The organism is Pseudomonas japonica, from assembly GCF_900188455.1.
GTDB lineage: Bacteria > Pseudomonadota > Gammaproteobacteria > Pseudomonadales > Pseudomonadaceae > Aquipseudomonas > Aquipseudomonas japonica.
Genome location: NZ_FZOL01000018.1, coordinates 115,344 through 156,973 on the forward strand (window position 1 = coordinate 115,344; position 41,630 = coordinate 156,973).

Annotated in this window: 33 protein-coding genes (1 of these 33 only partly in view); 15 read left to right on the forward strand and 18 right to left on the reverse strand. The window is 66.3% G+C overall.

Features of this window, described 5'->3' with window-relative positions; genetic code table 11:
* Positions 1-1,024, reverse strand: the start of a protein-coding gene (locus CHB99_RS20670) for an NAD-glutamate dehydrogenase (protein ID WP_042124207.1). Its footprint begins 3,842 nt before the window's first position; only the first 1,024 of its 4,866 coding nucleotides appear in the window; it begins with the start codon at positions 1,022-1,024; its stop codon lies beyond the left edge, outside the window.
* 339 nt (positions 1,025-1,363) lie between these two features.
* On the opposite strand from CHB99_RS20670, the gene CHB99_RS20675 reads away from it, so the two are divergent.
* The 10 genes from CHB99_RS20675 to CHB99_RS20720 all read left to right on the forward strand — a co-directional run bounded on the left by CHB99_RS20675 (position 1,364) and on the right by CHB99_RS20720 (position 14,496).
* Positions 1,364-1,717, forward strand: coding sequence for a hypothetical protein (locus CHB99_RS20675; RefSeq protein WP_042124205.1), 354 nt, complete (start codon positions 1,364-1,366; stop codon positions 1,715-1,717).
* Between the two features lie 270 nt (positions 1,718-1,987).
* The gene (locus CHB99_RS20680; RefSeq protein WP_042124203.1) at positions 1,988-2,947 is read left to right on the forward strand and encodes an AAA family ATPase; all 960 of its coding nucleotides are present in this window, start codon (positions 1,988-1,990) and stop codon (positions 2,945-2,947) included.
* A 4-nt stretch (positions 2,948-2,951) separates the two neighbouring features.
* The gene (locus CHB99_RS20685; RefSeq protein WP_042124201.1) at positions 2,952-3,896 is read left to right on the forward strand and encodes a DUF58 domain-containing protein; all 945 of its coding nucleotides are present in this window, start codon (positions 2,952-2,954) and stop codon (positions 3,894-3,896) included.
* The gene (locus CHB99_RS20690; protein ID WP_042124199.1) at positions 3,893-4,387 is read left to right on the forward strand and encodes a DUF4381 domain-containing protein; all 495 of its coding nucleotides are present in this window, start codon (positions 3,893-3,895) and stop codon (positions 4,385-4,387) included. The genes CHB99_RS20685 and CHB99_RS20690 overlap by 4 nt, the downstream gene beginning before the upstream one ends.
* Positions 4,380-5,468 (forward strand): vWA domain-containing protein, encoded by a 1,089-nt coding sequence (locus tag CHB99_RS20695; RefSeq protein WP_042124197.1) that lies wholly within the window; start codon positions 4,380-4,382, stop codon positions 5,466-5,468. The genes CHB99_RS20690 and CHB99_RS20695 overlap by 8 nt, the downstream gene beginning before the upstream one ends.
* A complete protein-coding gene (locus CHB99_RS20700) occupies positions 5,465-7,189 on the forward strand; it encodes a vWA domain-containing protein (RefSeq protein ID WP_042124195.1) in 1,725 nt (574 codons plus the stop codon). Before CHB99_RS20695 ends, CHB99_RS20700 begins: the two co-directional genes overlap by 4 nt.
* A complete protein-coding gene (locus tag CHB99_RS20705; protein ID WP_042124193.1) occupies positions 7,186-8,805 on the forward strand; it encodes a BatD family protein in 1,620 nt (539 codons plus the stop codon). The genes CHB99_RS20700 and CHB99_RS20705 overlap by 4 nt, the downstream gene beginning before the upstream one ends.
* Positions 8,806-9,029: 224 nt before the next feature.
* The gene (locus CHB99_RS20710; RefSeq protein ID WP_042124191.1) at positions 9,030-10,271 is read left to right on the forward strand and encodes an exonuclease SbcCD subunit D C-terminal domain-containing protein; all 1,242 of its coding nucleotides are present in this window, start codon (positions 9,030-9,032) and stop codon (positions 10,269-10,271) included.
* The gene (locus tag CHB99_RS20715; RefSeq protein WP_042124190.1) at positions 10,268-13,915 is read left to right on the forward strand and encodes an AAA family ATPase; all 3,648 of its coding nucleotides are present in this window, start codon (positions 10,268-10,270) and stop codon (positions 13,913-13,915) included. Before CHB99_RS20710 ends, CHB99_RS20715 begins: the two co-directional genes overlap by 4 nt.
* Positions 13,912-14,496 (forward strand): glutathione S-transferase, encoded by a 585-nt coding sequence (locus tag CHB99_RS20720; protein ID WP_042124188.1) that lies wholly within the window; start codon positions 13,912-13,914, stop codon positions 14,494-14,496. Before CHB99_RS20715 ends, CHB99_RS20720 begins: the two co-directional genes overlap by 4 nt.
* 214 nt (positions 14,497-14,710) lie before the next feature.
* Here the strand turns inward: CHB99_RS20720 and CHB99_RS20725 are convergent, their stop codons facing one another.
* The 11 genes from CHB99_RS20725 to CHB99_RS20775 form a co-directional block, all read right to left on the reverse strand.
* The gene (locus CHB99_RS20725) at positions 14,711-14,890 is read right to left on the reverse strand and encodes a hypothetical protein (protein WP_042124186.1); all 180 of its coding nucleotides are present in this window, start codon (positions 14,888-14,890) and stop codon (positions 14,711-14,713) included.
* 118 nt (positions 14,891-15,008) lie between these two features.
* Complete coding sequence (locus CHB99_RS20730) at positions 15,009-16,103, reverse strand: lactonase family protein (protein WP_212555918.1); 1,095 nt, start codon at positions 16,101-16,103, stop codon at positions 15,009-15,011.
* A complete protein-coding gene (locus CHB99_RS20735; protein ID WP_042124182.1) occupies positions 16,072-16,365 on the reverse strand; it encodes a DUF5629 family protein in 294 nt (97 codons plus the stop codon). The genes CHB99_RS20730 and CHB99_RS20735 overlap by 32 nt, the downstream gene beginning before the upstream one ends.
* A 100-nt stretch (positions 16,366-16,465) precedes the next feature.
* Positions 16,466-18,841 carry an efflux RND transporter permease subunit gene (locus CHB99_RS20740; RefSeq protein ID WP_042124391.1) on the reverse strand — a complete coding sequence of 792 codons (2,376 nt, stop codon included), beginning with the start codon at positions 18,839-18,841 and terminating at the stop codon, positions 16,466-16,468.
* 20 nt (positions 18,842-18,861) lie between these two features.
* Entirely contained in the window at positions 18,862-19,833 is a 972-nt protein-coding gene (locus CHB99_RS20745; protein ID WP_245655600.1) for a WD40/YVTN/BNR-like repeat-containing protein, read from the reverse strand.
* A 415-nt stretch (positions 19,834-20,248) separates the two neighbouring features.
* The gene (gene pepN, locus CHB99_RS20750; RefSeq protein ID WP_042124176.1) at positions 20,249-22,906 is read right to left on the reverse strand and encodes an aminopeptidase N; all 2,658 of its coding nucleotides are present in this window, start codon (positions 22,904-22,906) and stop codon (positions 20,249-20,251) included.
* Between the two features lie 12 nt (positions 22,907-22,918).
* The gene (locus CHB99_RS20755; RefSeq protein ID WP_042124174.1) at positions 22,919-23,749 is read right to left on the reverse strand and encodes a DUF2797 domain-containing protein; all 831 of its coding nucleotides are present in this window, start codon (positions 23,747-23,749) and stop codon (positions 22,919-22,921) included.
* Positions 23,746-24,006 (reverse strand): YeaC family protein, encoded by a 261-nt coding sequence (locus CHB99_RS20760; RefSeq protein ID WP_042124172.1) that lies wholly within the window; start codon positions 24,004-24,006, stop codon positions 23,746-23,748. The genes CHB99_RS20755 and CHB99_RS20760 overlap by 4 nt, the downstream gene beginning before the upstream one ends.
* Before the next feature lie 13 nt (positions 24,007-24,019).
* The gene (locus tag CHB99_RS20765) at positions 24,020-24,889 is read right to left on the reverse strand and encodes a rhomboid family intramembrane serine protease (protein ID WP_042124171.1); all 870 of its coding nucleotides are present in this window, start codon (positions 24,887-24,889) and stop codon (positions 24,020-24,022) included.
* Complete coding sequence (locus CHB99_RS20770) at positions 24,886-25,857, reverse strand: metallophosphoesterase (protein ID WP_042124169.1); 972 nt, start codon at positions 25,855-25,857, stop codon at positions 24,886-24,888. The genes CHB99_RS20765 and CHB99_RS20770 overlap by 4 nt, the downstream gene beginning before the upstream one ends.
* Positions 25,857-26,747, reverse strand: coding sequence for an NAD(+) kinase (locus CHB99_RS20775; RefSeq protein ID WP_042124167.1), 891 nt, complete (start codon positions 26,745-26,747; stop codon positions 25,857-25,859). The genes CHB99_RS20770 and CHB99_RS20775 overlap by 1 nt, the downstream gene beginning before the upstream one ends.
* Positions 26,748-26,847: 100 nt before the next feature.
* On the opposite strand from CHB99_RS20775, the gene CHB99_RS20780 reads away from it, so the two are divergent.
* On the forward strand, positions 26,848-27,822 hold the full coding sequence (locus CHB99_RS20780; protein ID WP_042124165.1) for a DUF1853 family protein: 975 nt from the start codon (positions 26,848-26,850) through the stop codon (positions 27,820-27,822).
* A gap of 251 nt (positions 27,823-28,073) precedes the next feature.
* Positions 28,074-28,622, forward strand: a complete 549-nt coding sequence (locus CHB99_RS20785) for a cytochrome b (protein ID WP_042124162.1) — start codon at positions 28,074-28,076, stop codon at positions 28,620-28,622.
* Here CHB99_RS20785 and CHB99_RS20790 read toward each other — a convergent pair.
* Both CHB99_RS20790 and CHB99_RS20795 read right to left on the reverse strand, forming a co-directional pair.
* Entirely contained in the window at positions 28,619-29,491 is an 873-nt protein-coding gene (locus tag CHB99_RS20790; protein WP_042124160.1) for a 1-aminocyclopropane-1-carboxylate deaminase/D-cysteine desulfhydrase, read from the reverse strand. The two genes, CHB99_RS20785 and CHB99_RS20790, sit on opposite strands and share 4 nt — an antisense overlap.
* Positions 29,492-29,585: 94 nt before the next feature.
* Positions 29,586-31,622: an NADPH-dependent 2,4-dienoyl-CoA reductase gene (locus tag CHB99_RS20795; protein ID WP_042124158.1), complete on the reverse strand. Its 2,037-nt coding sequence runs from the start codon at positions 31,620-31,622 to the stop codon at positions 29,586-29,588.
* A gap of 252 nt (positions 31,623-31,874) precedes the next feature.
* Here CHB99_RS20795 and CHB99_RS20800 point away from each other — a divergent pair, with 252 nt between their 5' ends.
* Positions 31,875-32,435, forward strand: a complete 561-nt coding sequence (locus CHB99_RS20800) for a TetR/AcrR family transcriptional regulator (RefSeq protein ID WP_042124156.1) — start codon at positions 31,875-31,877, stop codon at positions 32,433-32,435.
* Positions 32,436-32,512: 77 nt separating this feature from the next.
* Here the strand turns inward: CHB99_RS20800 and CHB99_RS20805 are convergent, their stop codons facing one another.
* Genes CHB99_RS20805 through CHB99_RS20815 form a run of 3 tightly spaced genes read right to left on the reverse strand, consistent with a single transcriptional unit; the run spans position 32,513 to position 38,193 of the window.
* On the reverse strand, positions 32,513-33,916 hold the full coding sequence (locus CHB99_RS20805) for an efflux transporter outer membrane subunit (RefSeq protein ID WP_042124154.1): 1,404 nt from the start codon (positions 33,914-33,916) through the stop codon (positions 32,513-32,515).
* Positions 33,916-37,044 (reverse strand): efflux RND transporter permease subunit, encoded by a 3,129-nt coding sequence (locus CHB99_RS20810; RefSeq protein WP_042124152.1) that lies wholly within the window; start codon positions 37,042-37,044, stop codon positions 33,916-33,918. The genes CHB99_RS20805 and CHB99_RS20810 overlap by 1 nt, the downstream gene beginning before the upstream one ends.
* Before the next feature lie 15 nt (positions 37,045-37,059).
* A complete protein-coding gene (locus CHB99_RS20815) occupies positions 37,060-38,193 on the reverse strand; it encodes a MexC family multidrug efflux RND transporter periplasmic adaptor subunit (protein WP_042124150.1) in 1,134 nt (377 codons plus the stop codon).
* Positions 38,194-38,288: 95 nt separating this feature from the next.
* Between CHB99_RS20815 and CHB99_RS20820 the strand changes: the two genes are divergently transcribed.
* Positions 38,289-38,867 carry a TetR/AcrR family transcriptional regulator gene (locus CHB99_RS20820; RefSeq protein WP_042124148.1) on the forward strand — a complete coding sequence of 193 codons (579 nt, stop codon included), beginning with the start codon at positions 38,289-38,291 and terminating at the stop codon, positions 38,865-38,867.
* A gap of 22 nt (positions 38,868-38,889) precedes the next feature.
* Here the strand turns inward: CHB99_RS20820 and CHB99_RS20825 are convergent, their stop codons facing one another.
* The gene (locus tag CHB99_RS20825; RefSeq protein ID WP_042124146.1) at positions 38,890-40,143 is read right to left on the reverse strand and encodes a PucR family transcriptional regulator; all 1,254 of its coding nucleotides are present in this window, start codon (positions 40,141-40,143) and stop codon (positions 38,890-38,892) included.
* 253 nt (positions 40,144-40,396) lie between these two features.
* On the opposite strand from CHB99_RS20825, the gene CHB99_RS20830 reads away from it, so the two are divergent.
* The gene (locus tag CHB99_RS20830) at positions 40,397-41,269 is read left to right on the forward strand and encodes a phytanoyl-CoA dioxygenase family protein (RefSeq protein WP_042124142.1); all 873 of its coding nucleotides are present in this window, start codon (positions 40,397-40,399) and stop codon (positions 41,267-41,269) included.
* The last annotated feature ends 361 nt before the right edge of the window (positions 41,270-41,630 follow it).

Sequence of the window (41,630 nt, forward strand, 5' to 3'; positions counted from 1 at the left end):
GGACGCTTTCGCCGTACACCGCGGAGGTGTACAGGCCCATGAAGCGGCATTCCTTGATGACCTTGCCGTCGGCATCGAGCTGGCGGATCGACACGTAGTCCGGGTACGCCGGGCGGTGCACGCGGCTCGGATGGGCAGCCTTGGCGAAGGACAGCAGCAGCGGCTCGTTGAGGTAGCTGACTGCGTAGTCCTCGATGCGCAGGTCGTCGGCGGTGAGGCCGGCGCGCAGCAGGCGGGTCAGCCCCAGGAAGGACTGTTCGTCATAGACCAGATGGCCGCCCTGGGCATCGCCCTTGACCACGAACTCTTCGTAACCGAGGAAGGTGAAATGGTTGCCCACCAGCCATTCGAGGAAGCTCTGGACCTCGGCCTTCTCGCCTTCGACCGCCGCGTACGGGGTCTGCTCGACCAGCGCCAGCAAGTCTCGGACCTTGGCCTTCATCGGCTCGAAGTCGGCCACGGCGACACGTACTTCGGCCAGTACCTGGGTCAGTTCGTGGGTCAGCACGGCGAGTTCGGCGTTGTTGGCGCAACGGTCGATCTCCAGGTACATCAGCGATTCCTGGAGCACGCCCTCGCCCTGGGTACCTTTGGGCAGGATCTCCAGCAGCTCGCCGGCCGCCCCGCGACGCACGCTGAGCACGGTGGTCTGCAGGGTGTGGATGCTGTAGCCGCGACGGTTCAGCTCGGTGCGCACCGAGTCCACCAGGAACGGCAGGTCATGGTGCAGGACTTCCACGGCGGTGTGGGTCGACTGCCAGCCATGACGCTCGTAATCGGGGTTGTAGACGTTGACCTGGGGCTGGCCGTGATCGAAGCGCTCGATGATGCGCCAGGCAGAGAGGGTGCAGCCGACCAGGTCGGACAGGCGCCGCTGGGTAAGTTCGTCAAGAGAGATGATGCCGAAGAACTGCTCTGCGAACAGCGCCACTTGTGGCAGTGCCTGTTCGCTGATGTGCTGCCCCAGGGCCGCTTTCAGTTGATGCTGGAAGTCGGCTTTGCTGGCTGCGGTGAAAAACGCCATCTGTGGTACTCCGCTTGGGCTTTGTTATTGGGTGAAGCGTCGCGCGTGTCCGCTTTATCCCGCATCAACCATAGTCAATGGCGGGCAAAACGGTGAGGAATGCTAAAGAGCGGCTGCCGGGCTGACCGAACGGTCACACCGGGATGGACGTCTGCAAAAACCACTGGCGCGGCGGCGACTGCGTCTTTACGGATGTCCATCGACATCGCAGCTTAACGACAGGCCACCCGCCCCTGCTTGCGACGCTGCGACATATTCGGACAACGAGGAGCAACCCGTGATTTATCCAGCCGGCAAAGACTGGCAAACTCGCGTTTCAATTCTCCTATCGAGCCCGCCATGCAACTGACCTCCGCGCTGATCTTCGCCAACCCGGCCGACGACGAAGAAGACAATCTCGCCACCCTGGGCAGCAACAGCACCAAGGGCGAGTTGTTCATCATGAGCCGCTACCCGGACGAGAACGAGATCGACCTGCTGCTGGACGAGGAAGGCGATACCCTGCGCGACATCAAGGTGACCCTCGGCGCCACCCGCCTGCTGATCGAGACCGCGCCGGGCGCAACCGACCTGTTCGGCGGCGATGACGTGCTGGAGATCAGCCTGGAGAATGCGCTGGGCGACCTGGATGAGGTGGAGCAGGCGCTGAAAGTGATTCTCAAGGACATCGGCACCTTCGTCAGCGAGCGCTGAACACTCCGCCCCCCGTAGGAGCTGGCTTGCCTGCGAAAGGACCGCACAGCGGTCCCCGATAGCGGTAAGGCCTGGGCCCGCTGCGCGGTCCTTTCGCAGGCAAGCCAGCTCCTACGAGGGTCGTGCAGGGCCGGATTGCTTGCGACACCCCTGCCCCTGAAGATTTTCCCCCGCCACCGTTAGTCGGCAGGCCCCTGGATGGATTAAAGTATCCGCCTCTGCCCGGACGCTGCACGCCAGCCCGGAGCCTCATTCCAGGAACCGTCGACGATGGAACACCGTGAAGCGCTGATCGCGCTGCGCACCTTTCTTTCAACCCAGATCCTTGGCCAGGAGAAACTGGTCGAGCGCCTGCTGATCGTGCTTCTGGCCGACGGCCACATGCTCGTCGAAGGCGCCCCCGGCCTGGCCAAGACCAAGGCCATCAAGGAACTTTCCGACGGTATCGAGGCGCAGTTCCATCGCATCCAGTTCACCCCCGACCTGCTCCCGGCGGACATCACCGGCACCGAGATCTATCGCCCGGAAACCGGCAGCTTCGTGTTCCAGCAGGGGCCGATCTTCCACAACCTGGTCCTGGCCGACGAGATCAACCGCGCCCCGGCCAAGGTCCAGTCGGCGCTGCTCGAAGCCATGGCCGAGCGCCAGGTCAGCGTCGGCCGCAGCACCTACGAGCTGTCGCCGCTGTTCCTGGTGATGGCAACGCAGAACCCGATCGAGCAGGAAGGCACCTACCCGCTGCCGGAAGCCCAGCTCGACCGCTTCCTCATGCACGTCAAGATCGGCTTCCCCGACGCCGCGGTGGAGCGCCGCATTCTGTCCCAGGCCCGTGGTGAAGCGCTGCACGGCGAGACCAAGCCGGAACGGCGGGTCAGCCAGCAGGCGATCTTCGCCGCGCGCAAGGAAATCCTCGGCCTGTACATGGCCGACGCGGTGGAGGAGTACCTGGTGCAACTGGTCATGGCCACGCGCAACGGCGCCAAGTACGACGCCGAGCTGGGCGACTGGATCGCCTACGGCGCCAGCCCGCGCGGCTCGATCGCCCTGGATCGCTGCGCGCGGGCACATGCCTGGCTGGCCGGGCGCGATTTCGTCAGCCCCGAGGACATCCAGGCGGTGCTGTTCGACGTGCTGCGCCACCGCATCATTCTGTCGTTCGAGGCCGAAGCGGCCGGGATCGACCAGGACCGGGTGATCCAGCGCATCCTCGACGTCGTCGCCGTCGCCTGAACCCATGCCCAGTCAACTGTTGGCCGCGCCCGGCATCCGCATCAGCCTCGCCGAGCTGATCGAGATGCGCCATCGGGTGCGCGAGGTCCGCATCTTTTCCGCCCCCGGCCAGCGCAGCCCGCTGGTCGGCCTGCACCATTCGCGGCTGCGCGGGCGCGGCGTGGATTTCGACCAGGTGCGCGTGTACCAGGCCGGAGACGACGTGCGCAACATCGACTGGCGGGTCACCGCGCGCACCCAGGAGCCGCACACCAAGCTGTTCCATGAGGAACGCGAACGGCCGATCTTCATCATGGTCGAGCAGAGCCGGCGGCTGTTCTTCGGCTCCGGGCTGATGTTCAAGTCGGTCCTCGCCGCCCAGGCCGCGGCGCTGTTCGGCTGGGCCGCGCTGGGCCACAACGACCGCATCGGCGGCCTGGTCTTCGGCGACAACGAGCACCACGAGATCAAGCCGCGGCGCAGCAAGCAGAGCCTGCTGCAACTGCTCAACCGCCTGGCCAGGGTCAACCAGGCGCTGCATACCGAGGCCGTGCCGCAAGGCGACAACCTCGGCATCGCCCTGCGCCGCGCCCGCGAGGTGCTGCGCCCGGGCAGCCTGGCGATCATCCTGTGCGACGAACGCGCGCTGAACCCCAGCGTCGAGCAGCAACTGAGCCTGCTGTCGCGGCATTGCGACCTGCTCCTGCTGCCGCTCTCCGACCCCCTCGACCACGCCCTGCCCGCCGCGGGCCTGCTGCGCTTCGCCCAGCGCGGCGCGCAACTGGAGCTGGACACCCTGGACAGCAACCTGCGCCAGAGCTACCGGCAGCAGAGCGAGGCGCGCATCGAGCGCTGGGAAATGCTCGCGCAGAAACTGCGGGTGGTGCTGATGCCGCTGAGCACCCAGAGCGAGATGATCGAGCAGTTGCGCGAATACCTCGATCCGCAACGGGCGGGCAAGCCGCGATGAATCCACTGGCGCAACTGCAACCGCTGATCGCCCCACCGCCGATCAGCGCCTGGCCACCGGCCCCGGGCTGGTGGGCACTGCTGCTGATCCTGCCGCTGCTCGGCTGGGGCGCCTGGCGCCTGCGCCACTGGCGGCCGCGCCAGGCCCCGGTGCCGCGCGCCGAGCAGCCACTGGACCCGATCCGCGTCGCCGCCCTGGCGGAGCTGGCGCAACTGCCCAAACCCTACGACGGCGCACCGGCCGGCGCCTGGCTGCAGCAGATCAACGCCCTGCTCAAGCGCCTGTGCCGCAACCATTACCCGGACAGCCACAGCCACACCCTCAATGGCCGCAAATGGCTGGCCTTTCTCGACAACCGTTGCCCGGCCGCCGGGCTGACCCGCTGGATGATCCTCGTCGAGGGCACCTACAAGCCCGAATGCCGCCTCGACGACAAGGCCATCGCCGGACTCAACCAGGCGGTCGAAACCTGGATTCGCAAGCATGTTTGAACTGGCCTGGCCGTGGGTCTTCGCCCTGCTGCCGCTGCCCTGGCTGGCGCGCCTGCTGCTGCCGGCGGCGGACAGCGGCGAGCCGGTGCTCAAGGTCAGCTTCCTCGACGAACTGGAAGGCCTGGCCGGACGCCGCGCGCGCCTCAACCTGCCGACCTGGCGCCAGCAGGCGCCGTTCGTGCTGGTCTGGCTCCTGCTGCTGTGCGCCGCGGCACGCCCGCAATGGCTCGGCGAGCCATTGCCGGTAGCCGCCAGCGGCCGTGACCTGCTGGTGGCGGTGGACGTTTCCGGCTCGATGGATTTCCCCGACATGAGCTGGCAGGGCGAGGAAGTCAGCCGACTGGCCCTGGTCAAGGAACTGCTCGGCGACTTCCTGCAGCAGCGCGAAGGCGACCGGGTCGGCCTGATCCTGTTCGGCAGCCAGGCCTATCTGCAGGCGCCGCTGACCTTCGACCGGCGCACCGTGCGCAACTTCCTCGACGATGCGCAGATCGGCATCGCCGGCAAGAACACCGCGATCGGCGACGCCATCGGCCTGGCGGTGAAACGCCTGCGCCTGCGTCCCACCGACAGCCGCGTGCTGATCCTGGTCACCGACGGCGCCAACAACGGCGGGCAGATCCATCCACTCACCGCCGCGCGCCTGGCCGCCCAGGAGAGCATCCGCATCTACACCATCGGTATCGGCGCCAGCGCCGAGGAAAGCGGCACCCTCGGCCAGCTTGGCCTGAATCCGAGCCTCGACCTCGACGAAGCCTCGTTGCGCGAGATCGCCCAGATCACCCATGGCGAGTACTTCCGGGCCCGCGATGGCGCCGAACTGAAGACCATCGGCGACACCCTCGACCTGCTCGAACCGGTGGAGCAGCAACCGACCCAGGCCCGCACCGCCGAGGCGCTCTACGCCTGGCCACTGGCCGCGGCGCTGCTGCTGAGCATCGCCCTGGTGATCCGCGAGCGCTGGCCCGACCATCTGTTGCAACGCCTGCTGCAGCGTCTGCTGCGGCGTCCGGACTTCCTCCAGCCGCACCCGGAATGGCGCCAGCGCCTCAAGCGCCTGCGCCTGCGGAGGCGCCGATGATCGAGGTCCTGCCGCATTTCATGCGTCCGCTGTGGCTGCTGACGCTGCCGCTGTTCGGCTGGCTGCTGTGGAAGCTCTGGCATCGGCAGAAACGCGCCGGCCGCTGGCAGATGATCCTGCCGCCAGCCTTCCATGGCGTGCTGCTCGGCGGCGGCAGCGGTCATGCCAGCAAACTGCCCTGGGTTGCCCTCGGCCTGGCCTGGCTGCTCGGCGTCCTGGCCCTGCTCGGGCCGAGCTGGCAACGCCTGGAGGAAACCCGCCAGCGCCCCGCCGATCCGCTGGTGATCCTCCTCGAACTGACCCCGGCGATGCTCGCTGAAGACAGCCCGCCGACCCGCCTGGAGCAGGCACGGCGGAAGATCCTCGACCTCCTCGAACACCGCCGCGACAGCCAGACCGCCATCGTCGTCTATGCCGGCAGCGCGCACACGCTGGTGCCGCTGTCCGACGACCTCGGCACCAGCCGCAACCTTCTCGAAGCGCTGGAGCCGGGGATCATGCCGGAACCCGGGCAGCGCGCCGACCTCGCCGTGCGCAAGGCCCTGACCCTGCTCGCCCAGGGCGCGCTGGGCCAGGGCCGGCTGCTGCTGATCGCCTCGGCGCTGAGCGATGAAGAACGCCAGGGTATCGCCCAGGCCCTGAACCGAGACGGGCCCGACCTGTTGATGCTGGGTGTCGGCAGCGCCGAGGGCGCGCCGGTGAAACAGGCCAATGGCGAACTGCTCAAGGACGCCGACGGCGCGATCCTAATGCCCCGGCTGGACAGCTCCAGCCTCAAGCGCTTCGTCGCCGAGTTCGGCGGCCGCTACCGTCACGCCCGCATCGATGACCTCGACCTGCGCGGCCTCGGCCTGTTCGACAAGCCGAAAGCCCTGGGCAACGACGGCCAGACCGTGCAGCTCGATACCTGGGCCGACCAGGGCTACTGGCTGCTCCTGCCGCTGCTGGTGCTGGCCGCCTGTGCCGGGCGGCGTGGCTGGCTGTTCTGCCTGCCGCTGCTGTTCTGCCTGCCGCAGCCCTCGCAGGCCTTCGAATTCAGCGACCTGTGGCGACGTCCCGATCAGCAGGGCCAGCATCTGCTGGAGAAAAAGCGCCCGGCGCAGGCGGCGAAATATTTCCAGGACCCGCAATGGAAAGGCTGGGCCCTCTACGAAGCCGGCGACTATGCCGGCGCGGCGCGCCAGTTCGCCCTCGACGACAGCGCCAGCGGCCACTACAACCGTGGCAATGCCCTGGCCCGCGGCGGTGAACTGGAAGCAGCGGCGGATGCCTACGAAGAGGCCCTGGAACGCCAGCCCGATCTGCAACCGGCACTGACCAACAAGGCCCTGGTGGAGCAACTGCTGCAACAGCGCCAGCAGGAACAGACGCCACCGCCCGCAGAGCAGCCGGCGGAAAACCCGCAACAGCCGGGCCAGCCGATCCCAGGCGAGAACAGCGACAACGAGCAACAGAACAGCGAGCAGCACGAGGCCGGACAAACCGCCGAGGAGCCCGCGCAGACCCAGGACCAGGGGACCAGCCAGACCCCGCAGACGGCCACCGACAGTGACGACGAGTCCGTCACCCGGCCGCCGCAGCGTCCCACCGGCAGCACGCTCGACGCCGAACAGCGGCAGGCCCTGGAACAATGGCTGCGGCAGATCCCGGACAATCCGTCACAATTGCTGCGGCGCAAATTCTGGTACGAACAGCAACAACTTCAGGAAACCCATCGATGAGCCGCGTCTGCGCCTTCGTCTTCAGCCTTTTCTTCGTCTTGCCGGCCCTGGCCCAGGGGCTGCTGGCCAGCGTCGACCGCAGCCAACTGAGCACCGCGGAGACCCTGGAACTGACCCTGGAAATCCGCGATGTCACCCAGTTCGGCAAACCGGACCTGGCGCCGCTGCAGGCGGATTTCGAAGTCCGCGGCACGCGCCAGCTCAACAGCCTCAACACCCTCGACGGACAGAACGAAGCCACCACGCGCTGGGTCGTGACCCTGATGCCGCGACGCGCCGGAACCCTGGAAATCCCCGCGCTGCACCTCGGCGAACTGCACAGCGAGCCGATCCAGCTGCAGGTCCAGACCGCCGAAGACACCCCGGTCACCCTCCTCGCCCCGGTGTTCATCGAGGCCAGCCTCGACCAGAGCAGCGTCTACGTGCAGGCCCAGGCGGTGCTGACCCTGCGCATCTACCATTCGGTGTCGCTGTACGACGACAGCAGCCTCAGCCCGCTGCAGCTCGACGGAGTGAAGATCGAACCGCTGGGCGAGTCGCGTACCTACGAGAAGCTGATCAACGGCATTCGCCATGGCGTGATCGAGATGCGCTATGCCCTGTATCCGCAGCAGAGCGGCGAAGTCACGGTGCCGGCCCTGACCTTCAGCGCCACCAGCGCCGGTGCCGACAGCGAGCGTTCCGACGCCGCCGGCAACAGCCAGGTGCGGGTCGCCTCGCGGGAGCTGCCGCTGCGGGTCAAGCCGATTCCCCCCGGCTACCCGGCCGGCGCGCCATGGCTGCCGGCGCGCAGCCTGACCCTGGAAGAACACTGGAGCCCCGACCCGACGCAGACGCCGGTGCAGATTGGCGACTCGCTGACCCGCGGCGTCACGATCAAGGCCGAGGGCCTGTCCAGCACCCAGCTGACGCCCCTGCCCGGCATCGAAGTCAACGGCCTGCGCCGCTACCCGGACCAGCCGCAACTGCGCAACCAGATCGACGAACGCGGCTTGATCGGCAGCCGCGAGGAACGCGAGGCGCTGGTCCCGACCCACAGTGGCAGGCTGGAGCTGCCGAGCCTCGAAGTGGTGTGGTGGAACACCCGCGAGGACCATCTGGAACACAGCAGCCTGCCGGCGCGCAGCCTGAACGTGCAGGACAATCCGGCGCTGAGCGCGGATACCCCGAGCGTGGTCACGGACCCGGGCAGCCGGCTGCTGTGGCCGTGGCAACTGAGCACGCTGATCCTGGCGCTGACCACCATCGCCGGTTTCGCCCTGTGGTGGCGCGCCCGTTCGCAACCGGCGGTGGCCCGGGCGATCCAGGCCGGCCCCAGCCCGCGCACCTTGCTCGACGACCTCAAGCGTGCCTGCCAGGCCAACGACCCGCAGGCCACCCGCCAGGCCCTGGACGCCTGGGCCCGGCAGCAGCCGCAGACCCTGGCCGACATGGCGGCGCGTTTCGTGCCGCTGTCGGATGCGCTGGATGGATTGAACAGCGCCTTGTACAGCGAGGCGGGGCAGTACTGGCAGGGCGAGGACCTGTGGCGGGCGATCAGCACCATCCCGACGGCGGAACAGGCGCAGCCGGCGCAGGGCGAAAACGGCAGCCTGCCGCCGCTGTACCCAAAATAACCCGACGGTCCTGCACCGCACCGTAGGAGCTGGCTTGCCTGCGAAGGACCGCAAAGCGGTCCCGGTTCCCGATCCAGAGTCAGGCAATCAGGGACCGCTTTGCGGTCCTTCGCAGGCAAGCCAGCTCCTACGGATCGTGCAAGGCCCCAGTTCGGATAAAACCTCGCAACATTCAGGTACCATACCCGGCTTTATCTCTCGCCCAGATCACCCCGGGACTACCCATGCGTCTGTTTCACACCTCCGACTGGCATCTGGGGCAAACCCTGCACGGCCAGGAGCGCGATTTCGAACATGCCTGCTTCCTCGACTGGCTGCTCGGCCAGCTGAAGCTGCGCCAACCCGATGCCCTGCTGATCGCCGGCGACGTCTTCGACACGGTCAACCCGCCGGTCAAGGCCCAGGAACGCCTCTACGACTTCATCGTCCAGGCCCACGAGCAGCAGCCGGGGCTGACCATCGTGATGATCGCCGGCAACCACGACTCCGGCTCGCGCATCGAACTGCCCGCCGCGCTGATGCGCCGCCTGCGCACCCACGCCCTCGGCCGCGTGCAGTGGCTGGACGACGGCGAGCTGGACGCCGAACGTCTGCTGGTGCCGCTGACCAACGCCAAAGGCAAGGTCCATGGCTGGTGCCTGGCCCTGCCCTTCCTGCGCCCGGCGGAAGTCACCGGGGCGCTGCTCGGCGACGATTACCTGCGCGGCATCGCCCAGGTCCATGAAAAACTCATTGCCGCCGCCCTGGCCAAACGCGAGCCGAAGCAGGCGCTGATCGCCATCAGCCACGCCCACATGGCCGGCGGCTCGGTGTCCGAGGACTCCGAGCGCAGCCTGATCATCGGCAACGCCGAGGCCCTGCCCGCCAGCCTGTTCGGCAGCGAGATCGGCTATGTCGCCCTCGGTCATCTGCACAAGCCGCAGCAAGTCAACGGCGAGGAACGCATCCGCTATTGCGGCTCGCCGATCCCGCTGTCGTTCTCGGAAATCAACTACCCGCACCAGATTCTCGAAATCGAGTTCAAGGGCGCCAGCCTGGTCAGCGTCGAGAGCCGCCGCGTGCCGCGGGCCGTGGCCCTTCAGCGGGTCGGGCCGGCGCCGCTGGTGGAGGTGCTCGCGCAACTGGGCGAACTGGCCGAACCCGACCTGCTCGACGATCCGCAGCGCCAGCCGTGGCTGGAAGTCCGCGTGCAGCTGGACGAACCGCAGCCCGACCTGCGCCAGCAGATCGAGACCGCCCTGCAGGGCAAGGCCGTGCGCCTGGTGCGCATCGCCGCCGAGTATGCCGGGCGCGCCACCGGCGAGGGCGATGACGACGAGCGCCTGATGGAACTCAGCCAACTGCGTCCGGAAGACCTCTTCGCCCGCGCCTGGGAGCAGAGCTACGGCAGCATCGCCGACGAGCGGACCCTGGCCGATTTCGCCCTGCTCCTGCAGGAAGTCCAGCAAGAGGAGGAGCCGGCATGAAGATCCTCGCCATCCGCCTGAAGAACCTGGCCTCGCTGGCCGGTCCCTTCGAAGTCGATTTCACCGCCGAACCGCTGGCCAGCGCCGGACTGTTCGCCATCACCGGACCTACCGGCGCCGGCAAGAGCACCCTGCTCGATGCCCTGTGCCTGGCACTGTTCGGCACGGTGCCGCGGCTGGACAACATCGGCCGGGAAACCAAGGTCCCCGATGCCGACGGCGAAATCCTCACCAACGACCCGCGCACCCTGCTGCGGCGCGGCACCGGCAGCGCCTTCGCCGAGGTGGATTTCGTCGGTATCGACGGCCGCCGCTACCGTGCCCGCTGGGAAGCCAACCGCGCCCGCGACAAGGCCAACGGCAAGCTGCAGGGCAGCCGCCAGAGCCTGCACGACCTCGACAGCCAGCAACTGCTGAGCAATCAGAGCAAGCGCGAATACGAGCAACTGATCGAAGCCCGCCTGGGTCTCAACTTCGCCCAGTTCACCCGCGCGGTGATGCTGGCCCAGAGCGAGTTCAGCGCGTTCCTCAAGGCCGACGACAAGGAACGCAGCGAACTGCTGGAAAAGCTCACCAATACGGCGATCTACAGCCAGCTGGGCCGTCGCGCCTTCATCAAGGCGCGGGAAGCCAAGGATACGCACGACACGCTGGAGCGGGACGCCAGTGGCGTCCTGCCGATGAGCGAAGAGGAGCGCGCCGCGCTCGATGAAAACCTCGCCGCCGCCCAGCAGCGACTCAAGGAAGAACAGGCGCGACAACGCCAGCTCGAACAGCAGCGCAACTGGCTCAACGAGCTGCAGGCGCTGCAGGTGCAACAGCGCAGCGCCGCCGAAGCCCTCGCCAATGCCCGCCAGGAATGGGAGCAACTGGCCGGCGAACGCCTGAACCTGACCCGTCTGGAGCAACTGGCACCCCAGCGTCACCAGTTCGCCCGGCGCCAGGACGTGCTGAACCAGCTGACGCCGCTGGCCAGCGCGCTGGAACAACAGCGTCGCCAGCAGCGCGAACTGGACGAGCGCCAGGCGCAACTGGAGCAGGCCCTGAACGCGGCCCGCGAAGCCCTGGCCGGAGCCCGCGAACAACAGCACGAGAATGCCCCGCGCCTGCGCGAAGCCTTCAACATCCAGAACAACCTGAGCCGTCTGGAACAGGACCTCAAGCGCGATCGCGACGCCAGCCAGCAGGTGCAACAGGCCTGCGCGGATGGCCAGGCGCAGTTGGCGGCGCTGATCGAACACCAGCAGCGCCACGAACAGACCCTGGCGTCCATCGGTGCTCAGTTGGAGCAAAGCGCGGCGCTCGCCGACCTGGGTGGCTCCTGGAATGCCTATCGCGGCCAGTTGCAGCAGGTGATGCTCACCGCCAATCGCCTGGGCAAGGGCCGCGAAGAACTGCCGGCCCTGCAGCAACGCGCCGAAACCCAGGCCCGCCAGTGCGCGGAGCTGCGCAATGCGCTGGAGCTGCTGTTCAAGGAAGCCGACGCCGAGCCACAGGCCCTCGCCGAACAGATCGGTCTGCTCGGCACCCTGCTGCAGGACAATCGCAAGCTGCAGCGCGGCTTCGAATCGCTGGCGCAGTTGTGGAACCGCCAGCAGGAGGTCGAACAGCGCCTGCACGCCCTCGGCGAACGCCAGCAGGTCGCCCAGCAGCAACATACGGACCTGATGGCCGCCGGCCTGCAGGGCAAGCAGGAAAAGATCGCCGCCGAACAGGCCCTGACCCTGACCCGCCAGTTGCTCGAACGCCAGCGTCTGGCCCGCAGCGCCAGCGTCGAGGAACTGCGCGCGCAACTGCGGGACGAGCAGCCCTGCCCGGTCTGCGGCAGCCTGGAGCACCCGTATCACCAGCCGGAAGCGCTGCTGGAGAACCTCGCCCGTCACGACCAGGACGAGGAAGCCAATGCCCAGCGCGCCGTCGACGAACTGAACCAGAAGCTCGACGACCTGCGCTCGCAGCTCGGCAGCGTCAAGGGCCAGCTCAAGGAATACCAGCACCAGCAGGAGCAGTTGAACGCCCAGGTCCTGGCCCTGGCCCCGGAACTGCAGGGTCACGCGCTTTATCCACAGCTGGCCGCACACGACACCGCCGCACGGAGCAAATGGCTCGACCTGCAACTGCGCCGGCTGAACGACGATATCGCCCGCGACGAGCAGCGCCAGAGCGCCCTGCTCAACCTGCAACAGAACGCCGCGCGCCTGCAGCACGAACTGCAGCAGGCCAGCGAAGCCAGCCAGCAGGCGACCCGGCAACTGAACCAGCAACTGGATGCCCTGGGCACCGACGAGCAACGCCTGCAGCAGGACCTGGCGCCGTTCGCAAGCCTGCTGCCGGCGGACATCTTCGCCGCGCTGCAAGAGGATCCGGCACCGACCTTCCTCGACCTCGACCAGCGCCTGAGCGCGCGCAAGCAACTGCTCGAACAGCAGCAGGAAGAGCAGGAAGAGCTGGCGCAGCGCCTGAAACAGCGGGAAAGCGACGACGCGAAACAGCAGGAGCGCCAGCGCGAACTGGACAAACTGCAACAACAGCTCGTGGCCCTCGAAGTCCAGCAGCAACAGGCCCGCGAAGCGCTCGGCGCACTCATCGGTGAACACCGCGACGCCGAGCACTGGCAGCAACAACTGGAGCAGGCCGTGGAACAGGCGCGCGCCGCCGAAACCACGAGCAACCAGCAACTGCAGGAAGCCCGTACCGAAGCCGCGGCCCTCACCAGCGAACTGAAGGCGCGGGAAGAACAGCACCTGACCCTCGATCAGGAGCGCCAGCACCTGGATGCAGCCATCGGGCAATGGCGCGAGGCCCATCCGGAGCTGGATGAACAGGGGCTCGATACCCTGCTGGGCATGGACGACGAGCAGGTCGCGCAGTTGCGCCAGCGCCTGCAAACGGCGGAAAAAACCGTGGAACAGGCCGGCGTACGGGTGCAGGAACGCGACGAGCGGGTGCAGCAGCACCAGGCGCTGAATCTCAGCGAGCGCTCCCTCGATGAACTGCGGGAGGCACTGCTCGCCAGCCAGCAGCATCTGGAGCAACACGAACAGCAGTGCGCCGAACTGCGCGCGCAGCAGGCCGAGGACCAGCGCCGCCAGCAGGCCAGCCAGGCCCTTGCCGAACGCATCGGCGAAGCACGGGAGAACATGCTGCGCTGGGGACGCCTGAACGATCTGATCGGCTCCGCCAGCGGCGACACCTTCCGCAAGATCGCCCAGGGCTACAACCTCGACCTGCTGGTGCATCACGCCAACCACCAGTTGCGCCAGCTGGTCCGGCGCTATCGCCTGAAACGCGGTGGCAGCCAGCTCGGCCTGCTGGTGCAGGACACCGAGATGGGCGACGAACTGCGTTCGGTGCATTCGCTGTCCGGCGGCGAGACCTTCCTGGTTTCCCTGGCGCTGGCGTTGGGGCTGGCGTCCATGGCGTCGAGCACCCTGCGCATCGAATCGCTGTTCATCGACGAAGGGTTCGGCAGCCTCGATCCGGAATCCCTGCAACTGGCGATGGATGCCCTCGATGGCCTGCAGGCTCAGGGACGCAAGGTCGGAGTGATCTCCCACGTCCAGGAAATGCATGAGCGGATCGGCGTGCAGATCCAGGTGCGGCGCCAGGGCAACGGCCTGAGCACCCTGGAGGTGAACGGATGATCCTGTATTCCTTCCGCCGTTGCCCCTATGCCATGCGCGCGCGCCTGGCCCTGCGCTACGCGGGGGTTGCCGTGCGCATCGAGGAAGTCAGCCTGAAGGCCAAGCCCGCCGAGATGCTGGCGCTGTCACCCAAGGGTACGGTGCCGGTGCTGGTCGTCGACGCTCGGGTACTGGAGGAAAGCCTGGAGATCATGCGCTGGGCGCTGGACCGCAACGATCCGCAGGACTGGCGGCTGGGCGGCGATCCGCAGATCGACGAACTGATCGCGCGCAATGACAGCGAGTTCAAGGTTCACCTGAACCACTACAAATATGCCGAGCGTTATCCGCAGCAGTCGCGGGAGCACTATCGGCAGCAGGCGGAGGCGATCCTGGCCGACCTGGAACGGCGGCTCGGCACGCAGCGTTACCTGCTGGCCGAGCATCCGAGCCTGGCCGATGCCGCCCTGATGCCGTTTATCCGCCAGTTCGCCGGGGTCGAACCGCAGTGGTTCGCCGAGGCACCCTACCCGCGCTTGCGCGCGTGGTTGCAGGGCTGGCTGGAATCGGAGTTGTTCAAGGCGGTGATGGCCAAATCCTGAACTGGCGTGACGTACGCTCCGTATGGACGCGGCCTACCCACCCTATGGATATGGCCTACCACCCTACGGACATGGCTACCCTCGTAGGAGCGTGGCTTGCCCGCGAAAGGACCGCATAGCGGTCCCGAAAAACACCACTGAATGGGACCGCTACGCAGTCCTTTCGCGGGCAAGCCGCGCTCCTACGACAACAGTAGCGCGCAAGACAGGGATCTCAGTGGCTCACCTTGTGATCCAGCGCCGCATAGAAATTGGCACTCTGACGCAGATACTCGCTGGTGTAGCTGGGCGTGGCGGATTTGCGTGCGCTGAGCTCGACATGGGCATTGGCCGCCTGGACCACGGAAGCGGAAATGGCGGATGCGGCGATCACGGGGAAGAGATTGAAGTTCATCGGTCTGGCCTCGAAGTCGTTGAGTGAAAGGGCCGTCTGGCTTGGACTCAAAACTACGCCGCTCACCCCGCCCGGAAAAATTCATTGCACCAGTAACGACTATCGAGGCCATCGATAGTCAGTCGATGAATTTCAGGTCCGAGGGCGAGGCCTGATCGAACGTCTGCACCACCTCACCCAGCTTGCCGCTGTCACGATCGCGGCGGATCACCACGATTTCGTCGCCTTTCTGGTTCGCCACCAGCACGAACGCCTGCGAGGGATCGATCGCGAACTCCCGTGGGTGGTCGCCTTCCACGGAGCGCCGTTGAACCACTTTCAATCCCGCATCGACAGGATCGATGGCGAACACCACCAACTCGTTGGCCGTACCACGGTTGCTCACATAGAGAAAACGCCCGTCCGCCGAAGCATGCAGCGCGCCCGCCGCCCTGGCTCCGGGATCGCCGCTGCCGGTCAGGGGGACCGTGTCGCGCAGGGTCAGGCGCCCGTCCTGGTAATCGAACACCGCTACCGCCGCGCTCATTTCCAGGGTCAACCAGGCATGCCGGCCGTCGGCGCTGAACAGCAGATGCCGCGGCCCGCTGCCGGGCGGCAACGCCACCGAAGCGAAGGCTTCAAGCGGCTGGGCCTTGTCGACGTCATAGCGATAGGCAAAGACCCGGTCCGCGCCAAGGTCGCTTGCGAACACATAGCGACCCTCCGGCGACGACACCATGGAATGCACATGCGGCATGGCCTGGCGTTCAGCATCGACCTTGCTCGCGACATGCCGCACCTGTTGCACCGGCTCGCCCAGGCGGCCGCCCGCCAACACCGGCAGCACGGCAAGATTGCCGCCCTCGGCATTGGAGCCGCCGTAGTTGGCGACGAACAGGAAGCGCCCGTCATGGCTCAGGCTGCTGTGGGTCGGTTCAGCGCCGTCGCTGCTCACCTGGTTCAACGCAGTCAATCCATGCTGCCGATCCAGGCTGAACGCCGAAACCCGCCCCGGCGCCTGCTCGTTGACCGCAAACACCTGGCGCGCATCGACGGACAGGGTCAGCCACGAAGGATTGCTGGTCGCCACGACCTGCAATGGCTGCGCCTCGATGTGCCCATCGCTGAAGCGGTAGCGGTAGAGACTGTCGGTGTAGCCACCCACCAGCAGCTCATGGCCTTGCGCGGTCAGGCTCATGACACTAGCGATCAGCAGGCTCGGCAGCGCTTTCATCGTCGTCTTCATCGTCTTCCGAGGCGCGCAGGGCGCTCAGGCATACCAGGCGGTGCTCGCCGCTGTCGCCGGTGATCAGCCAGTCACCGCCCTCGGCACGGGCCGCGTCGATCTGCGCGAGGGTGAAGGTCCAGCGCTTGAGGGCACGGCCATCCATGCATTCGAGGCGCAGGCCGCTGTCATCGAAGACGAAGTCGAAGGCGTGCAGGCCGTCGATCAGCAGCATGTCGCAGGCTTGCAGGGCGTGGGAAAGGGTGGTCATCGGAGAACTGCCATGGCGAAGGGAAAGGCGCAATGATAGCCCAAATGCACCGCGGGCCAGACGTTGTGACGTCTGGCCCGCGGTGTCGTACCCGGCGGGATCAGTGGGCGAAGATCGAGTTGCCCTTCTGCCCGGCGAGCTTCTCCGGCTTGATCAGGAAACGCGCCAGCGCCGGCAGCAGCCACAGCGCGCCGAACATGTTCCACAGGAGCATGAAGGTCAGCATCAGGCCCATGTCGGCCTGGAACTTGATGGCCGAGAAGATCCAGGTGCACACGCCGATGGCCAGGCACAGGCCGGTGAACAGCACGGCCTTGCCGGTGGAGCGCAGGGTCTCGTAGTAAGCCTCCTGCAGCGGCAGGCCGGCACGCAGGAAACTCTCCAGGCGGCTGTAGATGTAGATCCCGTAGTCCACGCCGATGCCCACGCCCAGCGCCACCACCGGCAGCGTGGCAACCTTGACGCCGATGCCCATGTAGGCCATCAGGGCGTTGCCCAGCACCGAGGTCAGCACCAGTGGCAGGACAATGCACAGGGTCGCGGCGAAGGAGCGGAAGGTGATCATGCACATCACCGCCACGCAGATGTAGACCAGGATCAGGATGGTCAGCTCGGCGGACTTGATCACGTCGTTGGTCGCCGCCTCGATACCGGCGTTGCCCGCGGCCAACAGGAACTCCAGGCCCTCGCGGTTGTGCGTATCGGCGAACGCCTTGACCGCCTTGACCACGCCGTCGAGGGTCTCGGCCTTGTGGTCGTTGAGGAACACCAGCACCGGCGCCAGCGAACAGTCGGCGTTGTACAGGCCATCGGCGCGGGAGACCGAGGTGTTCAGCACTTCAGGGTTGCGCGACAGGCTTTCCCATTTCAGGTTGCCCTCGTTCATGCCCTTGATCATCTGCTTGGACACGGTCACCAGGGAGATCGCCGACTGCACGCCGGGGGTGTTCTCCATGGTCCACATCAGCTCGTCGATCGGCGCCATGGTCTGGTAGGCCGAGCAGCCTTCGGTCGGGGTCTTGACCATCACCACCAGCACGTCGGAACTGGTCGAGTAGTTGTCGATGATGAAGGCGTTGTCGTTGTTGTAGCGCGAGTCCGGACGCAGTTCCGGGGCCCCCTGGTCGAGGTCGCCGATCTTCAGGTTCTGGCTGTACCAGAGACCGCCACCGAAGGCCAGCAGGGCCAGGACGATGGACACCGGCGCAACCCTGGCACTGGCGAAGTTCGACAGCAGGCGCCAGAACGGGTGCTCGCGGGTCGCGTCACGCTTGCTGCGTTCGATGGCCTTCTTGCTGATGCCGACATAGGAGATCGCCACCGGCAGCAGGATCAGGTTGGTGAAGACGATCACCGCCACGCCGATGGAAGCGCCGATGGCCAGCTCGCGGATCACCCCGATATCGATGATCAACAGGGTGATGAAACCCACGGCGTCGGCGAGGATGGCGATCATCCCCGGCAGGAACAGCTGGCGGAAGGTTCGCCGCGCCGCGGTCAGGGCGTTGTCGGCACCGCTGGACTGCAGGGCGATGCCGTTGATCTTCTGCACACCGTGGGAAATGCCGATGGCGAAGATCAGGAACGGCACCAGCATCGAGTACGGGTCGATCCCGAAGCCCACCACATGCATCAGGCCCAGTTGCCAGACCACCGCCACCAGGGTGGTGATGAGCACGGCGATGGTGCTGCGGATGCACCAGGTGAACCAGTACAGCAGGATCCAGGTGATCACCAGGGCGATGCCGAAGAAGCCCACCACCATCATCAGGCCGTCGATCAGGTCGCCGACCTTCTTGGCGAAGCCGACGATGTGGATCTTCACGTTGGGGTTCTGCGCCTGGTACTTGTCGCGGATCTTCTCTTCCAGTTGATGGGAGAACTGCTGGTAGTCCAGCTTGATCTGCTTGCCCGGGTCCTGCGGGTCCGGGTAGGACTCCTGCAGCGGCACGTCGACGATGCTCGACTTGAAGTTGTTCGCCACCAGACGGCCGATCTGCCCGGACTTGAGCACGTTGTCGCGCAAGGCATCGAGGCTTTGCTGGGAGCCGTTGTAGGTGTTGGGGATCACTTCGCCGCCGGAGAAACCTTCCTCGGTCACTTCGGTCCAGCGCACCGCCGGGCTCCACAGCGACTTCAGGCCCGAGCGATCGACGCCAGGCACATAGAAGACCTCGTCATGGATCTGCCGCAGCGTCTCCATGTAGTCCTTGTCGAAAATGTCGCCGTTGACCGCTTCCACCGAGATGCGCACGGTGTTGCCGAGGTTGGCCAGGTCATTGCGGTGTTCGAGCATGTTCTGGATGAACGGATGCTCCAGCGGGATCATTTTTTCGAAGCTGGTGGACGGCCGGATCAGGGTGGCCTGCCAGAACAGGAAAATGCTCACCAGCAGGCAGATGGCGATCACCGCCGGGCGGTTGTTGAAGATCAGGCGCTCGAGCACGGTCGGCTTGTCCTGATGGTGTTGATTCATGCTGAACGACTCCCGAACGGTCATGGTTGCGCCCTCTCGGCACCGGTGGCGGCGGCGAGATGAGCGCCGCCCTGCCCCACCAGGATCAGATTGCCGTCGGACAGGCCGCTGGCACCCGCCAGGGCCAGGCGGTCGGCCCGGTTGAGGACATTGAAGGTCACGCCGTCGTCGCTGCTGCGCAGGACCGTGCCGCCGTTCCCCACCAGTACCAGACTGCCATCATCGAGAAGCGTAGCGTTTGACAGGCCAAATTGAAGCGGTCCGCGCGCGGTCTGCAGTTCGATCTGCTCCCAGCTGTCGCCGAAGTCGGTGGAACGGTAAAGGTTGGCGCGCAGACCATAGGCCAGCAGGGTGCGCGGTTGAGCGGTGCCGATCACGCCGAAGAACGAGCCCTCGTAGGGGCTTTCGACTTTCTGCCAGGTCTGGCCGTCGTCGCTGGAGCGGAACAGGGTGCCCTGCTCGCCGACGATGAACAGGCCGGCGTCCTTGATCCGGGCGATGCCGTTCAGGTGCAGTTGGTCGGGGTTGTCGAGGCGCTCACTGACATCCTGCCAGTGCTGGCCGCCGTCGCTGGTTTCGAGCATGGCGCCGTAGGCGCCGATGGCCAGGCCGTGCTGCGGGTTGTCGAAGCAGACATCGAGCAGCGGCGCTTCGCGGGAGAGGTCTTCGAACTGCTTGGTCCAGGTCGCGCCGCCATCGTTGCTGGCGAGGATCTGCGCGTCGTGGCCCACGGCCCAACCGTGCTTGTCGTCGACGAAGGTCACCGCGGTGAGCAGTTGCCGGCTCGGCACCTTGGCCTGGGTCCAGGTCTTGCCCTGGTCATCGGAGAAGAGGATATGACCGCGTTCGCCGACCATGACCAGGCGCGCGCCGGCCTTGGTCACGTCGAGCAGCAGGCCTTTGTCGGCCTTGGCCGAAAGGCTCGACCAGACTTCGGCTTCAGGTGCCGCAGTGGTGGTCTGCGCTTCGACGCTGTTGGTCCACAAGCCCATCGCCAGCAGCAACGCTGCGCCGGTCGCCAGAGCCCAAGGGCGCGCGCGATGCGCACTGCCAGTACCCGTTGTATGAGGCCCGGTCATAGATCTGTCCCCCGATTCTTGTTATTTGGGTCAATCCATTTGCAGGCACTGCGAAAAACCGTGTTCCAGAGCCCTGCAATAGCTGCTGGCCATCCTATCGGGGTTTGCGAAGGGCTGACAACGAACGGGACGTTATCTTTTGTTATCGGGATTTCAATGACGGGCTGCGCACGCCCTTGTAGGAGCGTGGCTTGCCCGCGAAGGACCGCAACGCGGTCCCGGTTCCCAATCTGCAGCCGGGAGAAGGCCATTGGTCTGGCTTTAGATCAGGAACCGGGACCGCGTTGCGGTCCTTCGCGGGCAAGCCACGCTCCTACAGGGCCTTGGTTCAGGCGAGACTCTTGCTCACCACTTCGAACACATCGCTGGACAGCGATCCGGAATCGCGGATCCGCTGCAATTCCCCTTTCATCAACGCCTGACGCTTGGCGTCGTACTTACGCCAGCGGGTCAGCGGCGCCAGTTGCCGCGAGGCGATCTGCGGGTTGAGGGCGTTGAGCTCGATGACGATATCCGCCAGGAAGCGATAGCCCGAACCATCCGCGGCATGGAAGTTGACCAGGTTCTGCCCGGCGAAGGCACCGATCAGCGCACGCACCTTGTTCGGGTTCTTCAGGGTGAACGCCGGGTGCTCCATCAACGCCCGCACCCGCGCCAGCCCGCCCGGCAGGGTGCTGCCGGCCTGCACGCTGAACCACTGGTCCATGACCAGCGGATTGTCCTTGAAGTGCTCGGCGAACGCCGTCAGGGCCTTGGCCCGCTCGGCCTCGAACGGCGAATTGACCAGCACCGCCAGGGCGGTCAGGCGCTCGGTCATGTTGTCGCAGGCGTCGTACTGCTCCAGGGTCGCCTCCAGCACCTGCGGCTTGCCGCTGAGCATCAGGTACGACAGGACAATGTTCTGCAGGCCACGGCGGGCGAAGTGCTCGGCCTCGGCCACGTAGGCCGTCTCCCGCGACGCCGCGCGGTTGGCCTGGTGGCGCGCCCACAGGCCGTCGAACAGTTGCTCGGCCAGTTGCTTGCGAGCGAACTCGCGGGCGGCGTGGATGGCATCGACATCGGCGGTTTCGCTGATTTCGGTGAGGTAGGCCTCGCTCGGCAGCGAGAGCATCTCGGCGACCATGGCCTGGTCCAGTGCGTCATTGCCCAGCACGCTGCCCAGGGCGGTGACCAGGCGCTGGTCGAGCACCAGTGGCTCGCCTTTCTGCTGCTGCGCGATCAGTTCCTGCAGGACCTGCACCGACAGTTGCTGGCCGGCTTCCCAGCGGTTGAAGCCATCGCTGTCGTGCTGCATGAGGAACATCAACTGGTCGCGGTCGTACGGGAACGACAGCTTGACCGGCGCACTGAAGCCGCGCAGCAGCGACGGCAGCGGCTTGGCCGCGACATCGACGAAGGTGAAGGTCTGCTCGGCCTCGGTCACCGAGAGCACGCGGGACGTACCGACAGCGGCGGCCTCGCCCTGCAGGCGCAGCGCCAGGTCGTTGCCCTGGGCGTCGAGCAGGCCCAGTTCCACCGGGATCACGAACGGCTTCTTCTCGACCTTGTCCGGGGTTTCCGGGCAGCTCTGGCGGAAGGTCAGGCTGTAGGTCCTGGCGTTGGCGTCATAACTTTCGCTGACCGCCAGACGCGGCGTACCCGCCTGGCTGTACCAGCGCTTGAACTGGCTCAGGTCGACGCCGTTGGCATCTTCCATGGCCTTGATGAAATCGTCGCAGGTCACCGCCTGGCCGTCGTGGCGCTCGAAGTACAGGTCGCTGCCCTTGCGGAAGCCTTCGACCCCGAGCAGGGTTCGGACCATGCGCACCACTTCCGAACCCTTCTCGTAGACGGTCAGGGTGTAGAAGTTGGAGATCTCGATGAAGCTGTCCGGGCGCACGGCGTGGGCCATGGGGCCGGCATCTTCGGCGAACTGATGGGTGCGCAGGTAGGCCACGTCCTCGATGCGCTTGACCGTGCGCGAGTTCATGTCGGCGCTGAACTCGGCGTCGCGGAACACGGTGAAGCCTTCCTTGAGCGACAGCTGGAACCAGTCGCGGCAGGTCACGCGGTTGCCCGACCAGTTGTGGAAGTACTCGTGGGCGACCACCGCCTCGACCCGCTGGTGCGCGGCGTCGGTGGCGGTTTCGGCGCGGGCCAGCACGCAACTGGAGTTGAAGATGTTCAGGCCCTTGTTTTCCATGGCGCCCATGTTGAAGTCGTTGACCGCGACGATCATGAAGATGTCCAGGTCGTACTCGCGACCATAGACCTCTTCGTCCCAGCGCATGGACTTCTTCAGGCTGGTCATGGCGTGCTGGCACTTGTCGATGTTCTCCGGCTCGACATAGATGCGCAGGGTCACGTCACGCCCGGACTGGCGGGTGAATTTGTCTTCGACGCACCACAGGTCGCCGGCGACCAGGGCGAACAGATACGCCGGCTTCCTGAACGGGTCTTCCCAGGTCGCCCAGTGCCGACCGTCTTCCTGCGGGCCGCTGCCCACCGGGTTGCCGTTGGAGAGCAGGACCGGGTAGCGGTGCTGTTCGGCGATCACCGTGGTGGTGAACGCACTCATCACGTCCGGGCGATCGAGGTAGTAGGTGATCTTGCGGAAGCCCTCGGCCTCGCACTGGGTGCAGAACATGCCGCTGGACTTGTACAGGCCTTCCAGCGCGGTGTTGCTTTCCGGGTGGATGCGCACGCTGGTGTCGACGGTGAACTGCGCGGCTTTCGGCTGCAGGGTCAGGTGGCTGTCGCCGAGCTGGTAGTCGGCGGCGCTCAGGGGCTGGTCGTCGAGGGCGACGCTGAGCAGCTCCAGCTGCTGGCCGTCCAGCACCAGCGGCGGCAGGCCGGCACCGCGCGCCGGGTTGCGGCGCATGACCAGCTGGGCGTGGACCAGGGTGTGGTCCTCGAACAGCTCGAAGGTCAGGTGGGTTTCATCGATCAGGTACTCGGGCGCCTGATAGTCCTTGAGGTAGATCACTTGCGGCTGTTCGGTGCGCATGTGGCGGTCCTTTTACTGATGCACGGCCAGTTGGTAGGCCGTGTACTTGCGAATGTTGATCACGCCGGTATCGAAGATCAGGTACTGGCCCTTGATGCCGAGCAGCGTGCCCTCGGCCACCGGGTTCTTGTCCAGGTTGAAACTGACGATCTTGCTCGGGTAGGCCTCGACCGGATAGCGGATCTCGAGGGGCTGGCCATCGGTGAGCGGCTGGATCGCCTGCAGGCCGAAGCGCTCCTGCAAACCACGGATACCGTCGCCACAGCTGTCGAACAGCTGGTCACGCACCGCGACCAGGTCCACCGGTTCGGCGTCGCCCTTGAGCAGCGCGCGCCAGTTGGTGCGGTCGGCGACCTGGCTGCGCAGCAGGTCTTCCACCAGCCCGGACTGCTGCCGGGTGGCGACCCGCAGGATCGGCAGGGCCTGGCTGGCGCCCTGGTCGAGCCAGCGCGTGGGCAACTGGCTGGCGCGGGTGATGCCGACCTTGATCCCCGACGAGTTGGCCAGGTAGACCACATGGTCGGTCATGCAGAACTGCTCGCCCCAGGACGGCTCGCGACAGGTGCCAGCGTCGTAATGGCAGCGCTCGGGACTCATGATGCAGACATCGCACTGGGCCAGCCTGGTCATGCAGGGATAGCAGTAGCCCTGGCTGAAGCTGGTCTTGGTGCGTTTGCCGCAGTGACTGCAGTGGATCGCGCCCAGGTACTCCAGGCGCACGGTCTGGCCGATCATCGGGTTGACCGGGACTTCGACCTCATCCAGGCGGAAAGCGTATTGCACGACCGGCGTCTCGAGACGCGCGGCCATCTTGCGAATGGAACCACGGCCGACTTCGATCAATGGATCGCATCCGACTTGAACAGGATGTTCGGCACGCTGATGGACTTCGAGGCGCATTCCTGCGGCCCCATGTAGCCGGTGCGCTGCTCCTCGGGCAGGTTCTGCAGCTCCCAGGCGATCACCGCCTGCAGGGACAGCTCGCGCTGTTCGCCGGTGAGCTTGCGGCCGTCGGCCCATTTGCCGATTTCCACGGCCAGCTTCAGGCTCTCGTAGATTTCCGGGGTGATGTTTTCGATCATTTGCGCAAAAGTGGACATAGCGTCTCCCAAATCAAGTCGTCAGTTTACGCCGGGCCAGCGCCCCGCCCAAGAGTCCGCTCAGGCATCCGACCAACAACCCACCGACATGGGCGGCGTTGGCGATCTGGCCGAAGCCGAGCAGGCTGACCAGCCCGGACAGGCACAGCAGCAGCCAGACCAGCATCATCACCAGCACCCCACGGGGCATGCGATAGAGCGGACTGGGCGCCAGCCACTGGTACAGCCAGATATGCCCGAGCAGGCCGTAAAGCACGCCGGACAGGCCACCGAACAGGCTCGGACCGCCGAACAGGTATTGCGCGGCGTTGGACACCAGGCCGAAGACCAGGGTCAGGCCGAGCAGGCGCAAGGCGCCCTGGCGCCATTCGATGCGCCGCCCGAGCTCCCAGTACCAGAGACCGTTCATGGCCAGGTGGAGGATGCCGAAATGCACCAGCATCGGGCTCAGCAGGCGCCACCATTGGCCGGCCTGCAGGCTGACCTCCAGCGGGGTGAAATAGACGTAGTCGCCCTTCACGTGAAAATCGAGGAACGTCAGCCAGCGCAGGGTCTCGAGGTTGTCGCCGAGGCCGGTCAGGCCGGCGACCAGCAGGCTCAGCAGGAGGATCGCCGCGGTGGCCTTGCTGGCCCGCAGCTGTTCGACCACGCCGGGGCTGCGCGGCTCCTGCACCGGCGGTGGCAGCAGCGCGGTGTCGACATCGCCTTCCGGGTGCAGCTGATACAAGCGCAGGGCCTGCTCGGCCCGCGACTCCTCGACCCAGAGGACCTGCTGGTCCCCCTCCTCGGTCACCCGGTGCGGCACCTGCAGGCGCCGCAGCAACTGGACGAAGCCGCTGAGGTCGGCGTTCAGCGGCAGGCGCAGGACTTCAACCACATTCATTGACTGGCCTCCGGCCGTTCCACATCGACCCAGACGAACTTGCGCGGATCGATACGGGTTTCCTCGTCGAGCCGGTACGCCACCAGCTTGCCGTAGAGCACTGCACTGTAGTCCAGGCAGGCCAGGTTGGCGCGGATCGGCGCCGGTTTGCCGCTGCGCCAGTAATGCCCGACGAACAACAGCGGCTCGTCCTCGGCGTAGCGCAGCAGGGCATTCTTCTGGCTGTGGCTGAGCGGCGCGCTGGCCACCTCGGCCGGCAGCGCGTCGGGCTGGAACACGATATCGCCGTAGGTCTGCGGGTCTTCTTCCCAGAACTTGGTGCGGAAGAAGGCCCGGGTCAGGCCGTCGCCGCCGGTCAGGGTCAGGCCGTCCGGCAGGCGCATGTCGGTGCCGCGCAGGAGACGGTTGCAGGCCAGGTGGGCGAAGGTGTCGGGCTGCGCCGAGGCGCGCACGAAGGCTTCGTCGATCAGGCCTTGCGGGTACTGCTGGCGCAATGCGTCGATCACCCGGGCATCCCAGCAGGCATGGACCAGGCGGAAGCGCCCGGCATCGACGAACAACGGCAACTGATAGAACCAGCCGAGGAAGTCGTGCCAGTCGCCGGGGTGCTGGGCGAACTGGGTCAGGGTTTCGTCGATCAGCCGGGCGTGGCGCGGGGTGTGCTCGCGGACGAAGGTCTTGCCGCTGCCGGCCGGGGCCGGGGTGGTCCAGCCCAGGGCGTTGTATTCATGGTTGCCCATGATGCAATGGGCCTGACCGGCCTCGACCATGTCGTGAACGATATGCAGGGCCTCGCGAATGCGCGGGCCGCGGTCGATGATGTCACCGAGGAACAGCGCCTGGCGCTGGGCATGCCGCCACACCCCGCCCTGGCGCTTGTAGCCGAGGCTGTCGAGCAGGCGTTCGAGGGTATGGGCGCATCCGTGTACATCGCCGATCAGGTCGAAACTGCGCGCGGGATCGAGCATCAGTCGCCTCCACCACCCAGGCGGCTGCCCCAGCCGAGCTTGGTCCGGCAGACCTCGTAATAGTTGTGGTCCAGCGGATGGATCAGGCGCAGCTTCTGCGGCTTCTTGTTCACCGTGATGGTGTCGCCGGGGGCGCAGGTGAAGTGGTTCTGGCCGTCACAGGAAACCTGCGGGTAGATGGTCATGTCCTGCGACACGACGATCTTCAGCTCGCTGTTGCCATCGACCACGATCGGCCGCCCGGACAGGGTGTGCGGGTACATCGGCACGATGACGATGGCGTCCAGCTTGGGATGCATGATCGGCCCGCCAGCGGACAGGGCGTAGGCGGTGGAACCGGTCGGGGTGGCGACGATCAGGCCGTCGGCCTTCTGGCTGCAGACGAACTGGCCGTCGATGTAGATCTCGAACTCGATCATCCGCGTCGACTTGCCCGGGTGCAGCACCACATCGTTGAGGGCGTCGCCCTGGCCGATGGCCTCGCCGTGACGACGCACTTCGGCCTGGAGCAGGAAGCGGTTTTCCACCAGGTAGTGGCCGTCGAGCACTTCAGCGACCTTCACTTCCAGCTCGTCGGGGCGGATATCGGTGAGAAAGCCCAGGCTGCCGCGGTTGATCCCCAGCACCGGGGTGTTGTGCCGGGCCAGCGCGCGGGCGGCGCCGAGCAGGCTGCCGTCGCCGCCGACCACGATGACCAGGTCGCAGACCTCGCCCAGCAGTTTGCGCGAGGAGGTCTGCAGGCCGTGGCCGGGCAGGACTTCGGCGATGGTGTCCTCGAGGATGACGTGCAGATGCCGCTCCAGCAGGAATTTTTTCAGTCGGCGGATGGTATCGAGCACCTGCGAGCTGCCGAGGCGACCGATGATACCGATATTGCGAAATTGCTCCATGGGGCTCCTGCAAGGCTCTGCGACGTGGAAAAGCACGGTTACGAATCGCCGATTATGGGCCAGCGCCCCGGCTGGCGGCAAACGGGGCTATGCTCGCTGGATGAATCCGTTCGCCAGCCTCGACGCCCTGCCCCGCCATCTGCGCCAACCCGCGGTCCGCGATCTGGCCTGGACCCTGCTGTCGCCGCCGCTGCTGGCCAGCGCCCCGTGGCCGCAGCGGCATCCACTGAGCGCCAGTGCCTGGGTCGACGATCCGCAAAGCCTGCAACACTGGCTGCTGTGTCTGGAACAGGAGCCCGCGCCGTTGCTGGACTGGCTGGCGCGCTCGGCCAGCCGACGCCTGGGCCTGTACTACGAACGCCTGTGGCAGTTCGCCCTGCAGCACGCGCCCGGCGTCGAACTGCTCGCCGCCAACCTGCCGATCCGCCAGGGCGGCCACACCCTCGGTGAACTGGACATGGTGCTGCGCGACCGCGAAGGCGTGCATCACCTGGAACTGGCGATCAAGTTCTATCTCGGCCCCGACCATGGCGACGGCCTCGACCCGGCGCACTGGCTGGGCCCCGGCTGCCACGACCGCCTGGACCGCAAGCTGGCGCACCTGGCCGAGCACCAGTTGCCCATCTCGGGTCGCCCGGAAAGCCGCGAAGCCCTCGCCGGACTGGGCCTGCAACAGGTCGAAGCGCACCTGTGGCTGGGCGGCTACCTGTTCTACCCCTGGCCGGCCCACGCCGATTCGCCGCGCGGCGTGTATCCCGGGCATCTGCGCGGGCGCTGGCTGCGCCGGCGCGACTGCGCGGCGTTCCACGCCAGCAGCGCCGCCGGCCGCTGGCAATTGCTGCCGCGGCAGACCTGGCTCGGCCCGGCGCGGGTCAGCGCCAGCGAGGTGTGGACGGCGCAACAGCTGCACGCCTGGCTCGCCGCCCTCGACCCACAGGCCCAGGCGCAGCTGATGGTGCGCCTGCAGCCTGGCGAGGATGGCGACTGGCATGAGGTGGAACGGGCCTTCCTGGTCGCCGACCACTGGCCGCAGTTGGCGGAAAATCCCCCCTCGACCTTGATCCAGGCGCCTTGACCCTAATGCTGGTCAGTTAGCGTTCTGGGGCTGCTTTGCAGCCCTTCGCGACGGTTCGGCGCTCCGACAAGCTCGCTCCCACAGGATTGCGCGTACCTTGCTCGCGAAGCGGCCCCAATTGGCTTAACTGATCGGCATTAGCCTTGACCCGGTCTTTTTTGCGCATTCCACCTGCCGTAACGGCCATCAGCTATTAGAGTGGAAGAACAGCGCCGCAAAGAGCGCAGCCAACGACCGACGAGGAACGCTTCATGACCCTGACCAATACCCGGGAGCGCTACGGCAGCCTGTCCGTGGCCTTGCACTGGCTGATGCTGGTGCTGCTGGCGGCGGTGTACGCCTGCATCGAGTTTCGCGGCCTGTTTCCCAAGGACACTCCGGAACGGGAATTGATGAAGACCCTGCACTTCATGCTGGGCCTGAGCGTGTTCCTGCTGGTCTGGTTGCGCCTGCTGCTGCGGGTGACCCGGCCGACACCGCGCATCCTGCCCACCCCACCCGCCTGGCAGACCGGACTGGCGCACCTGGTGCACTGGATGCTCTACGGGCTGATGATCGGCCTGCCGCTGGCCGGCTGGACCGTGCTCAGCGCCGCCGACAAGCCGATCCCCTTCTACGGGTTCGAACTGCCGGCGCTGGTGCCGCCGGACAAGGAGCTGGCGCGCACGGTCAAGGGCTGGCACGAATGGTTCGCCACCCTCGGCTACTGGCTGATCGGCCTGCATGCCCTGGCCGGGCTGTATCACCACTACGTGCGCAAGGACAACACCCTGCTGCGCATGTTGCCGTCCAAGGACTAGACAAAGCCGCGGCGGCCCTGCAGGCCGCCGGTATGGACGAAGATCAGCCGGGTGCCTTTGCTGAAGGTCCCGGCTTTTTCTTTCAGGGCCATCAGCGCCTTGCCCGTGTACAGGGGCTCCAGCGGCACGCCGGATGTCCGTTCGCAGTCCTCGATGAACGCCAGCAGCTCGGCGTCCGCCTTGGCGAAACCGCCGCGACTGGCTTCATGGAGGTGATAGCCGGTCAGCGCCGACAGGTTTTCTTCCACGCCGTAGCCCGTGGGCACCGCCAGCGCGCCATGCACCGGATGGGCACCCTTCTCCGCCATGACCAACCCGGCCAGGGTGGTACCGGTCCCGGCGGCCAGCCACCAGGCGTCGTAGTCGTCCCAACCCAGCACCGACAACTGCGCCCGCGCCTGTTCGACGATCAGCGCACAGCCCTTGGCACCCAGCTCGCCGCCACCCCCTTCCGGCACGCAGTGCCAGCCGGGATAGCGCGCGTGCCAGGGCTCCCAGAAACCGGGCTGGTTGCGCGCGCGATAGCCGCCGTAGCCGAGCCAGTGCAGGTGCATGCCGAAGGCTTCGAGGTCGCGGGTAGTCGGCGTGTCCTGGAGCTCGCCACGCAGCAGGCCGACGGTGGCGAAGCCGAAACGCTGGCCGGCGGCGGCCAGGGCGTGCAGGTGGTTGGAGTGGTTGCCGCCGAGGCTGATGATGCCCGGCGCGCCGCTGGCACGGGCCAGGCGCAGGTGTTCGAGGAGCTTGAACCACTTGTTGCCGCTGACCAGCGGGTCGATCAGGTCGAGGCGCAGGATGGCGGCGTCGATGCCGGACCGGGTCAGCCAGGGCAGGGAGAGGCGTTGCAGGGGGGCTTGGGGGAGACTGAGCATGGGCGACAGTCTACAGATGACGCAGAATTTTGGGCCCGCTTTGCGGGCCCAAATATGCAACTCGAACTATGCAATTCGAACTATGCAACTCGAACTAGAGCCCCGCCGCCAAGCGCGAACCCTGGTTGATCGCCCGCTTGGCATCCAGCTCCGCCGCCACATCGGCGCCACCGATCAGGTGCACCGACTGCCCGGCCGCGACCAGACCATCATGCAGCTCGCGCAGCGGATCCTGGCCGGCGCAGATCACCACGTTGTCCACCGCCAGCACCTGCGGCTCGCCCTCGCCAACGCGGACGTGCAGGCCAGCATCGTCGATCCCGAGGTACTCGACGCTGTTGAGCATCTGCACCTGCTTGTTCTTAAGCCCGGTGCGGTGAATCCAGCCGGTGGTCTTGCCCAGGCCGTCGCCGACCTTGCTCTTCTTGCGCTGCAGCAGATAGACCTGGCGCGCCGGCGCATGCGGCTCCGATTTGACCCCGGCAACGCCGCCCCGCGCCTGCAGTGCCGTATCGATGCCCCACTCCTTCCAGAACGCCTCGCGGTCCTGGCTGGTGGCAACGCCCTGGTGCACAAGGAATTCGGACACGTCGAAACCGATCCCGCCCGCACCGATCACCGCGACGCGCTGGCCCACCGGCTTGCGCTGCAGCAGCACGTCGAGGTAGGTCAGCACCTTGGCGTGCTCGATCCCCGGAATCGCCGGCAGACGCGGCGCGATGCCGGTGGCGAGGATGATCTCGTCATAGCCGCCGGCGGCCAGTTGCTGCGCATCGACACGGGTGTTCAGGCACAGCTCGACCCCCGTGGTCTGCAACTTGCGCCCGAAGTAGCGCAGGGTTTCGTAGAACTCTTCCTTGCCCGGCACGCGCTTGGCCACGTTGAACTGGCCACCGATCTCGCCGGCGGCGTCGAACAGCACCACCTGGTGGCCACGCTCGGCCGCCACGGTGGCCGCGGCCAGGCCGGCGGGGCCGGCACCAACCACGGCGATGCGCTTGGCCTGGGTCACCGGAATGTAGTTGAGCTCGGTCTCATGGCAGGCCCGCGGGTTGACCAGGCAACTGGTCAGCTTGCCGCCGAAGGTGTGGTCGAGGCAGGCCTGGTTGCAGCCGATGCAGGTGTTGATCTCGTCGGCGCGGCCTTCCGCGGCCTTGTTGACGAAGTCCGGGTCGGCCAGGAATGGCCGGGCCATGGACACCATGTCGGCATCGCCCTCGGCCAGCACCTGTTCGGCCACTTCCGGGGTGTTGATGCGGTTGGTGGTGATCAGCGGGATCTTCACCGCGCCACGCAGCTTGGCCGTGACCTTGCTGAACGCCGCCCGCGGCACCTTGGTGGCGATGGTCGGGATGCGCGCCTCGTGCCAGCCGATGCCGGTGTTGATCAGGGTCGCCCCGGCCTTTTCGATGGCCTGGGCCAGTTGCACGATCTCGTTCCAGTCGCTGCCGCCTTCCACCAGGTCGAGCATCGACAGGCGGAAGATGATGATGAAGTTGGGCCCCACCGCCTCGCGCACCCGGCGCACGATCTCCACCGCCAGGCGCATGCGGTTCTCGTAGCTGCCGCCCCAGCGGTCGGTGCGATGGTTGGTGTGGGCGGCGAGGAACTGGTTGATGAAGTAGCCTTCCGAACCCATGATCTCGACGCCGTCATAGCCGGCGCTCTGGGCCAGTTGCGAGCAGGTGACGAAGTCGGCGATCTGCTTCTCGATGCCCTCCTCGTCCAGCTCCTTCGGCTTGAACGGGTTGATCGGCGCCTGGATGGCGCTCGGCGCCACCTGCTTGGGGCTGTAGGCATAGCGCCCGGCGTGGAGGATCTGCAGGCAGATCTTGCCGCCAGCCTCATGCACGGCCTGGGTCACGATACGGTGCTTTTCCGCCTCTTCCACGGTGGTCAGCTTGGCCGCGCCGGAGTACACGCCACCCTCGACATTCGGGCCGATACCGCCCGTGACCATCAGGCCGACGCCGCCACGGGCACGCTCGGCGAAGTACGCGGCCATGCGTTCGAAACCGTCGGGTTTCTCTTCCAGACCGGTGTGCATCGAGCCCATCAGGGTGCGGTTGCGCAGGGTGGTGAAACCGAGGTCGAGGGGGGCGAGCAGGTGCGGGTATTGGGCGGCGGTCATGACGATCTCCACGGTGATCACGGAAAATGCGGGCGCCTCGTCGGGCCCCGTCGGTTTGTCTGGAGCCGACATTAATGGCCGCCCCACCATCGCTCAATGACCAAAAGTGACAAGTTATTGATCGAAATGCACTAAGCGCCCAACCGCGGATGGGACGGCGAAGTCCGGATTGAATCGACATTCGATCAAATGGATGCCACAGGCCCGTGCTTCCTTCACAATGGCCGTCCAATCAGCCATGTGGAGTATCCGATGTCCCTCCCGACAACCGACGAGCGTCTGCTCAAGGCGCTGGCCGATGCGATCGTTGTCCATCCCCGCGCCACCCTGAAGGAACTGGCCGAGGCGGCAGGCGTCAGCAAGGCGACCCTGCACCGCTTCTGCGGCACCCGCGACAACCTGGTGAACATGCTGGAGGGCTATGGCGAACAGGTGCTCGCGCAAGTCATCAGCGATGCTGGGCTGGACGCCGCCGACCCGATAGCGGCCTTGCGCCGGCTCATCGTCGAGCACCTAAAGCATCGCGAGATGATGATCTTCCTGCTCTTCCAGTACCGCCCCGACTCGTTCGACGACAGCGAGCAGAACCGCTCGTGGCGGGCCTATGCCGACGCCCTGGATGCCTTCTTCCTGCGTGGCCAGCGCGCAGGCGCCCTGCGCATCGACATCAGCGCGGCGGTCTTCACCGAGATGTTCCTGAGCATGGTGTATGGCATCGTCGATGCCGAACGCCGCGGACGCGCGGCCAGCGCGACTTCGGTGCAGACCCTCGAACTGCTGTTCCTCGATGGCGCGGCTGCCCCTGCTGCCTGATCTGTCCCCGCAAAAAAAAGGCCCCTGGGCATTCGCCCCGGGGCCAAGCGGCTGGACTCGCCAACCAAAGGAGGACTTCAGCCCTTGTCCGGCCAGCCGCCACCCAGTGCACGGAACAGGTCGACCAGAGCAAGCTGGCGCTGAGTGCTGGCTTCGATGAAGGCAGCCTCGTTGACGTAACTGCTGCGCTGCGCATCCAGGTAGCGCAGGTGGCTGTCCACCCCGCCCTGGTAACGCGCCTTGGCCAGCGCCACGGTCACCCGGCTGGTGTCGGCCAGGGCCCGCCGCGCGGCTTCCTCGCGGCGCAGGGTGTCGGTAGCGGCGAGGGCATCGGCGACTTCGCGGAAGGCGGTCTGGATCGTGCCTTCATACGCGGCCACCGCCGAATCCTTGCGCACCTCGGCCAGATTCAGGCCAGCACGGTTGCGCCCGGCATCGAACAGCGGCAGCGACAGTTGCGGCATGAAACTCCAGCTACGCGAACCACCGTCGAACAGCCCGGACATCTGCGCACTGGACGTGCCAAAGCTGCCGGTCAGGCTGATCCGCGGGAAAAACGCCGCCCGCGCCGCGCCGATATCGGCATTGCGCGCACGCAACCGATGTTCGGCGGCGAGGATGTCCGGACGGCGCTCGATCAGGCTCGACGGCGTGCCCGGCGCGATGTCGTGCAACACCACCGTCTCGTTCGTACCTTCGGCGGGAATCATCCTGGCCGCCTCGGCGCTGCCCAGCAGCAGGACCAGCGCGTTGTAGGCCTGGCGCTGCTGGCGCACGGTCGATTCGAGCTCCGCCCGCGACTGCTCGACCAGGCCCAGCGCCTCCTGATGATCCAGCGCGGTGGCGGTGCCGGCGGAACGCCGCTGGCCGACCAGGGCCAGCGAATCCTCGCGGCTGGCCAGGGTCTGCCGGGTCAGGGCCTGGCGCCGCTCGGCACCGTCCAGGGTCAGGTAGGCCTGGCTTACCTCGGCGATCAGGGCGATGCGCGCGGCACGGCCGACCTCCTCGGTGGCCAGGTACTGCTCCAGGGCCGCGTCGCTCAGGCTCTTGACCCGACCGAACAGGTCGATTTCGTACTCCGGCAGCGACAGCCCGACCTGATAGGCGCTGCTGACGCCCTGGCGCCCATCGCTGGCCAGATCCGCCGGCTGGTGCTGGCGGTTGCCGGACGCCCCGGCATTCAAGCCCGGCAGCCGATCGGCACGCTGGATGCGGTACTGCGCGCGGGCCTGCTCGATATCCAGCAGGGTCTGGCGCAGGGAACGATTGTTGTCCAGCGCGCTGGCGACCAGTTGGCGCAGCACCGGATCGACGATGAAGCCCTGCCAGTCCAGCTGTTCCACCGCCTGGCCCTGATGGCCGGCGGCATCGCCCCAGGCTGCCGCCACCGGCGCCTCGGGACGCTCATAGGTGGGCGCCAGGGAGCAGCCGGCCAGGGTAACGGCCAGGGCGAACGGAAGAACACGATTGAGCATGACCATCACTTCGCTACCTCGACAGCCTGATGAAGCGGGGCTGGTTTGCGCTTCAACAGCTTCAGCACCCAGACGAAACAGATCGGTACGAACACCACGCCCAGCAGTGTGGCGCTGAGCATGCCGCCGATCACCCCGGTTCCGATGGCGCGCTGGCTGGCCGCACCGGCGCCCGTGGCGATGGCCAGCGGTATCACACCGAGGATGAAGGCCATGGAGGTCATCACGATCGGACGGAAACGCAGGCGCGCGGCCTCGATGGCGGCGTCACTCAGGCTGTAACCCTTCTCCCACAGTTCCTTGGCGAACTCGACGATGAGAATGGCGTTCTTCGCCGCCAGGCCGATGATGGTGATCAGGCCGACCTTGAAGTACACGTCGTTGGACAGACCGGTGAGCATCACCGCCCACACCGCGCCCACGGCCCCGATCGGCACGATCAGCATCACCGTCAGCGGGATCGCCCAGCTTTCGTACAGCGCCACCAGCAGCAGGAACACCACCAGGATGGCCAGGGCGAACAGGCCCGCGGCCTGGCCGCTGGACACCTTCTCCTGGTAGGACAACCCGGTCCACGCATAGCCGATGCCAGGTGGCAGCTCGGCGGCCAGGCGCTCCATCTCGGCCATCGCCTGGCCGGTGCTGTAACCGGGCCCGGCGTCACCGGCAATGCGGATCGACGGATAGCCGTTGTAACGCACGATTTGTACCGGGCCTTCCTCCCACTGGGTGGTGACGAAGGCACTGAACGGCACCTGCTCGCCACTGGCGTTGGGCGCATACAGGCGCAGCACGCTTTCCGGGGTCATGCGCTGGCCCTGTTCGGCCTGCACCACCACGCGCTGCTGGCGCCCGGCATTGCTGAAGTCGTTGATCACCGCCGAACCGAAGGCGGTGGCCAGGGTGCTGTTGATGACCTCGAAACTCACGCCCAGGGCGCGGGCCTTTTCGCGGTCGATCTGCACACGCAGCTGCGGCGCCTCGGCCAGGCCCTCCATCATCGCGTAAAGGAAGATCGGGTTGCCGTTGGCACTGGCCAGCAACTGGTCACGCGCCGCCAGCAGCGCTTCACGCCCCAGGCCACCACGGTCCATCAGACGCAGGGCAAAGCCCCCGGAGTTGCCCAGGCCGTCGATCGGCGGCGGCATGACCGCGGTGATCGCGCCATCGCCATTGGCGGCGAACTGGGCGTTGGTCGCCACGATCTCGGCAGCGACCGATTGTTCCTCACTGCGCACTGACCAGTCCTTGAAGGTCGGGAATGCCAGCGCGGCGTTTTCCCCCTGGCCGGAGAAGCTGAAGCCGGTGACGAGGATCGAGTTGGCCACCGCTTCACGGGACATCAGGAATTTCTCCAGCGCGTCGGCGGTTTGGTCGGTACGCACCCGGCTGGCGCCCGGTGGCAACTGCACATCGACGATGCTGTAGCCCATGTCCTCGGCCGGCACGAAGGCCTCCGGCAGACGCACGTAGGAATAGCCAAGCACCACCAGGATCCCGACATAGGCCAGCATCCAGCGTCCGGCACGGGCCACCAGGGCACTGTTCATCAACGAGTAGCGCTCGGTCAGCCGCGCGAAACCACGGTTGAAGGCACCGAAGAAGCCGCCTTTTTCGTGATGGCCGTGGGCAACCGGCTTGAGCAGCGTGGCGCACAGCGCCGGCGTGAAGGTCAGGGCAAGGAAGCCGGAGAACAGAATCGACACTGCCAGCGACACCGAGAACTGCTGGTAGATCACCCCGACCGACCCGGACATGAACGCCAGCGGCAGGAACACCGCAGCCAGCACCATGGTGATCCCGATGATCGCCCCGGACACCTGCCCCATCGCCTTGATGGTCGCCTCCGCCGGCGACAGGCCTTCCTCGGCCATCAGGCGTTCGACGTTCTCCACCACGACGATGGCGTCGTCCACCAGGATGCCGATGGCCAGGACCATGCCGAACATGGTCATCATGTTCACCGAGAAACCGAGCAGCTTCATGACCAGCAGCGTACCCAGCAGACACACCGGTACCACGATCGACGGGATCAGGGTGTAGCGCACGTTCTGCAGGAACAGGAACATCACCAGGAACACCAGGACCATGGCTTCGATCAGGGTGTGGACCACCTTCTCGATGGCCACGTCGACGAAGCGCGAGGTGTCGTAGGGCACCGAGTATTCGACGCCTTCCGGGAAGAACTGCGACAGCTCGTCCAGGCGGTCCTTGACCAGCGTCGCGGTCTGGATGGCGTTGGCACCCGGGGCCAGCTGCACGGCGGCGACCACCGCGGGCTTGCCGTCCAGCCGCGCCGAGAGGTTGTAGTTCTCGCTGCCGATGGCGATACGCGCGACATCACCCAGGCGCACGCTGGAGCCATCCGGATTGGCGCGCAGAACGACAGCGCCGAAGGCCTCGGGGGTCTCGAGGGTACCCTGCACCGCCAGGGTGGCGGTCAGTTCCTGCTCGCTGGCACCGGGCGTACTGCCGAAGCTGCCGGCCGGCACCTGGACGTTCTGGCCGAGAATCGCCGCCTTGATGTCATCGATGGACAGGCCGTAACCCACCAGTTTCTGCGGATCGACCCAGATCCGCATCGCCGCTTCCGAGGCGAAGAACTGCAGCTTGCCCACACCGGGCACACGCAACAGCTCGTTGTTGATGTTCCGCGCGGCATAGTCGGACAACGCCGTGACATCGCCGCTCGCACCTGCGCTACTCGTCAGGGCGTACATCAGCAGAAAACCCGAACTGGCCTGCTCGACTTTCAGCCCCTGGGTCAGCACGGCCTGGGGCATGCGTGCCTCGGCCTTTTTCAGGCGGTTCTGCACATCGACCTGGGCCATGTCCGGCACGGTGCCGGGCTCGAAGGTCACCATCACCTCGGCCACGCCGTTGGAGTTGTTGGTGGACTCGAAGTACAGCAGGCCTTTGGCGCCGTTGAGCGACTCTTCGATGATGCTGGTCACCGACTCCACCATCACCTTGGCCGAAGCCCCCGGATAAGAGGCGGTGATGGAAATCTGTGGCGGTGCCACGCTGGGGTACTGGGCCACCGGCAACGCCGGGATCACCAGCAAGCCGGCCAGGGATATGAACAGCGCCACGACCCAGGCGAAGTTCGGCCGATTGATGAAGAACTTGGACATCTCGTCAACCTCGCCTTAGTGCGCCACGGCCTGTTGCGCCTGAGCCGGCGTCACCGGCATACCTGGGGCAAGACCTGCCGGACTGCCGACGATGACCTGGTCACCCGCCTTGAGTCCCGCGGTGATCTGCCAACGCGCGCCCTGCATCGCACCGGTCTGCACGGCACGTGCTTCGGCGACGCCGTTGGCGGCCACCATGACCCGCGCCTGCCCGTCGCTGCCGCGCTGCACAGCGCGCTGGGGAACCAGAATGGCCTGCTTGTCGGTGCCTTGAGGGGTGCGCACACGCACATACATGCCGGGCAGGAGCGTGCCGTCGGCGTTGTCGAAACGCCCGCGCAGGACGACCTGGCCGGTACCCCGGTCCACCGTCACATCGGTGAACATCAGTTCGCCCGCGCGCTGGAAATCGGTCCCTTCGACTTGCGCCGTCAACGCCTGGCCGCCAGCCGCGAGTGCGCCGTCCTTCAGCGCCTGGCGCAAGCGCAGGGCATCGGCGGCGGACTGGGTGAAGTCGATGTAGATCGGGTCGAGCTGCTGGATCCGCGCCATCAGCGTCGCATCCCCCTGCCCGACCAAGGCGCCTTCGGTAATCAGTGCGCGGCCGATGCGGCCGGAGATCGGTGCGGTGACCGTGGCATAACCCAGGTTCAGGCGTGCCGTCTGCACATCGGCCTGGGCCGAACGCACGGCCGCCTGGGCGCTGCGCAGTTCGGCGGTGGCGGTGTCGAAGTCCTGCTGGCTGACCGCTTCGATCTTGACCAGCGGCTCATAGCGCTTCACTCGCGCCTGGGCCTCCTGCTGCATGGCCTGGGCGCGGGCCAGGTCGGCCTCGACGCGGGCCAGGGTGGCCTTGAGCGGCGCCGGGTCGATGTTGAACAGCACATCACCCGCCTTGACGTCGGCCCCTTCCTCGAAGCGCTTGTGCAGCACGATGCCTGGCACCCGCGCACGCACCTCGGCGACCCGCATCGGCTCGACCCGACCCGGCAACTCGGCGGCCAGCGTCATCTGTTCGGCTACCAATGTGACGACTTCCACCGGGTAGCTCGCAGTCGCCGCGGCCTCCTGCTCCGTCGCGGGGTTGCACCCTGCCAGGGCTATCGCTGCCGCCAGCACACCCATCCTGATCGAACCTGTCTTGCTCATTACTCACCCGAGCCCTGATTGAAAAATTGCGCGAATGCTACTTTTCAATTCAAATTGAGTCAATAATGACTCATAAAATTCATAAGAGACTCTATATGGACACCGTGACCTCAAGCACCGAGCGCGCCGGTTCTCTGCCAGGCAAGCTGGTGAACGCCCTGTATGCCGCGGTCGCCCAGCGGCCCAGAGCGTCCATGCAGGAGTTGGCGGCGCTGGCCGGCGTCAGCCGGGCCACCCTGCATCGTTACTGCGGCACGCGGGAAAACCTCGACAGCCAACTCGAACGGCATGCCCGGGAGGCGCTCCTGCAGATGCTCGGCAGCGTCGATGCGCTGGCGACCCAGCCCCTGCTCGCCATGCGCCAGTTGATCCACGAGCACCTGGCCCGGGACGCGCTGATCGCCTTCCTGGCGTCGCGTTATCACGCGCAGGCGCAGGCGCAGCGCGAGGAAGAGCTGCGTTTCTATGTGCAAAGGCTCGATACGCTGTTTCTCAACGGCCAGCGCCAGGGCGCCTTTCGCCTCGATGTCACGGCCGCCGTGCTGACGGAGATCTTCATCTCGCTGCTGTACGGCGCGGTAGGTGCCCGGCAACGCGGGCGGACGCCAGGCCAGTGCGCGAGGATGCTGGAAAACGCCTTTCTGCAGGGCCTCGCCAGGCGGCCGCTCGATTGAGCAGCCGCGCCAGCGGTGCCGGCTACGGCTCGGGGTCTTCCACCGGGGTGCTCCAGATCACCAGTTCGAGTGCCGCGGCGATCTGGATGCGGTGGTCGGCCAGCTTGATGGGCAACAGGTCCTGCGCGCGCTCCAGGCGCCGCAGCAGGGTATTGCGGTGGGTCCCCAGCACCTCGGCGGTCTGGGTGATATTGCAGCCATTGGCCAGGAAGGCGTGCAGCGAGTGCAGCAGCACCGCGGGTTCCGCGGCCATGCGTCCCAGCGTGCTGAGGATGAACTGCCGGGACGCGCGGGCATCCTGGGTCATCAGCGACACCATGCGCACCTGGTCGATGCTGGCAACCGGCGGCGCCCCGGCCAGGCGCCCCATCACCCGCTGGGCGGTCAGGGCCTCCAGGTGCGAGCGCCGGAAGCCGTTCAGTCCCGTGCCCGGCGAGCCGAGCGCCGCGCGAATCCCCGGGAACTGGCGGCCGACGTGGTGCAACTGGTTCAGGTCCAGCGGCTTGACCGCGCTGCTCCACACCCACAAGGTCGCGGGCCCGGCGAAGACCACCAGCGGTGCGACCGAGCCGGTGAGGCTGGCCAGCGCCCGGGCCATTTCCTCCAGGCGGTGGATTTCCGCGTTCGGGCTCTCGCTCCAGACCAGGCAGGCCTGATGCTTCTGCACCAGGCTGTAGCCCAGGCGCCTGCCGAACTGCTCGGTATCCATGTCCCTGCCGTCGAGCAGCCGACTGACCAGGCTGCGCTTGTCGACGTGCTCGTCATGGGCGTGGGCGTTCTTCTCCTCCAGGATGATCTCGGTCATCACCCGCATGTTGCTGTCGATGAAGGCCGAGATCGAACGCGACGAGACATCGAGGAATTCCTCGAGCAGCTGCGGATCGCGGGTCAGGCTGAAGGCCATCTTCATCCACAGTTCCCAGGCGGCGTTCTGCGCGGCCCTGGCCGAGTTCATCAGTAACTCGGACATGCCGCGCCGGGCCAGTTCCCGGGCGGTGTCCACCATGTCGGAGGAGACATAGGGCTGCACCGGCTCGCCGGGGCGCTGCAGATTGGCGTTGGCCCAGTGCAGCAGCTCCGCCCGGTTGGCCCGCCGGCACGCGGCAAGGAGCACCGGGTCCTCGAGCAGCAGCGTGTCCTCCGGCGAGGAAAACAGCGACTCGTTGAGCCGCTCGAGCCATTCCGGCGGCAGGCTCTGGGCGATTTCCGCGCCTTTGCGAATGAGCTCGCGAACGGCTTCCGAGGGGCGCGGCCAGAGCGGCGAAGGGTTAGTCATGGCTGGTACAAATCAATCAAAAATCCCCTTTGAATTGGTGCACTTTGTACCTTGGCGGGAGGCAGGGCGAAAAATAGCATTACGTGACTGCCTGAACAAAAAAAATTACAGGGTGGCACCCCGTCGCTCCATGTTCCTTTTGGGTTTAGCGCAGTGCTCATCGTCCTGGCGGACTTGCTCGGTGATGCCGATCCATCGGCCCTGAATGCAAGCCACCCGAGCGCAAACCATCCTCATATCTGGAGTGTTTTCCATGTCGTCTTCCCTTCGCGAATCCCTGCCCAGCCTGCCGATCGCGACTCGCTCGACCCCAGCGGAAGAAATCGCTGCGCTGAGCGATCAGGCCGGCGCGGTGATCATCCGCGGCTTCCTGACGCCCGAGCAAGTGACGCGGATCAACGAAGAACTCGATGCACCGCTGGCCGCGCTCAACGCCGGCTCCAAGCACGATCACGAGCTGATCGCGGAATTCCATGGCTATCAGACCAAACGCCTGACCAACCTGATTACCCTGAGCAAGACCTTCCGCGAGGAAGTCCTCGATGACGATCTGTTCCACGCCGTGGGCCACGCGCTGTATGCACCGGAGTGCGGTGACTGGTGGCTGACCACCGCGCAGTTGATCGAGATCGGACCGGGCAACAGAGCGCAGATGCTCCATCGCGACTCGATGCAGTACGCCCCCTTTGTCGCCCAGAACAGGCATGCGCCGCGCGCCATCACCAACCTGATGCTGGCCCTGACCGACTTCACCGAGGAGAACGGCGCCACCCGCATGATCCCCGGCAGCCAGGACTGGGACGATTTCGACGAGGTCGGCACGCCGGAGATGACCATTGCCGCCGTGCTGAAAGCCGGTGATGCGGTGCTGTTCGGCGGCAAGGTCGTGCACGGTGGCGGCGCGAACGTCACCACCGATCAGTATCGCCGCGGCCTGACGATCCCCATGCAGGCCTCGATCCTCACGCCTGAAGAAGCCTACCCGTTGATCGTGCCGTTCGAAGTGGTGCGCACGCTGTCTCCCCGCGTGCAGAAGATCATCGGCTTCCGCTCGCAGTATCCGGCGGGCAGCCCGGGCCTGTGGCAGCACAACTACGCGGATCTGGCGGACTATCTGGAACTCTGATGATGGATTCGGGGGAGGCTTGCCTTCCCCGAACCTTTTCGCGCTGGGGGAGCAAAGGTTCTTCACGGGATTTCGGGGTGGCAATCGGTATCGGTATCGGCCCCTTCCGCCTCTACGGCGGGTCCATTTTGTCTTGTCGGGGACCGCATCAAGGCCGCCAGGTGCCTGTCTTGAGCCCTGCAGTGCCTGTGAGATCGAGCGCCGCCCGCGCGGCGCATCGCGGATGAATCCGCTCCCACATTTGTTGCAACGTACCTATGCCTGACTGAGCTGGTCAACTTTTTCCGGACACCGCAATGTGGGAGCTCAGGCTATCTGCCGCTCATACCGGTTGGGCGGTAGATAGCCCAGGGTCGAATGC

Bases quoted from the DNA above. Each gene is read 5' to 3' on its own strand.
- CHB99_RS20775 (WP_042124167.1), bottom strand. From the start codon at position 26,747: ATGGAGCAATTTCGCAATATCGGTATCATCGGTCGCCTCGGCAGCTCG.
- CHB99_RS20765 (WP_042124171.1), bottom strand. From the start codon at position 24,889: ATGAATGTGGTTGAAGTCCTGCGCCTGCCGCTGAACGCCGACCTCAGC.
- CHB99_RS20795 (WP_042124158.1), bottom strand. From the start codon at position 31,622: ATGACCGCCGCCCAATACCCGCACCTGCTCGCCCCCCTCGACCTCGGT.
- CHB99_RS20685 (WP_042124201.1), top strand. From the start codon at position 2,952: ATGCCCAGTCAACTGTTGGCCGCGCCCGGCATCCGCATCAGCCTCGCC.
- CHB99_RS20745 (WP_245655600.1), bottom strand. From the start codon at position 19,833: ATGGGCTTGTGGACCAACAGCGTCGAAGCGCAGACCACCACTGCGGCA.
- CHB99_RS20675 (WP_042124205.1), top strand. From the start codon at position 1,364: ATGCAACTGACCTCCGCGCTGATCTTCGCCAACCCGGCCGACGACGAA.
- CHB99_RS20785 (WP_042124162.1), top strand. From the start codon at position 28,074: ATGACCCTGACCAATACCCGGGAGCGCTACGGCAGCCTGTCCGTGGCC.
- CHB99_RS20805 (WP_042124154.1), bottom strand. From the start codon at position 33,916: ATGGTCATGCTCAATCGTGTTCTTCCGTTCGCCCTGGCCGTTACCCTG.
- CHB99_RS20820 (WP_042124148.1), top strand. From the start codon at position 38,289: ATGGACACCGTGACCTCAAGCACCGAGCGCGCCGGTTCTCTGCCAGGC.
- CHB99_RS20730 (WP_212555918.1), bottom strand. From the start codon at position 16,103: ATGAAAGCGCTGCCGAGCCTGCTGATCGCTAGTGTCATGAGCCTGACC.
- CHB99_RS20705 (WP_042124193.1), top strand. From the start codon at position 7,186: ATGAGCCGCGTCTGCGCCTTCGTCTTCAGCCTTTTCTTCGTCTTGCCG.
- CHB99_RS20735 (WP_042124182.1), bottom strand. From the start codon at position 16,365: ATGACCACCCTTTCCCACGCCCTGCAAGCCTGCGACATGCTGCTGATC.
- CHB99_RS20800 (WP_042124156.1), top strand. From the start codon at position 31,875: ATGTCCCTCCCGACAACCGACGAGCGTCTGCTCAAGGCGCTGGCCGAT.
- CHB99_RS20780 (WP_042124165.1), top strand. From the start codon at position 26,848: ATGAATCCGTTCGCCAGCCTCGACGCCCTGCCCCGCCATCTGCGCCAA.
- CHB99_RS20810 (WP_042124152.1), bottom strand. From the start codon at position 37,044: ATGTCCAAGTTCTTCATCAATCGGCCGAACTTCGCCTGGGTCGTGGCG.
- CHB99_RS20760 (WP_042124172.1), bottom strand. From the start codon at position 24,006: ATGTCCACTTTTGCGCAAATGATCGAAAACATCACCCCGGAAATCTAC.
- CHB99_RS20690 (WP_042124199.1), top strand. From the start codon at position 3,893: ATGAATCCACTGGCGCAACTGCAACCGCTGATCGCCCCACCGCCGATC.
- CHB99_RS20715 (WP_042124190.1), top strand. From the start codon at position 10,268: ATGAAGATCCTCGCCATCCGCCTGAAGAACCTGGCCTCGCTGGCCGGT.
- CHB99_RS20700 (WP_042124195.1), top strand. From the start codon at position 5,465: ATGATCGAGGTCCTGCCGCATTTCATGCGTCCGCTGTGGCTGCTGACG.
- CHB99_RS20725 (WP_042124186.1), bottom strand. From the start codon at position 14,890: ATGAACTTCAATCTCTTCCCCGTGATCGCCGCATCCGCCATTTCCGCT.
- CHB99_RS20740 (WP_042124391.1), bottom strand. From the start codon at position 18,841: ATGAATCAACACCATCAGGACAAGCCGACCGTGCTCGAGCGCCTGATC.
- CHB99_RS20825 (WP_042124146.1), bottom strand. From the start codon at position 40,143: ATGACTAACCCTTCGCCGCTCTGGCCGCGCCCCTCGGAAGCCGTTCGC.
- CHB99_RS20695 (WP_042124197.1), top strand. From the start codon at position 4,380: ATGTTTGAACTGGCCTGGCCGTGGGTCTTCGCCCTGCTGCCGCTGCCC.
- CHB99_RS20770 (WP_042124169.1), bottom strand. From the start codon at position 25,857: ATGCTCGATCCCGCGCGCAGTTTCGACCTGATCGGCGATGTACACGGA.
- CHB99_RS20790 (WP_042124160.1), bottom strand. From the start codon at position 29,491: ATGCTCAGTCTCCCCCAAGCCCCCCTGCAACGCCTCTCCCTGCCCTGG.
- CHB99_RS20710 (WP_042124191.1), top strand. From the start codon at position 9,030: ATGCGTCTGTTTCACACCTCCGACTGGCATCTGGGGCAAACCCTGCAC.
- CHB99_RS20720 (WP_042124188.1), top strand. From the start codon at position 13,912: ATGATCCTGTATTCCTTCCGCCGTTGCCCCTATGCCATGCGCGCGCGC.
- pepN (WP_042124176.1), bottom strand. From the start codon at position 22,906: ATGCGCACCGAACAGCCGCAAGTGATCTACCTCAAGGACTATCAGGCG.
- CHB99_RS20680 (WP_042124203.1), top strand. From the start codon at position 1,988: ATGGAACACCGTGAAGCGCTGATCGCGCTGCGCACCTTTCTTTCAACC.
- CHB99_RS20815 (WP_042124150.1), bottom strand. From the start codon at position 38,193: ATGAGCAAGACAGGTTCGATCAGGATGGGTGTGCTGGCGGCAGCGATA.
- CHB99_RS20830 (WP_042124142.1), top strand. From the start codon at position 40,397: ATGTCGTCTTCCCTTCGCGAATCCCTGCCCAGCCTGCCGATCGCGACT.